The organism is Bacteroides acidifaciens (assembly GCF_024623065.1).
GTDB classification, from domain to species: domain Bacteria; phylum Bacteroidota; class Bacteroidia; order Bacteroidales; family Bacteroidaceae; genus Bacteroides; species Bacteroides acidifaciens.
In genome coordinates this window covers 1-57,671 of sequence record NZ_JANJZR010000018.1, presented here as the reverse complement: position 1 = coordinate 57,671, position 57,671 = coordinate 1, and the positions used below count along the sequence as shown (strand labels likewise).

At 41.5% G+C, this 57,671-nt stretch carries 51 protein-coding genes and 1 pseudogene (1 of these 52 running past the window's edge); 45 read left to right on the top strand and 7 right to left on the bottom strand.

Features of this window, described 5'->3' with window-relative positions:
• The 36 genes from NSB03_RS07760 to NSB03_RS07585 all read left to right on the top strand — a co-directional run.
• Nucleotides 1-271, top strand: the 3' portion of a protein-coding gene (locus NSB03_RS07760) for a hypothetical protein (protein WP_004314111.1). The gene continues 161 nt to the left of window position 1, outside the view; only the last 271 of its 432 coding nucleotides appear in the window; the start codon falls outside the window, past its left edge; the stop codon is at nt 269-271.
• An 11-nt stretch (nt 272-282) separates the two neighbouring features.
• Nucleotides 283-1,200: a radical SAM protein gene (locus NSB03_RS07755; RefSeq protein WP_024986980.1), complete on the top strand. Its 918-nt coding sequence runs from the start codon at nt 283-285 to the stop codon at nt 1,198-1,200.
• A gap of 70 nt (nt 1,201-1,270) precedes the next feature.
• Complete coding sequence (locus tag NSB03_RS07750) at nt 1,271-2,062, top strand: NAD-dependent epimerase/dehydratase family protein (protein ID WP_135036127.1); 792 nt, start codon at nt 1,271-1,273, stop codon at nt 2,060-2,062.
• Nucleotides 2,031-2,594 carry a phosphoribosyltransferase gene (locus NSB03_RS07745; protein WP_135036130.1) on the top strand — a complete coding sequence of 188 codons (564 nt, stop codon included), beginning with the start codon at nt 2,031-2,033 and terminating at the stop codon, nt 2,592-2,594. The genes NSB03_RS07750 and NSB03_RS07745 overlap by 32 nt, the downstream gene beginning before the upstream one ends.
• Before the next feature lies 1 nt (nt 2,595).
• Complete coding sequence (locus NSB03_RS07740) at nt 2,596-3,141, top strand: terminase small subunit (protein ID WP_024986981.1); 546 nt, start codon at nt 2,596-2,598, stop codon at nt 3,139-3,141.
• Nucleotides 3,142-3,202: 61 nt separating this feature from the next.
• Entirely contained in the window at nt 3,203-5,218 is a 2,016-nt protein-coding gene (locus NSB03_RS07735; RefSeq protein WP_024986982.1) for a PBSX family phage terminase large subunit, read from the top strand.
• A gap of 126 nt (nt 5,219-5,344) precedes the next feature.
• The gene (locus tag NSB03_RS07730) at nt 5,345-6,790 is read left to right on the top strand and encodes a phage portal protein (protein WP_024986983.1); all 1,446 of its coding nucleotides are present in this window, start codon (nt 5,345-5,347) and stop codon (nt 6,788-6,790) included.
• Nucleotides 6,744-7,805 carry an HK97 family phage prohead protease gene (locus NSB03_RS07725; RefSeq protein ID WP_024986984.1) on the top strand — a complete coding sequence of 354 codons (1,062 nt, stop codon included), beginning with the start codon at nt 6,744-6,746 and terminating at the stop codon, nt 7,803-7,805. Before NSB03_RS07730 ends, NSB03_RS07725 begins: the two co-directional genes overlap by 47 nt.
• A gap of 17 nt (nt 7,806-7,822) precedes the next feature.
• On the top strand, nt 7,823-9,400 hold the full coding sequence (locus NSB03_RS07720; protein WP_024986985.1) for a phage major capsid protein: 1,578 nt from the start codon (nt 7,823-7,825) through the stop codon (nt 9,398-9,400).
• Nucleotides 9,401-9,404: 4 nt separating this feature from the next.
• Nucleotides 9,405-9,827 carry a hypothetical protein gene (locus tag NSB03_RS07715; RefSeq protein ID WP_008770950.1) on the top strand — a complete coding sequence of 141 codons (423 nt, stop codon included), beginning with the start codon at nt 9,405-9,407 and terminating at the stop codon, nt 9,825-9,827.
• An 8-nt stretch (nt 9,828-9,835) separates the two neighbouring features.
• Nucleotides 9,836-10,378, top strand: a complete 543-nt coding sequence (locus tag NSB03_RS07710; RefSeq protein ID WP_004315582.1) for a hypothetical protein — start codon at nt 9,836-9,838, stop codon at nt 10,376-10,378.
• Nucleotides 10,375-10,947 carry a hypothetical protein gene (locus NSB03_RS07705; RefSeq protein ID WP_004315583.1) on the top strand — a complete coding sequence of 191 codons (573 nt, stop codon included), beginning with the start codon at nt 10,375-10,377 and terminating at the stop codon, nt 10,945-10,947. Before NSB03_RS07710 ends, NSB03_RS07705 begins: the two co-directional genes overlap by 4 nt.
• A complete protein-coding gene (locus tag NSB03_RS07700) occupies nt 10,944-11,783 on the top strand; it encodes a hypothetical protein (protein ID WP_024986986.1) in 840 nt (279 codons plus the stop codon). Before NSB03_RS07705 ends, NSB03_RS07700 begins: the two co-directional genes overlap by 4 nt.
• A complete protein-coding gene (locus tag NSB03_RS07695) occupies nt 11,780-11,935 on the top strand; it encodes a hypothetical protein (RefSeq protein ID WP_004300280.1) in 156 nt (51 codons plus the stop codon). Before NSB03_RS07700 ends, NSB03_RS07695 begins: the two co-directional genes overlap by 4 nt.
• Before the next feature lie 49 nt (nt 11,936-11,984).
• The gene (locus NSB03_RS07690; RefSeq protein WP_004300282.1) at nt 11,985-12,506 is read left to right on the top strand and encodes a hypothetical protein; all 522 of its coding nucleotides are present in this window, start codon (nt 11,985-11,987) and stop codon (nt 12,504-12,506) included.
• A 30-nt stretch (nt 12,507-12,536) separates the two neighbouring features.
• Entirely contained in the window at nt 12,537-12,698 is a 162-nt protein-coding gene (locus NSB03_RS07685) for a hypothetical protein (RefSeq protein WP_004311558.1), read from the top strand.
• A gap of 2 nt (nt 12,699-12,700) precedes the next feature.
• Nucleotides 12,701-16,651 (top strand): phage tail tape measure protein, encoded by a 3,951-nt coding sequence (locus NSB03_RS07680; RefSeq protein ID WP_024986987.1) that lies wholly within the window; start codon nt 12,701-12,703, stop codon nt 16,649-16,651.
• A 2-nt stretch (nt 16,652-16,653) separates the two neighbouring features.
• Nucleotides 16,654-17,235, top strand: a complete 582-nt coding sequence (locus NSB03_RS07675) for a hypothetical protein (protein ID WP_024986988.1) — start codon at nt 16,654-16,656, stop codon at nt 17,233-17,235.
• A gap of 385 nt (nt 17,236-17,620) precedes the next feature.
• Nucleotides 17,621-18,094: an RNA polymerase sigma factor gene (locus NSB03_RS07670; RefSeq protein ID WP_024986990.1), complete on the top strand. Its 474-nt coding sequence runs from the start codon at nt 17,621-17,623 to the stop codon at nt 18,092-18,094.
• 125 nt (nt 18,095-18,219) lie between these two features.
• Nucleotides 18,220-18,405, top strand: a complete 186-nt coding sequence (locus tag NSB03_RS07665) for a type II toxin-antitoxin system HicA family toxin (RefSeq protein ID WP_005652458.1) — start codon at nt 18,220-18,222, stop codon at nt 18,403-18,405.
• A 97-nt stretch (nt 18,406-18,502) separates the two neighbouring features.
• Nucleotides 18,503-18,898 carry a type II toxin-antitoxin system HicB family antitoxin gene (locus tag NSB03_RS07660; RefSeq protein ID WP_024986991.1) on the top strand — a complete coding sequence of 132 codons (396 nt, stop codon included), beginning with the start codon at nt 18,503-18,505 and terminating at the stop codon, nt 18,896-18,898.
• 268 nt (nt 18,899-19,166) lie between these two features.
• Entirely contained in the window at nt 19,167-21,065 is a 1,899-nt protein-coding gene (locus NSB03_RS07655; protein WP_257466312.1) for a hypothetical protein, read from the top strand.
• Nucleotides 21,066-21,068: 3 nt separating this feature from the next.
• Entirely contained in the window at nt 21,069-22,313 is a 1,245-nt protein-coding gene (locus NSB03_RS07650; protein WP_024986992.1) for a hypothetical protein, read from the top strand.
• Between the two features lie 40 nt (nt 22,314-22,353).
• Nucleotides 22,354-28,527 carry a leucine-rich repeat domain-containing protein gene (locus tag NSB03_RS07645; protein WP_136013635.1) on the top strand — a complete coding sequence of 2,058 codons (6,174 nt, stop codon included), beginning with the start codon at nt 22,354-22,356 and terminating at the stop codon, nt 28,525-28,527.
• A gap of 2 nt (nt 28,528-28,529) precedes the next feature.
• Entirely contained in the window at nt 28,530-29,318 is a 789-nt protein-coding gene (locus NSB03_RS07640; protein ID WP_024986993.1) for a hypothetical protein, read from the top strand.
• A 25-nt stretch (nt 29,319-29,343) separates the two neighbouring features.
• Nucleotides 29,344-30,153: an Lcl domain-containing protein gene (locus NSB03_RS07635; protein ID WP_024986994.1), complete on the top strand. Its 810-nt coding sequence runs from the start codon at nt 29,344-29,346 to the stop codon at nt 30,151-30,153.
• A gap of 146 nt (nt 30,154-30,299) precedes the next feature.
• Nucleotides 30,300-30,707, top strand: a complete 408-nt coding sequence (locus NSB03_RS07630; protein ID WP_024986995.1) for a four helix bundle protein — start codon at nt 30,300-30,302, stop codon at nt 30,705-30,707.
• A gap of 14 nt (nt 30,708-30,721) precedes the next feature.
• Nucleotides 30,722-32,143, top strand: a complete 1,422-nt coding sequence (locus NSB03_RS07625) for an RNA-directed DNA polymerase (protein WP_024986996.1) — start codon at nt 30,722-30,724, stop codon at nt 32,141-32,143.
• The gene (locus tag NSB03_RS07620) at nt 32,106-32,384 is read left to right on the top strand and encodes a hypothetical protein (RefSeq protein ID WP_024986997.1); all 279 of its coding nucleotides are present in this window, start codon (nt 32,106-32,108) and stop codon (nt 32,382-32,384) included. The genes NSB03_RS07625 and NSB03_RS07620 overlap by 38 nt, the downstream gene beginning before the upstream one ends.
• A gap of 204 nt (nt 32,385-32,588) precedes the next feature.
• The gene (locus tag NSB03_RS07615; protein ID WP_024986998.1) at nt 32,589-32,876 is read left to right on the top strand and encodes a hypothetical protein; all 288 of its coding nucleotides are present in this window, start codon (nt 32,589-32,591) and stop codon (nt 32,874-32,876) included.
• An 11-nt stretch (nt 32,877-32,887) separates the two neighbouring features.
• Nucleotides 32,888-33,286 carry a hypothetical protein gene (locus NSB03_RS07610; RefSeq protein ID WP_024986999.1) on the top strand — a complete coding sequence of 133 codons (399 nt, stop codon included), beginning with the start codon at nt 32,888-32,890 and terminating at the stop codon, nt 33,284-33,286.
• Nucleotides 33,270-33,848, top strand: a complete 579-nt coding sequence (locus tag NSB03_RS07605; RefSeq protein WP_257466311.1) for an N-acetylmuramoyl-L-alanine amidase — start codon at nt 33,270-33,272, stop codon at nt 33,846-33,848. Before NSB03_RS07610 ends, NSB03_RS07605 begins: the two co-directional genes overlap by 17 nt.
• On the top strand, nt 33,845-34,363 hold the full coding sequence (locus NSB03_RS07600; RefSeq protein WP_024987000.1) for a hypothetical protein: 519 nt from the start codon (nt 33,845-33,847) through the stop codon (nt 34,361-34,363). The genes NSB03_RS07605 and NSB03_RS07600 overlap by 4 nt, the downstream gene beginning before the upstream one ends.
• Before the next feature lie 169 nt (nt 34,364-34,532).
• Complete coding sequence (locus NSB03_RS07595) at nt 34,533-34,724, top strand: hypothetical protein (protein WP_024987001.1); 192 nt, start codon at nt 34,533-34,535, stop codon at nt 34,722-34,724.
• A gap of 102 nt (nt 34,725-34,826) precedes the next feature.
• Complete coding sequence (locus NSB03_RS07590; protein WP_024987002.1) at nt 34,827-35,321, top strand: hypothetical protein; 495 nt, start codon at nt 34,827-34,829, stop codon at nt 35,319-35,321.
• A 365-nt stretch (nt 35,322-35,686) separates the two neighbouring features.
• Nucleotides 35,687-36,790: a putative phage abortive infection protein gene (locus tag NSB03_RS07585; RefSeq protein WP_167830073.1), complete on the top strand. Its 1,104-nt coding sequence runs from the start codon at nt 35,687-35,689 to the stop codon at nt 36,788-36,790.
• Between the two features lie 175 nt (nt 36,791-36,965).
• On the opposite strand, the gene NSB03_RS07580 is transcribed toward NSB03_RS07585, so the two are convergent.
• The 3 genes from NSB03_RS07580 to NSB03_RS07570 form a co-directional block, all read right to left on the bottom strand.
• Nucleotides 36,966-37,415 (bottom strand): DUF5053 domain-containing protein, encoded by a 450-nt coding sequence (locus NSB03_RS07580; protein WP_024987004.1) that lies wholly within the window; start codon nt 37,413-37,415, stop codon nt 36,966-36,968.
• 41 nt (nt 37,416-37,456) lie between these two features.
• Nucleotides 37,457-37,627 carry a hypothetical protein gene (locus NSB03_RS07575; RefSeq protein ID WP_004313367.1) on the bottom strand — a complete coding sequence of 57 codons (171 nt, stop codon included), beginning with the start codon at nt 37,625-37,627 and terminating at the stop codon, nt 37,457-37,459.
• A 97-nt stretch (nt 37,628-37,724) separates the two neighbouring features.
• Nucleotides 37,725-38,912, bottom strand: coding sequence for a tyrosine-type recombinase/integrase (locus tag NSB03_RS07570; RefSeq protein WP_024987005.1), 1,188 nt, complete (start codon nt 38,910-38,912; stop codon nt 37,725-37,727).
• A gap of 1,127 nt (nt 38,913-40,039) precedes the next feature.
• Between NSB03_RS07570 and NSB03_RS07565 the strand changes: the two genes are divergently transcribed.
• Both NSB03_RS07565 and NSB03_RS07560 read left to right on the top strand, forming a co-directional pair.
• Entirely contained in the window at nt 40,040-40,741 is a 702-nt protein-coding gene (locus tag NSB03_RS07565; protein ID WP_007759112.1) for an iron-sulfur cluster assembly scaffold protein, read from the top strand.
• A 19-nt stretch (nt 40,742-40,760) separates the two neighbouring features.
• Nucleotides 40,761-41,771: a GGGtGRT protein gene (locus NSB03_RS07560; protein WP_004315991.1), complete on the top strand. Its 1,011-nt coding sequence runs from the start codon at nt 40,761-40,763 to the stop codon at nt 41,769-41,771.
• Between the two features lie 167 nt (nt 41,772-41,938).
• On the opposite strand, the gene bamJ is transcribed toward NSB03_RS07560, so the two are convergent.
• Nucleotides 41,939-42,340, bottom strand: coding sequence for a BamJ family beta-barrel-assembly machinery protein (gene bamJ / locus NSB03_RS07555; RefSeq protein WP_024988350.1), 402 nt, complete (start codon nt 42,338-42,340; stop codon nt 41,939-41,941).
• Nucleotides 42,341-42,438: 98 nt separating this feature from the next.
• Here bamJ and NSB03_RS07550 point away from each other — a divergent pair, with 98 nt between their 5' ends.
• The 5 genes and pseudogenes from NSB03_RS07550 (at nt 42,439) to NSB03_RS07530 (ending at nt 52,084) form a co-directional block, all read left to right on the top strand.
• Nucleotides 42,439-48,075: an alpha-2-macroglobulin family protein gene (locus tag NSB03_RS07550; protein ID WP_257466310.1), complete on the top strand. Its 5,637-nt coding sequence runs from the start codon at nt 42,439-42,441 to the stop codon at nt 48,073-48,075.
• 36 nt (nt 48,076-48,111) lie between these two features.
• The gene (gene pbpC / locus NSB03_RS07545) at nt 48,112-50,475 is read left to right on the top strand and encodes a penicillin-binding protein 1C (protein WP_024988349.1); all 2,364 of its coding nucleotides are present in this window, start codon (nt 48,112-48,114) and stop codon (nt 50,473-50,475) included.
• 49 nt (nt 50,476-50,524) lie between these two features.
• Nucleotides 50,525-50,674: pseudogene (locus tag NSB03_RS07540) on the top strand (sodium:proton antiporter); the annotation flags it as partial.
• Nucleotides 50,675-50,741: 67 nt separating this feature from the next.
• A complete protein-coding gene (locus NSB03_RS07535; RefSeq protein WP_257466309.1) occupies nt 50,742-51,332 on the top strand; it encodes a DUF4251 domain-containing protein in 591 nt (196 codons plus the stop codon).
• A gap of 92 nt (nt 51,333-51,424) precedes the next feature.
• A complete protein-coding gene (locus NSB03_RS07530; RefSeq protein ID WP_024988348.1) occupies nt 51,425-52,084 on the top strand; it encodes a response regulator transcription factor in 660 nt (219 codons plus the stop codon).
• A gap of 34 nt (nt 52,085-52,118) precedes the next feature.
• Here the strand turns inward: NSB03_RS07530 and mnmA are convergent, their stop codons facing one another.
• Complete coding sequence (gene mnmA / locus NSB03_RS07525) at nt 52,119-53,186, bottom strand: tRNA 2-thiouridine(34) synthase MnmA (RefSeq protein ID WP_024988347.1); 1,068 nt, start codon at nt 53,184-53,186, stop codon at nt 52,119-52,121.
• A gap of 198 nt (nt 53,187-53,384) precedes the next feature.
• On the opposite strand from mnmA, the gene NSB03_RS07520 reads away from it, so the two are divergent.
• Nucleotides 53,385-54,836, top strand: a complete 1,452-nt coding sequence (locus NSB03_RS07520; protein ID WP_257466308.1) for a S41 family peptidase — start codon at nt 53,385-53,387, stop codon at nt 54,834-54,836.
• A 259-nt stretch (nt 54,837-55,095) separates the two neighbouring features.
• Here NSB03_RS07520 and NSB03_RS07515 read toward each other — a convergent pair whose 3' ends face one another.
• Together NSB03_RS07515 and NSB03_RS07510 are read right to left on the bottom strand one after the other, a co-directional pair.
• On the bottom strand, nt 55,096-55,914 hold the full coding sequence (locus NSB03_RS07515) for an alpha/beta hydrolase (RefSeq protein ID WP_257421340.1): 819 nt from the start codon (nt 55,912-55,914) through the stop codon (nt 55,096-55,098).
• A 23-nt stretch (nt 55,915-55,937) separates the two neighbouring features.
• Entirely contained in the window at nt 55,938-56,372 is a 435-nt protein-coding gene (locus tag NSB03_RS07510; RefSeq protein WP_024988345.1) for a putative signal transducing protein, read from the bottom strand.
• A gap of 342 nt (nt 56,373-56,714) precedes the next feature.
• On the opposite strand from NSB03_RS07510, the gene NSB03_RS07505 reads away from it, so the two are divergent.
• A complete protein-coding gene (locus NSB03_RS07505; RefSeq protein ID WP_120470975.1) occupies nt 56,715-57,500 on the top strand; it encodes a M48 family metallopeptidase in 786 nt (261 codons plus the stop codon).
• Nucleotides 57,501-57,671 lie beyond the last annotated feature (171 nt).

Genomic DNA, 57,671 nt, shown 5'->3' with positions numbered 1-57,671 from the left:
GACAACAGAGCAATATAGAGAAGCGCTTAATCACCCAATTGCGCAGAAAGGTTTTGATTCGGATTTCAACGGTATGCAGTGGGCTGATGTCTGCGTTATGGTTCTCCCTTGTGGTCGGTCTGCTAACACAGAAGCGGGTTGGATGAAAGGTGCAGGTAAAAAGGTGATGGTTTATTCTCCGAAAAAGGAAGAACCGGAACTTATGTATAAGATATACGATTTTGTGAGTGATAGCATATTTCGTATCAATGATGAGATAATTGGAGTATAACTGTTTTAGTAATGAACATCGGAATATTAGCAGTTGACAGTAATTATCCTAATCTAGCTTTGATGAAGATAAGTGCATGGCACAAGGCAAGAGGTGATAATGTAGAATGGTATAATCCCCTTTGTTCTTATGATAAGGTTTATTCAGCAAAGGTCTTTTCGTTTACACCGGATTACGGCTACTACATCAATGCCGATCAAGTCGAGAAAGGCGGTACAGGGTATGACATAAAAAAGGTTCTTCTACCGGAAATTGATAGAATGATTCCTGATTACGATCTGTACAATGTTGATAAGAATTTGGCTTATGGCTTTTTGACAAGGGGCTGTCCTAATCGTTGTAAATGGTGTGTTGTACCTGTCAAAGAAGGAAACATCACTCCTTACATGGATATTGCGGAAGTATCTGCTGGGCGAAAAAATGTGATTCTCATGGATAACAACATTCTTGCATCCGACTACGGTTTGCAGCAGATTGAAAAAATAATCTCCATGGGCGTGCGGGTTGACTTTAATCAGGGATTAGATGCCCGGCTGGTAACGGATGATATTGCCAAGTTGCTTGCAAAGGTAAAGTGGATGAAGCATATAAGGTTTGGTTGCGATACACCTGGACAGATTGCAGAATGTGATCGTGCCACGGCTTTGATTGACAAGTACGGGTACAAAGGCGAATACTTCTTTTATTGTATCCTGCTCAGTGACTTCAAAGAATCGTTTGAGCGTGTCAATCATTGGAAGAACAAAGGCGGTCGGTTCTTACCGCATTGCCAGCCTTATAGGGATTTGAATAATCCACGTCAAATTATTCCTCAATGGCAAAAGGATTTAGCCGGATGGGCTGATAAGAAGTGGGTGTTTAGAAGCTGTGAATTTAAAGACTTTACTCCTAGAAAGGGTTTTAAGTGTAGGGAGTATTTTCAAAAATAAGATTTAATCTTTAGGATTTTATGTTGAACCTAGGTGTGTCTTTAAACAAGATGCACCTTTAGTTTTTGTGATGATGAGAAAAATGATTGTAACCGGCAGTGAGGGATTTATTGGTAAAGCCCTTTGCCGAGAATTAGCTAAAAGGGATGTCGAAGTCATAGGACTTGATCGAAAGTCTGGTATTGAAGCCACAAAAGTATGTGAGCTCTTGAAAAATGGGGGTATTGATTGTGTGTTTCATTTAGCGGCGCAAACTAGTGTGTTTAATGGAAACCTGGAACAAATCAGGAAGGATAACATTGATACTTTCATGCGAGTAGCTGATGCATGTAACCAGTATCATGTGAAGTTAGTATACGCCAGTTCGTCAACGGCGAATCCGGAGAATACCACTTCCATGTATGGAATAAGCAAGTATTTCGATGAACAGTATGCATCTATCTATTGTAAGGCTGCGACCGGATGCCGGCTGCATAATGTATATGGACCTAATCCGCGAAAAAGAACTCTTCTCTGGTTCCTGATGGAAAAGGAAAACGTGTCTTTATACAACTGCGGTCAGAATATCCGGTGCTTCACTTACATAGATGATATTGTCGAAGGCCTTATCTATGCAATAGGTTGTAACCGTCAGCTAATCAACATCTGCAATGTGCAACCAGTGACTACTATGTATTTTGCTACTTTAGTGAAGTACTACAAATCGCTTGAAATTGAGCTGATTAATGAAAAACGGGATTTTGACAATTTGGAGCAATCGGTGAATCGGGGTATCTATTTAGTACCTTTGTCTTACACATCTGTCGAGGACGGAGTAAAGAAGATTTTTGATGAAAGGAAAGGGAAAGATATGTCGTATTGATGACTGGGATAAGCCGGAAGCGGTGAAATGTAAGAGCTGGTCTCATCAGGAACGGTTATGTGATCTGAAAGAAAAGGTATCACTTCATAAAAAGGGTGATATCTATTACATCTCCCAGTTCACTCGTTCCAAGACTGGTACCAGCTTTTCAGAAATTAAACAGTCGGAGGAACTAGCATCATTCTTTGCAGAGAGAGCGTGTGAGTTTCTCCACCGCTTCATAGTAGGGGGATATGAAGGATGGTGTATAGTCACCACACCGCGACGGAGGCACAACGAGGGCTTTCATTTTTCAACCTCTATCTGTACGAAAATTGCGGGGGCGGTGAAAATACCATTCTATGAGAATGCAATCCAGTGCCTAACTAAAGATAGATTGAATCCGGAATTCTTTCTTCTTCGTCCGATAAAGGAAAAGAAAATAATAGTGTATGATGACATATTAACAACTGGCAGCACACTGCTTGCCACCTATGAGCTTTTAAAGGATAGAGAGCAGCTTCTTTTTCTCGTAGGAATAAATAACAATTGATATGGGAAAGCAAGAGAAACCATTAACATTCAAGCAAGAGAAATTCTGTAAATACTACGTTGATACAGAAGGTAATGCTAGTGAAGCATATAGGATGTCTTATGATGCGTCAAAGATGAAACCTGAAACGATTTGGAGTGCTGCTAGCAGATTGTTAGCCAATAGCAAGGTTAGTGCAAGGATAAGTGAGATTAAGCAACAGAGGGCGAAAGAGACTGAAGTAGAGAGGAAAACGGTCGAAAAGGTATTAATGGATATTGTACTCGCTGATCCCGATGATTTACATTATGTAGACCCTGTTACCGGGAAAACAAAGATGAGAAGTCCGTCCCAACTTCCAAAGCGTACCCGTAATGCATTGAAGAAGATTCAGAATAAGAGAGGGGAAGTTGTCTATGAGTTCAACGGTAAAACAGAAGCCGCTCGTTTGCTTGGTGCCTGGAATGGATGGGAAGCCGATAAGAATGTCAATATCAAAGGTGGAGACGGAAATAAAGTCGGTGAACTTCGTATCGGCTTTGATGAAAATGGAGATTCGGAAGAATAGAACAATTTGAACTGCAAAATCCGGTATTCACCCTACAGAGAAACCTTACTTTTAGAACAATATGGTTATAAATTATAAGAAGCTAAATCCTAACGGATTCTATCTATTGAAGTACTTGAATGATGAGACTATCCGTTTTATCATTCTCTATGGAGGTTCATCTTCCGGTAAGTCGTATAGTGTGGCACAAACCATACTGATACAGACATTACAGGACGGTGAGAACACTCTTGTTATGCGTAAGGTAGGAGCTTCTATTCTCAAAACCATTTATGAAGATTATAAAGTCGCTGCGGCCGGTCTTGGCATATCCCATTTGTTCAAGTTCCAACAGAATACTATTAAATGTTTGGTTAATGGTGCGAAGATAGATTTCTCCGGTCTTGACGATCCGGAGAAGATAAAAGGTATCTCTAACTACAAGCGTGTTCAGTTAGAAGAATGGTCAGAGTTCGAGCATCCGGATTTCAAGCAGCTACGTAAGCGTTTGCGTGGTAAGAAAGGGCAGCAGATTATTTGTACCTTTAATCCGATCAGTGAAAGCCACTGGATAAAGAAAGAGTTCATTGATAAAGACAAATGGCATGATGTGCCAATGTCTGTTACCATTGCCGGCAAAGAGTTGCCGAAAGAACTTACCAAGGTCAAATCCGTAAAGAAGAATGCACCCAGGCAAATACTTAATCTTCGTACTAAGCAAATCGAGGAACAGGCACCTAATACAGTTATTATCCAATCTACCTATTTGAATAATTTTTGGGTTGTCGGTAGTCCTGACGGTACGTATGGATTCTATGATGAGCAATGTGTTGCCGATTTTGAGTATGATAGAGTTCACGACCCGGACTATTACAATGTGTACGCATTGGGAGAGTGGGGTGTCATTCGTACCGGTAGCGAGTTCTTCGGTTCTTTCAATCGTGGCAAACATTCCGGTGAACATAAGTATGTTCCAGACTTACCTATTCATATCTCTGTCGATAACAACGTGCTTCCGTATATCAGCGTATCATATTGGCAGGTCGATTTCTCAACTGGTACCAAGGTTTGGCAATTCCATGAAACGTGCGCTGAAAGCCCCAACAATACTGTAAAGAAAGCTTCCAAACTTGTTGCAAAGTATCTGAAATCTATCCAATATTCTGATAGGTTATATGTACATGGTGATGCATCAACGAAAGCGGCAAACAGCATTGACGATGAGAAGCGTTCCTGGATGGACTTATTCATAGACACATTACAGAAAGAAGGGTTTGAGATTGAGGATAAGGTAGGCAACAAGAATCCGAGTGTAGCGATGACCGGTGAGTTTATCAATGCTATCTTTGATTGTACAGTTCCCGGTATAGAGATATACATTGACGAATCATGTTCGGTATCTATTGAGGACTACATGAGCGTACAGAAAGATGCTAACGGTGCCATTCTTAAAACTAAGGTCAAGAATAAAACTACCTTGCAGACATATGAGGAACATGGTCATTTATCCGATACGTTTCGCTATGTTGTTGTGGATTTGTGTAGTGAGCAGTATATAGAGTTTAGTAACCGGCGAAAAAGAAACTTGTATGCTTGTAATGGCACTATTAATTTCTTCAATCCAGATACCGAATGTAAATACACTAAGAAGATTCTATATGTGATGCCGAATGTTAATGGGAAATTTGTCCTTATACAAGCGTTTAGATGTGGAAATAAATGGCATGTTGTTGATGTCGTATTTATGGAAACTACTTCAACAGAAGATATACGTTCTTCTATTTTGTCCCATGAATCTGATTCATGTGTAATTGAATGTACGGATGCTTATTTCCCTTTTATCCGGGGACTCCGTTCTAGTACAAACAAGGAGATTCGTGTAATGAAAGAGTTTCCGGATGTAGACAAGCGTATTGCTGCAACATCTGATTATGTGAAAAATAGTATTCTTTTTTCTGCATCAAAAGTAGAATCTGATACGGAATATGTTGCCTTCATGAATAACCTGATGGACTATAATAAAGATAGTGAAACAAAAGAGGCCAGTGCTGTTTTGAGTGGGCTAGTACAGTTCGTTGTAAAATTAGGTTTGAATTGAATTGTGTTATATGTGATTGAAAATAAGTGTGTTATATCGTTGGAGTTATGTTTTCGTAATTTCAAGATTTTAGTGTTTTGGAAAACGGTTTTTCTTTTTACTTAGTTTTGCTCAAAAAGGAACCCAATGAATATTTTTTTTGATAATCTATTTGGAAAGAAATCTAAGACTAAAGGTGAAGTTGAAATAGTTACTTCATCTGAAAATAAGGATATAGATACTCAAAGTGGCAAGGCTGAAAAATGGTCAGTTGCATACATTGAGGACCTTACTAGTCCTATTGTAGCGGGCAGTAACTATCTAACGCTATTCAGTACGATACCTGAAGTATTTTTCCCGATCGATTATATTGCATCGCGAATTGCAGGTGCTAATTTTCAATTGAAGAAAACTAAGGATGACAGTATAGTATGGGCGAATAAACGAATGAATGGCATACTTAGTCGTCCTAATTGTTTGATGCGTTGGAAAGAATTGATTTATCAGCACCATATTTATAAATTGTGTACAGGGAATAGCTTTATTCGTGCCGCTATGCCTGATGTCTTTTCTACAGCTGAAAAATGGAGATATTGCGATAATTATTGGGTGCTACCTTCTGATAAGACTATTGTAGAACCTGTTTACGGGAATATGCCATTGTTTGGTATTGCCCAAACAGAAGATATTATTCGTAGCTATCGTTTGGAGTATGGTTGGAATGGTAGTTTGGAAATTCCCCCATACCAAATATGGCATGATAGAGACGGAAGTGCAGAGTTCTATTCAGGAGCTATGTTCTTGAAGTCCAAAAGTCGCTTGGATTCACAAAATAAGCCAATATCAAACCTAATTGCTGTATATGAAGCTAGAAATGTAATTTATGTAAAGCGGGGTGGATTAGGTTTTATTGTAAGTAAGAAAACGGATGCTACCGGTTCAATAGCGTTAAATGACGATGAAAAAGAACAACTTTTGAAGCAAAACTTCGAGAAGTATGGTGTAAGAAAGGGCCAGGTTCCTTATGGTATTTCAGACGCAGATATTGACTTTGTTCGTACTAATCTTTCTATTACAGAGTTACAACCGTTTGAAGAAACCTTGGCTGATGCAATAAATATTGCAGGGGCATATGGCATCCCAGCCGTTCTTGTTCCGCGAAAAGACCAGTCCACATTTAGCAATCAGGCTACTGCTGAAAAGAGCGTATATTGTTCAACTGTTATTCCTATGGCCAAACAATTCTGCAAGGATTTTACAGCTTTCCTTGGTCTTGAAGGAGGGGGATATTATTTGGATTGTGATTTCTCTGATGTTGATTGTTTGCAGGAAGGATTGAAAGAATCCGAGGACGTAAAGACAAATATAAATAAACGTTGTCGTGAACAATTCTCATGTGGGCTTATAACACTCAATGACTGGCGTGCCCAAATAGGCGAAAGTATGATAGAAAATCCCTTGTTTGACAAATTGAAATTTGATATGTCAGATGAGGAACTGGATAAAGTAAATCGAGTTTTTAACACTAAAAGTGGAGATGAAAAAGATGGAAGAGAAAATCAAAAGCCTTCAGTACAAGACAAAGGCAAATGATGTTGATGAGAAGGGTATCGTTACCGTTGCGGTGAACGGTATCGGTGTGAAGGACTCACAAAATGACATATCTATGCCCGGCTCATTCAATAAGACATTGAAAGAAAATATTGGTCGGATGCGTTGGTTCCTGAATCATCGTACAGACCAGTTGTTAGGTGTTCCGTTGAGTGGTAAGGAAACAGAAGGTAATTTGGTTATGGTCGGTCAGTTAAATCTTGAAAAACAGATTGGACGTGACACGTTGGCTGATTATAAGCTGTTTGCAGAGAATGGCAGAACACTTGAACATTCTATCGGAGTAAAAGCCATCAAAAGGGATTCTATCGATCCTTGTAAGGTGCTTGAATGGCGTATGATGGAATATTCAACATTGACAAGTTGGGGAAGTAATCCTCAAACATTCCTTGTGAATATCAAATCTGCTACTGCCGACCAGGTAAAGGAAGCTGTTGATTTCGTTCGGAAAGCGTTCTTGCAGCATGGATATAGTGATGAACGTTTAAAAGGATACGATATGGAATTAAGTTTATTACTGAAGAGCCTCAACGGTGGTGCCGTTGTCTCATGTCCTCATTGTGGTCATCAATTTGATTATGATGCAGAAACGGAGCATACCTTTGCCCAACAGGTATTAGATTATGCTGCTGATTATCAGAGATGGATAACACAGGACATTGTAAGGGAAGAAATGGAGAAGCTCACTCCGGAGATTAGAACCCAAGTAATTTCTCTTATTGATTCTGTCAAATCAGAAAAGAAAGAATTTTCTCAAAAGGGTCTACAAGACCTTATGAATTATGTAAGATGTCCCCACTGTTGGGGAAAAGTATATCGTTCGAATGCTATTCTGCAAAACACTTCTGAAGATACCACCGGAAAAAATGAGCCGTCTGTTGACACTCAAGAAAAGAATGACGGGGAAAATGGGAACGATGAAGTGACGATTAAAGCCGCTGATAATGGCACTTTACTCGATTTTAAGAGTTTGAATAGCTGTTTCGAGAATAAATAACTTAAAATTTAAATTTTATGCCAATTAGAAAATTTACAGTATCAGATTTTAATCTGAAAACGGACGGCTTGCCGGCAGAACAGAAGGCGTTTATGGAAAACATCGTCGGCATGATGTGTGAAGTAGTTAACAAGTCACTTGAAGGATTTGCCTCACCGGAGGAGGTAACGAAACAGTTTGGTGACATCAATAATCTATTGAAAGCCTATGATGGAGAAAAGTTCCAGCAATTGATAAAGGACAACGAGCAACTTGTAGAACAAGTTAAAACTCTAGGTGAAAGTATCGAGAAAATGAAGCAGAAAGGTCTTTCTATGGATACTATCAACAAGTTCGATGAGAAGTTGAACGAGATGCTTGATTCTGAAAAATTCAGAGATTTCGCAGAAGGAAAAACACGCAAATCAGGAGAATTTGACGGCTTCTCCTTGAAAGATGTCGTTTCCATGACTGACAATTACACCGGTGATTTGTTGATTACTCAACAACAGAAACGTGTTGTGACTCAGGTTGCCAACAAAAAGTTGCATATGCGTGATGTATTAACGACGCTGACAGCTGATCCTGCATATCCTCAACTCGCCTATGCGCAAGTATATGCTTTCAACCGCAATGCCCGTTTTGTAACAGAGAACGGTCGTTTACCGGAATCAAGTATCAAGGTAAAAGAGATACAGACAGGAACTAAGCGCCTTGGTACTCATATCCGTATCTCAAAACGTATGTTGAAATCAAGAGTGTACATTCGTTCCTACATCTTGAACATGCTTCCTGAAGCTGTTTGGATGGCAGAAGACTGGAACATTTTGTTTGGTGACGGTAATGGTGAGAATCTGCTTGGTATTATTAATAATACTGGGGTGACTTCTGTAGAGAAGATTATTAGTACAGCCATTGTTACAGGTGCCGCTGGTGCTGTAAAAGCTATTACCGGATATAACGGTGATAAGGATGTGATTGTAGAGTTTGCAGAACCACAGGATTTGATTCTTGATGGAATGAGTATCACGTTCGCTGGCGCCGCTGTTCTTACAGAACTGAACAAAACACACGCTCTTGTGAAAATGGAAGATGGTCGTATCCTTATTCCTGGTGTCGCGTTCTCCGGTGCTGAAACGGCTACGGATAAAATGACATTCAGTGTTCATGAAGCCGGCTTTAAGAACATTGAGGAACCCAACTCTGAAGATGTAGTGAAAACAGCTTTCGCCGCAATGACATATGCCCAGTATTTTCCGAATGCTATTATTCTTAATCCAATGACTGTTAACGGTATGGAATCAGAGAAAGATACGACAGGACGTAATCTTGGTATCGTTAAAATGGTTGATGGGGTGAAATATATTGCCGGTCGTCCGATTATCGAGTATGGTGGTATTCTTCCAGGTAAGTATCTTTTGGGTGACTTTAACCAAGCCGCAAATTTGGTTGATTATACCACTTTGACACTTGAATGGGCTGAAGATGTGGAGACCAAGCTTTGCAATGAGGTTGTGCTGATGGCACAAGAAGAAGTTATCTTCCCGATTTATATGCCGTGGGCTTTCGCTTATGGGGATTTGGCCGCATTGAAGACTGCAATAACTAAAGCGTAGGATTATGGATTACATACTTAGAGGTAACGATAAGGATGTAACCAATGTGCTTAAAGAGCAACGCATTCGGATTAATAGAGGGATGATTCAACTCATCCCTATTTCCGAATGTGGTCTTGTTACAGAAGAAGATGCCCGAAAGACATTGGAATGTATGCTTGCAGAGAAAAATGAAGAGATTGGCAGGCTTACTGCATCCATTGCAGAGAAAGATAAGACAATTGTTGAACTGACAGAAGAGCGTGAAACAATGAAAGCTCGCATTGCAGAACTTGAAGTACAGGTGCCTTCTGATGAAAAGAATCTTCCGGTTGCCGATTCAAAAGATTTGCAAGAGGAAGATGCCAAGGAGGTAACTGTTACAGATGATAAAGCCGTTTCCGTGGAAGATGAAAAGAAAACCGGGAAAAGCAAGACTTCTAAATAACTATCGCTATGTTGATTGATGTTTCATATTTTATGTCAGGTCCCAGGCATATTGAGAATGTTTCGGTCGCTGAAATGCCTTCGCCCCAATCTCTTGCTGTGAATGAGGTGATAAATGGGTATATTAAGGCATTTCAGCCCGAATTTCTCCGGAATGTTGTTGGTGTGACTCTTTCCCAAGCTATCACAGATTATTTGGAGCTTATTGAACGGGAAAAGGAAGATTCTTCAGATGAAGTTGATATTTCAGAAGAGAAGGAAGCCCCCCAGTCCGGATATGCAGTATTATGCGAGAAGCTGTGTGAACCGTTCGCTGACTATGTCTTTTATCATATTCTTCGTGACGCAAACACCCAGGCTACAATAACCGGGCTTGTCCGTTTGAAATGTGCTAATGAATATGTAGCTCCTTTGAAGAGACAAGTAAGCACATGGAATAGCATGGTAGAGAAGAATAAACAGTTTGTTGAATGGGCTATGTCGAATGATTGTCCTTTCGATGTGCAAATAACCAAGAATCTTTTGACCCCAATTAATGCTTTCAATTTATGATAGATTTAGATATAACAGAACTGTTTGAGGAGATTGTAAAGGAACTTCCAGAAGGGCTTGAAATCCTCTATCCAAATGGGAAAGGGGGAACTAAAGTTGTGAAGTCCCCAAGGTTGAATTACATCTTCGGTAGCAGTCAATATATCAAAGATATTTTAGATGAATACAGTAAGTCTTCTGCCCAGTCTGAAAGGAAGTTTCCATTGGTTGCACTATTCACTCCAATTAGTGAGGATAGAGGTGACGCGGATTATTTTTCAAAAGCAAAGGTTTCGTTAATTATAGCATGCTCTTCTTGTAAAGAGTGGAGCAATGAGATGCGCAGAACCACATCTTTTAAAAATATCCTTCGGCCAATCTATAAACGTTTATTGGAAGTATTATATGAAGATTCTCGGTTCGACTGTGACTATGACGAAAAAGTGAAACATAGTTATTCAGAAAACTATTCATATGGCAGATACGGAGCCTATACAGATTCCGGTGAGGCTGTGAGCGAGCCGATTGATGCCATAAATATACGCTCGATGGAAATAAAAATTAATAATCTTAATTGTAGAAGAAAATGAGAAAGATTAGAACGTGTAAGGGTTCCCGGATGAACACTGGTAGTTCTGCTTGTAGCATTGACTGGAAAAAAGTCAAAGGTGCTATCTTGACAGAACATGGTGTCAAACTCCCTGCTGATATAACAGGTGAGAAGTTGCTCGAATTGTGCCATGCAGACCGTCCCGGGCGTATTTACCCTATTTTGCCATTCCTGGAGTATGCCAAGAATGGTGGAGAGCCCCAAGTTAATGCTGTAGGGTACGGTGCAAGTGAATACAACGGGCTTAGTGCTCAAACAGACACCTTCACTTTGAAGAAATTTGATGAGGTTTTGAATGCTCAGCTTCTGAAATGTGCCAATAAAGGATGGGACGTTTACTTTTGGAATCAGGATAATATGTTGATCGGTTATAATGATGACACAGATATCCTTGCCGGTATTCCGATGTCTACTGTTTACCCGACCGTGACACAGTACCCGACCAGTAGTGCTAAGTCTGCGATGACTGTTAGTTTTTCACATGAAGATGTGGAAGACAGCCAATTGCACTTTGACTACGTTCAGTTAGACTTCAATCCCAAAAATTTCGTTAAAGGTTTGGTTGATGTTGTGCTTCAAAAGTTGGAGACTGAAAATACCTACAAAATTGTTGAAGTTGTTGGTGGTTATGACCGTACAGAAGAATTTGGCAGTCTTATTGCTGATGGTGCTGCTGAAGTTATGAATAACGTAACTTCCGCTACATATTCGGATGGTGTCATTACCATTGTTCCTAAAGCCGGGGCGGTTCCTTCGTTGAAAGCTCCTTCTGTATTGTATGAAAAAGGAATCAGAGGTATCGAGCAGGTGGCATGAAGGTAGATAATGTTACGTTCGTCGAAGTTGCTGTGAAGGGCATGACGAAGGAAGAGTTTATTAATGCACACATTAAAGTCGTGTGGCAGGAACTGAAGGAAGCTGACCGCAAGAAGAAGCTCTCGGAAGTGTACGATGCGATAACTAAGTAACCGACGGGCTGGGGTGTGATTACAGCCCGGCCCGTTATATTTTTACTGTATGGCAGATTTTGATGAATTACATAGAGTTATTCATTCCATTGCATCCGGGTTTGAAGAGGAATGTATTAGGTGTATGGAAGAACATAAGAATGTGCTCGTTGATTGCATTCAGGAGCAATTATATTCCGGTCTGGACGGTACTGAACATCTATTGAATCCTGATTATGATACTGACACCTATTTTAACGAGCCCGGTCCCTGGCAGAACCGTGCGGAACAATATAAACGATGGAAGGAGAGGATAACTCCACCTCTTAGAAGTGAGATGCTTTATTTGCCACCGCGTCCGGTTGAGGTACCTAACCTCTTTATTACTGGTACTTTCTATGATAGCATAACTGCCGATAGAATTGATTCCGGGCTTCGATTCTCAACGAAAGGATTTACGGACGGTAGTTCTATTGAGAAGAAATACGGTGAGCAGATTTTAGGCATTGGTGATACAGCTAAAGAGTACTTTAATATTATGTATCTCCGTCCCTGGATGGAACGTTTCTTTTCAGAATGTGGATATCGGTAGAAAATGGCTTGTAGTTGCGAAATAAAAAAGATGCAGAGTGAACTGGAACGTATCAGTGATCTTGCAAAGAAAGCAGCTGTCTTGGATGGTTGCATGTATGTCGTTTATCAGAAAGAAGATGGTACCTATGCTTTTGATAAACTAGGAGTTGAGATAAAAGGAAAGATTGTTGAATATAGACATTACCTGTAATTATGGCAGATTTAAAATTAAAAGATTTCGTTGATGAGAACGATTTGCAGAAATTGGTGGAGCTTGATAATACTATTGAGCGTGTGAGGGCTGATTATGTTAATGCGGCCAAAGAATTAGCAAAAGGTTTGAAACTAAATGTAGAAGGCGTTGCTGATCTTGAAAAGTTGAGTAATCTTTATAATACTCAAGCAAAAACGGCTGGTTCTGCATCTGCTGAATTAACCGAGGCTCTTAGAAAACAGTCTGAAATAACTCAAACTGTCAGTAAGAAGATAGAGGAAAAGCTAAATGTAGAGAAATTATCTGCTGCTGAACTGAAGAAACTAACCAAGGCAAACTCGGATAATGCTGCGTCCTTGGAAAAGGCTGCTAAAGCGGAAGCTAACTTGACAAAAGCACAGAATGCCGGCAATATTACACGTAAGAAAGCTGTTCTATCGGAAGAGGAGCGATTAAAGATTATCCGGTCAGCAATAACACTAACTAATCAGGAAGTACACAGCCGTTCCCAGGCAAAGGAAATGAATAAGCAACTTCAAAAGGCTGTTGATTTACTGAAAGATACTGATGAGGATTATATTCGTACACTTGCCCGTCTTAATTCTACAATCGGAATCAACACTGATTACATAAAGCGTAACTCTGATCGGTACACTCAGCAGAAAATGACTATTGGTGCATATCGGGAAGAAGTAAAGGCTGCATGGGTTGAGATACAGAACGGTAATAAGTCCATGCAGAATATGGGTATTATTGCTCGGAATGCAGGAAAAATACTTAAAACGGAGATGGCTCCTGGATTAAATCAGGTTAGTGCTGGTTTGAAAGGGTGGGCTGCCGGTTATATTGGTGCACAGGCTGTTGTTGGAGGGATTGTTAAGATGTTTACGCAACTGCGTGAAGGTGTTGGCTCCATTGTTGAATTTGAATTTGCTAATAGCAAACTTGCAGCGATTTTAGGTACGACGGCTGACAATATTAAAGAATTAACCACTGATGCTAAAAGGTTGGGAGCTACAACCAAATATACAGCTTCTGAAGCTACCGAATTGCAGATAGAATTAGCCAAGTTAGGTTTTACACGGAAAGAAATATTAGATGCAACAGAATCGGTTTTACGTTTTGCTCAAGCTACCGGTGCAGGGTTAGGGGAAGCTGCTTCGCTAACTGGAGCTGCATTGAGAATGTTCAATGCAGATACTCGTGAGACAGAACGTTATGTATCTGCAATGGCTGTTGCTACAACAAAGAGTGCGTTATCGTTTTCATATCTTGCTACTGCACTTCCAATCGTTGGACCGGTAGCTAAGGCTTTTAATTTCTCTATTGAAGATACTTTAGCATTGGTTGGTAAATTAGCAGATGCAGGATTTGACGCTTCAATGTCTGCTACTGCTACTCGTAATATTCTTCTAAATTTAGCCGATACAAACGGTGTACTTGCCAAGTCGTTAGGTGGCCCTGTAAGAACATTACCTGAGTTGGTCGCTGGATTGCAAAAATTGAAAGAGCAGGGAGTAGATTTGAATAGTACTCTTGAAATGACTGATAAACGGAGTGTTGCTGCTTTCAATGCGTTTCTTACCGCTGCCGATAAGATTGTTCCATTGAGGGACCAAATTACAGGCGTGGATAAAGAACTAGCAGATATGGCAGATACTATGAGTAACAATGTTAAAGGTTCTATTGCGGGACTTTCTTCTGCGTGGGAAGCATTTATGCTCTCTTTCTATAATTCTAAAGGACCAATGAAAGAAGTCCTAGATTTCTTGGCAAAAGGATTAAGAGGAGCGGCGTCACAATTAAAGTCTTACTCTCAATTGCAAGATGAAGCAGATAATTCAGCAGTAGCTAGGGCACAAAAAGAAATGGCTTCTTCTAATGTTATAGAGAAGCATCGTAAGAATATGATTCGATTGTATAAAGAGAAACTGAAAAAAGGTATGAGTGCAGATGAAGCCGCTATAGCAGCTAAAGACGAATATCTTCAAACTTTGCAAAGTCAATTGGATTCAGAGAATAAAGAATATTCAAATGGAATAAAGAAAAGAGAAAAACTAGAGAAAGAGGTTGAGGATAGAGGTTCTTTCAGAAAATGGACTATATATGGATGGATTTATGATAAAACTAGAATAGGGCGTACTAAAAAAATAATCGAAGAGGATATAAAAACGGCAACTACTGTTGCCGCTGGGAAAAAAGCTATTGCTTCTATAACTGAGTCAATAATTGATGACTTAAATAAAGTAGACCTCAAACAATCAGAAGTATCTCAAAATGCATCAGGTCAAAGAACTCTCACAGACAAGGAGAAACGAGAACTTGAAAAAGCAGAAAAGGAAAAACAGAAGATTCGTGAAACTTATCAGGAGTCAGAACTAGCTCTTATGGATGAAGGACTGGAGAAAGAACTTGCTAAAATTGGTGTTGCTTACTCGAAGAAGATTGCTGCCGTCAAGGGTAATAGCAAAGAGGAAATTGCTACACGTCAGAATTTAGCTAAGGAAATGCAGGAAAAGCTAGATGAGTTTACTATTAAGTATAATTCTGATCGTGAGAAGAAGGATGTTGAGAACGCTCTTGCTGTTGTAAAAAAGGGGTCCCAGGAAGAACTTGATTTGAAATTGCACCAGTTGGAATTGCAACGTGAAGCAGAAATTGATGCAGCAGAGAAAACAGGTGAAGATGTTTTTCTCATTGACGAAAAATATGCAAAAAAGAAACAAGAACTTTACGAAAGACATGCATCCGATCAGGTTCAATTAATAGCAGAGAATGCGGCGCATGAGCAGGAAATCCGGGATGCTGCATATGTTATGGATACGCTTGCTCTTAAAAAACAGTTAGCTTCTAAGGAAATAACTCAGCAGGAGTATGCAGAACTTGAATATCAGCTAAAATTAAACTATGCACGTAAAACTGCTGAAGCAGCTATTGATGCTTTGGAGTCCGAACTTGCTACTGCCAATTTGAGTACGGATAAAAGGGAGAAACTAGAGGAGAAACTTGCTAAATTGAAAGCAGACCTTGCCCAAAAAGAAGCAGAAGCGGAGATTGAGGCTATCGATAAGGTTACTAAAGCGGATGAGAAAGCTCAGAAAGAGCGTCAGAAAAACTTGAAAAAGTGGCTTCAAACTGCATCTCAAGCTGTGGGGACCATTGGAAACTTAGTCTCTTCTATTTATGATGGACAGATTCAGAAAATAGAGGAAGAACGGGAAGCCAATGAGGAAAAGTATGATGAGGATATTGAACGAATAGAGAACTTAGCAGAATCGGGGGCCATATCTGAAGAGGAAGCAGAAGCACGTAAACGTGCAGCAAAGGATCAGACTGAAGCCAAGAATAAAGAGCTGGAAAGGCAAAAGCAAGAGATTGCGCATAAGCAAGCTGTTTGGAACAAAGGGGTACAAGTAGCAGAAACGGGAATTGCGACGGCTCGTGGTATTATGGAGGCTTTCCAGTTAGGTCCGATTGCCGGTGCTGTTATGGCTGCTGTTATCGGGGCAATGGGGGCTATGCAAGTAGCAACAATTCTTGCTACTCCTATTCCTTCTTATGCAGAAGGTACTAAAGGTAATGATAGGCACCCCGGCGGTGCTGCTTTGGTTGGTGATGCCGGTAAACATGAAGTTATCATGTATTCCGGAAAAGCATGGATTACTCCTGATACTCCAACTTTAGTTGATATTCCTAAAGGTGCGCAAGTCTTTCCTGATGTTGATAAGGTAGATATCTCTAATTTTGATATGCCGGATTGGGACTTTCCTACATTTTCACCGACATATTTTGCATCTTCTTCCGGTGATACCATTGTTTTCAATGATTATTCCCGATTAGAAAAAAGGGTTGATAGAACAAATTTCCTTTTGATGAAGAGTCTTAAAATGCAGCGTCAGGATGCTTCTAACCGTGAATTTGAACTGTATAAGTTATCTAAACTGAAATAGTCATGATTGAAAGATTAAATCAGATAACATTGAATGATTTCATTGAGCTTTCTTGCGGAAACTATGCTTGTTTGCTTTCGGACTGCAAATCTATGTCAGAAAGCACGCTTAAAGAAATAGCGTCTAAATTACTTGTCGAATACAGAAGTATTGTTAATCCTTCAAATATGAAGGCTATGGTAATGGACAAAGAGGATATGCTGAAAGAACGTGCCAAACTATTGAGTCTTCGTATTTGTCAGGCTCTTGTTTCTCTTGGCTTTTATGATGATGTTCGTCAGGTATTGGGTCAACTAAATGTAGATACCCGAAATATGAGTGATGAACAAGTAATATCGAAGATTGACTATTTGCTTCATTCTACAATTTTTGAGCAAAAACGGAACGAGGAAAGACGCAGTGAGGAACATAAAGGAAATAAGGTTACTCCTGAACAAATTCGTTCTTCTTTCGATGCTGAGATTGCTTTTCTAATGACATTCTTTAAAATGAGTATAGATTCCCGTGTAATTAACGCTGCTGTCTACGCAAATATCGTTCATCAAGCCGATGTTGAAATATCGTTCAGAAAAAGAAGCACATGATAATATTGGTATTTACATATATGCTGTAATTCGATTAATTTTTAATTAAAGCGAATTATTTCATACAGTCGTTTGTACATCTCCTTTAGAATCACAAACGACTTTTTTATGAATAGAAAAAACAGCATCCATTGTATAAATAGGCATTTATACAATGTTTTATTGTCAGAATTACGTACATTAGAGACGAAGTGTAATCGGATAACAGCAGAAGTGTCCGAGGTAAAAAAAATGATTGCCTTATTGCCCCCCGATATAGGCACTCTTATTAGTTCAATCGAGCGTTCTGCTAAGGAAATGCACGAGCAAAGTATCATGCACCGGGAATACGTGGAAAGGTGCATTAATGGCGAACCGAAGATACACCTAATAAGGAGGGCTGACAATGGACTTTGAAAAGGAATTATCAGAAATATATCCTTGGATATTAAAGGTGGCAAGAAAATTCTGCTGTTCCATGCAAGATGCTGAAGACTTAGCCGGTGATACAGTTTATAAGCTACTTGTGAATCGTGATAAATTTGATTGTTCTAAACCACTTCAACCGTGGTGCCTTATTATAATGAGGAATACTTATATAATAAGATACAATAGAAATTCCCTTATACATTTTACAGGGCTTGATATGGTAGACGGAAGTGCCATTTCTAACTGTACAGCTCATTCAATACTGTTTGATGATTTGGTTTCCACAATACAACGGTGTGCTAAAAAATCCCGTTGTATTGATAGTGTGATATATTATGCTAGTGGGTATTCTTATGATGAGATAAGTGAAATCCTGAACATTCCTGTTGGAACTGTAAGAAGTCGTATTTCTTCTGCTCGGAAGTTTATACTTCACGAAATTGGGTATTGACGATTGATTAAGAGTGTATGGAAATAACTTTTTCATAAATATAGCAAAATAGTTATGTTTTTATTTGGTTGTTTATAGCAAAAACGCTATATTTGTATCGTCTTAAATAAACGGTCTTTTACATTATGAAGTACAATCAGTTTTTTGCGGAACTTACCGCAGCAGGTTGTTACGTTCTTAGGCATGGGGCTAATCATGATATTTGGTACAGCCCCAAGACAGGAAACAAATTTGCCCTGTCAAGGCATGGCAAACAGGAAGTGCCTACCGGAATGGAACGTAAAGCAAGAAAGGTTCTTTTGGGGGAGTAATCCCCCTACCTTTTGCGCTTTATTATCTAAAGGACTGTAAATGTTGAGACAATGGGGTACGGTATATTGCCGTACTCCTATTTTTAAAGCAATGGATATGAAAGTAACTGTAATCATGGAAAAGGCGAGCGATGGGTATTACTCATGCTTTGTTGAGGAAGATTTACCCGGCTTTGGTTTGGCAGGGTATGGAGATACGGCGGAAGCCGCGAAAGAGGATATGATGAAAGCATATGAGGAAATAAAGGAGATGCAGGCAGAAGAAGGCAAGGAAATGCCGGAATTGGAGTTTATCTACAAATATGATATGCAGTCTTTCTTCAACTATTTCTCATTCCTGAATGTTACTAAGGTTGCAGAGTTGGCAGGTATCAATGCTTCATTGATGAGACAATATACTTCCGGTGTGACAGTAGCCGGACAAAAACAATATGATAAGATACGGGTAGCGGTGGAACGTATATCTAAAGAACTTTCCGCAGCCACTTTCTAAAGATAGTGTACCGCTGTGAAGCGAGACCGTTTTAAGACAAAGGCAGGCTCCGTTCCTTTATATATGGGTTCGGAGCTTTTTTATGAAAGTATTAATTTGTAAATTGAGAATGCAGAAAGTCATAATTATTTTATGTTTTATCTATTGCGTTGAAAAATAAATAGTTATGTCTTGCTTTTGCAAAATGCAATTTTCAAGAATTTAGCCAATCGGGAAACCGGTTGGCTTTTTCTATATATTTGCTCGTGAACGTTCAAAACGAGTTAAAATGCTTTGTAAATATGTACTTACAGTTGATAGTATTTCCTATGATATTCCCAAATCTTGTATTCAGAATTGGGATGAAATAAAGTTTTCCCGTAAACGCTCCGGACTTGAAGGAATAACTAGAACCTTTACTTCAAAATTCCAGTTTGTGGGAGAAGCCTATGATCTCATATTGGAGGAGTATTTGAGCAAGTACCTGGCTTCTAATGCCAGTATCACCGTTTATACTATAACCAATTCTCATACTTATGATGAATTTTTCAGTTGCCGGCTGGATTTCAGTTCATTGACCTATGATGGAAATACTGTTTCTATTAATTCGATAGATGATAGTGTCGCTAATATCATAAAGGCTAATAAAGGAACACAATACGAATATTCGGTAGATGAGATAAAAGATGCATATCAGCTTTATTATGATAGGTTGAATATGCAAAATCTATTGAATTTCACAGTTGATGATACATACGTCATCAATCCTATTGAACTTGCTGATGTGTATGTATATAGTTATAATACAGAAATAGCAAAGGGAGGATATTTGGATTTTAATAAAGGAGAGAAGGGGGTTATTGCTGATATTTTGGATGTTCCTTCATCTGGAATCAATGCGTATATAGATATGGATGTTGAATATGAAAATGGTGGAGATGGAGAATATATAGATTTAACTCTTTCTACGTGTGGAAACACACAAGTTGTGCGTGTGTTCAATGGAGAAAATAAGAATGTTAAGTTGAATGTTAGGGTTGATAGGAATTCTTTTAATGCCTATGGCCAAAGGAAAATGTTCTATTTTTCTATCAGTATGAAGGCTAGTCATACTACTTATGCGAATTTCAGGATAAAGAAAATAAATGAATTTAAGATAACTTATTATTCAATTGATTCTCCTATACATATAGATGCCATAACCCCTCATACGGTTTTATGTAAATTATTAAAGAGTATGAATGGTGGAAATGATGGCATAAAAGGTGAAATTGATTATGGGTATAATGAAAATTTAGATAATTGTGTAATATTGGCTGCTGAAAGTATTCGTGGTATTAAAAAAGCCAAGTTATATACTTCGTATACAGAATTTAAAGATTGGATGGAAGCAGAGTTTGGATTTGTTCCTGTCATTAATGGGAATACTGTGTGCTTTAAACATCGGGATAGTTTATTTGGGAATAGTAATATAAAAAAAGTGACAAACAATATTTCTGATTTTGAGTATAAAATCGATGCATCGAGAATCCATTCACGTATTAGAATAGGATATGATAAACAGGATTATGAAAGTATTAATGGGCGTGATGAGTTTCGTTTTACAACTGAATATACTACAGGTGTAGATATAACTGAAAATGTATTAGAACTTATTAGTCCTTATCGTGCAGATGCTTACGGTTTTGAATTTTTAGCTCAAAAAAGGGGAAAGGATACCACAGACAATGAGAGTGATAATAATGTGTTTTTTGCAGGAGTAAACTTAGATCTAAGTGATAAGAGGTATAAAATGATAAGGGACGGATGGGAAATTGACGGTGTGCTTGATTCATCTCGGATGTTTAATACTATGTATTGGCAGGGGGAGATGCTCAAGGCAAATGCCAGCTATATTGGTATGTTCACTAAAAAACTGTCTTATTCTTCTTCTGATGGCAATAGTGATGTTGTTGTCAATGGTATAGGGATGAAAGATGATTTTAACGTCGAAAGTGGTATTATTACTTGTGGAGACGTTTCATTCACAACTTATGATGAAGATATTCCATCAACAGATAATGAAACGATTAAAGTCTTGAAAGATGGTCTGGCTTATGAAGGTTACATTAAAGAAGTAAGCAGGGTGATTGAAAGGTTCGCAGGAGTGAAATATGATTTATTTGTTCGTTCAATAACAAAAGCTTAGAATATGATTATAAGCCCGTTTACCCCACTGTTTTTTTCTCCGTCTACCGATAAGTTTGGAGCGAAGAGTAAATATGTGCAGTTATTCGCACGTACAGACAGGATTTTTATTGAACTGATTTCAACGCCCAAAGAACAGGCTCCTATTGTTTACATTAATAATCTTTTAAGTAATATATCTACTCCTGTAACATTGAGCTCATGGAAGATGAATGATGATAAGATCCTCTTTTTCTATAATATTTCGCTGCTTCCATGTGGATATTATTCTGTAACAATTAATGGGAATACGAGTGAGATTTTTAAAGTTACAGACGATGAATGTGAATTATCAGAAACCAGTCTTATCCAGTATTCAATGAAAGATAATAAGCAGCGTCTTGATGCTGTCTGGTGGATAGATGGGATGCAATACTTTTTTGATTTTCGTGTTCCTGGCGGTTTCAAAGATAACGGATGGGCGTTCGGTGTGGATAATGAGCAGTTTGTGACTGCTGATGAGGATATTGTTGAACTATTCAGCCATGAATATACAACTGTATTATTTACGCTTGGAAATGGGATGGGATGCCCTGTGTGGTTTGCTGAATTGCTGAATCGTGTTTTATGCTGTAATTACGTCTACTTTGATGGTATTCGATATGCAAGAAAGGAAAGTGGTGTTCCGGAACTAAACCAGCAAATCGAAGGATTGAAGAGTTTTGTATTCAATCAGATGTTGCAGAAGGTGAAAACTATAAATCCTGTCCTGGAATGGAATAACCAAGTGTCTATGAGAAGGATTCAGAATGACACTTATAGGTTAACGTCTGATAGTGGGGAATTGAGAAGCATAAAGTCTGGTAGTGAAGTTGATGAGGAATATACATCTGCAATTGCAGGTAAAATTTATATAAGATACCAAGTAATAGCTACTAGTCTTTTTACCAGCTACAATTATTATGTTAGAGTGATATTGGATAAACCAGCAAATGGGAATGTAACATTTGATGTGCCATTTGTGGAAACAGTAGATGGCAACATTGTCCATACTGTGGGGAAAATGTCCGTTATAAATGGGTATTATTCTGATGAACAGAGCTTCAGTAGTCGTAAGAATAGCTATCAAGTAGATTTACGTGCCGGAGAAATTCTGAATTTTGTGTCAAGTGAAAATGACAGGACTTTTTATGAAGTAACTTGGGATGGTGAGTTTCTTGAAGATTTGCCGGTTGCTCCAGGTGAAACTCCTGACCCTCCATCAAATTGAGATGTATTTAAATAGTTTGTAACAATAAAGATAGAATAAAATGACAGAGTCGGAAAAACAACAGATTGTTAGCCTTGTGCTGCAAGCGTTGAAGACAAACAGTCTTACAATAGAGCAACTGACTGATACAGCCGAGTTATCTAAAGATATGTATGTTGAGGTTAGTGGTGGTCGGAAGATATCTATTGATTTACTTTCAAGCACCATTGCAAAAATGGTGAATGGTGATTTTGATGCATTAGTGAAGAATGTCAATAAGATTGCGAAAGATTTGTCGGATGGAGACGCCGAGTTGTTGAAACGTCTAACAGGAGTGTCTGATAAATCCAGCCCTTTGACTGACCCATTTAAGAGTATCGGTACTTTTACTGCTATTGGTAGCTTTAAGGATAAATTGAAGACAATGTATTCCGGGGATTCTGCTATTGGGAATTATCGGTGTATTTTGTCTGTTGATTCGTCTAAGATTCCTGTAAATATACAAATTGAACGGTTGGAGCTTAATAAGGTTTGTCAATCATTCACTTCGTGTATACAACTGGCTACCATGTCAGACAATGCAGAAGGCGTGTATTTGGGTACAGTTTGTACAATCTCACGAATAGGTATTGTTTCCAATGAGAGTGTTACATGGGACAAATGGACCTCTGTAATAAATGACTTTGAGGAAAGGATAGGAAAAGCGAACGGTATCGCTCCTTTGAACGAAGAAAGTAAAGTTCCTTCTGAATGTCTGCCTGAACCGTTGTCTCTTGGGGAAGGTGAAGAAGAAGCTTTCCCCGGCAACCGTGGAAAGTCTTTGGAAGATACAATGAAAAATATCCCTTCCGATATAATCAAACCGGGTTCTTTCTCCGTCCTGTCTGACGCTTCCTATCTCAATGTGTATTTTAAGAAAGTGTCCAAAACAACCGGTAAAGAAACGGATGACAGCTTCCGTCTGCCTTCTGCTACCCTTGAACAAGCCGGCCTTTTGTCCGCCGAGGATAAGCAAGCCCTTGAGGATATGAAGAGCGGCACGCCCGCTGACGATGTAACACACCCCATCGTCATTGTTGATGAGATCCGCCCATTGAAAGACGGCTACTATACCCTTGAAACCGCTATTGCCGCCATTGTCTCCTATCAACAGGAATCTGGCGTCAAATATGAGCGAACGGGTCTCATCATTACTTACAAAACAGGCGAGTATGAAATGGAAACCCGGCAGTTCCAGGGTGCCGTGTCCGATTTTGCGACCCCTTCTCTTTGGAAACCCTTCGGGAATGGTGACGGCAGTTCCGTTGTTGAAACTTCCGATGAACCGGCAGAAGGGGGGAAGGACGCCTTTTCAACTGGTGGCGCCTATGCTTATGTTCCGGCCAACCTCGACGTAAACGTGGAAACAGAAGGCATTGTAAAACTTCAGATGAAGAACGCTGCCGGTGAAACCCTTGGCGATGAAGTGCAGTTCGCTATCGGCACGGGTGGCGGCGGTCAAACTGGTGGTACCATTGTTGCCATTGCTTTCCAGTCGACACCTGTCTATGGCTCTTACGGCTCCACGCTACGAACCTTTGCCGCCATTCGTTCCGTGACCTCGAACGGTGTCGAATCCTCTGACAACCTGATTGAGAAACTGGAACTCGTAGACCGTGAAAGCGGGCTTACCGTCTGGACTGAAACCGTCAACAAAGCATCTTCCGGTGACATGAAGGACTTCTCCTTTGAACTGGACTTCACCGCATACTTTACGGCTGCCGGTACTCGGAAATTCAAGCTGATAGCCACTGACGAAAGCGGCAATACCGGTTCCAAGAATGTCAATGTAACAGCTGTTGATATTACCTGTACCTGTGTGCAGGTGCTCAACTATACCCCTGAAACTCTGCTTACTCCGACAACTGAAAGTTTCAGCCTTCCACTCTATAAGTTCGGAAACAACACCTCTGATAAAGGTATCAGTGCCCAGGTTGACATCAAGATTAATGGTGAATGGCAATCCCTGTCTACCACCGTTGTAAATGACAACTACTCGCACTCCGTTGTAATCCGCCCTGCTTCCCTCGGCCTAGAACACGGTACCTATCCCTTGCGCATCCAAGGAACGGATGTCGCATCCGGAGTGAAAGGAAATGTCATCTACACGGCTGTCATGGTAATTGACCCGAATAGTTCCACACCTCTTGTCGCCTTGAGATACGATGATAAAAACGGTGGAGTAGTCCGACTGTACGAAACCGTAGAACTTGATGTTGCCTGTTATGACCCGTTGGAAATGACTTCACCCGTCAGCGTGAAAGCCAATAACGTGCAGATAACACAAATTGCTGCCAGTCGTAACAAAACCTATCAGGTCAAACAACAACTGCAGGGCTACAAGGCTGACGGCACCGATACGGTCAACTATACCGCCGTATGCAAGGACGTGACTAGCGAACCTGTCCGGGTGACAGTTAGCGGTTCCGCCATTGACGCCGCCATAAAAGAAGGCGCCATCTATAACTTTGACTTCTCATCCCGTACCAATCAGGAAACTGACCATAGCATTGTCAGCGGTAATTATGAAATGAAAGTGGACGGTGCCAACTGGACTACCAACGGTTTTGGCACATTCTTGGGTGAGAACTGCCTTCGCGTAGCCGAGAATGTGGGCGTGTCATTAAACCATGCCCCGTTTGCCGGCTCGTCCATCGAATCCAACGGTGCCGCCATCCAGTTCGCTTTCGCTTCCAAGAACGTGACCGATGATGATGCCCTGCTCCTTAGCTGCTATGACGAAACGTCCGGTGCTGGTTTCTATGTCACCGGCCGGGTGGTCGGCATCTTCTGTAACAATGGCGTTTCCCGTCGTGAAGAACGCGCCTACCGACAGGGTGAAAAGATAACCGTAGCCGTGGTTGTTGAACCTGCAAGCAACTACGTTGAACGTGACGGCACACGGTATTCCATGATGAAACTCTTCCTCAACGGTGAGGAAGTCGCCTGCCTTGGTTATGTTCCGGGCGGCGGCTCCCTGATTCAGACCAAGTATATAACGATGGACGGCAAACTGGGTGATTTGTATCTTTATTACATGATGGCCTGGAACTCCTATATGGAATGGGCACAGGCGTTCAAGAACTACCTTGTCCGTCTGACCGATACAGAGGTAATGGTGAAGGAATACGCCTTTGAGGACATCCTTAAAAGCCAGACAGCCGAGGGTAGTACCCAAAGCCGCCCGTCGGCTGCCGAAATCTATTCACGCGGTATGCCTTACATTGTCGAATGCCCCTATGAAGGCTCCGATATAGAAGCACTGGACGGCACCACTTCCACCAGTACGAAGATATACATCACGCTCTATTACTTTGACCCCGAACGCCCGTGGCGTAACTTCAAGGCCGTGAGTGTCCAAACCCGCAACCAGGGAACCACCTCTGCCAAACGCCCGGTAAAGAATAAACGCTACTACCTCGCCAAGAGCAAAGGCAAAAACAAGGACACTCGAATCATACTACTTAATCCGGACGATACGACGGAGGAAGGACGCCGTGCAATAGCCTTGGCTACCATCAACAAAGTACAGGTCGGTGATAATACAATCCCGGTCGATGTCATTACCGTAAAAGTCGATTACTCCGATTCCGGCAATGCGAACGACTGCGGCGCCTGTGAAATGATGAACGTTACATACCGTGCCTTAGGTGGTAACTATATGACACCTGTCCAACGTGCATTTGACGGAACATTTGACAGCGGTGACTTGCATATCGAAGACTTGCAGATGAACCACTCTACCGCCAATCACCCGGTAGCCACCTATCGGTGTAAGGATGACAGCCTGCAAAACGTCTATTTCCATGCCAAAGGCAACTGGAAAGAAGACAAAGGGGAACAGTTCGCCCTCGGCTTCAAAGATACCCCCGGCTATAACAAAGGTTGCCTGAATTATGGTGACTTCATAGAGTTCTTCGGTACTCCTGACGAAACTTTAGACGCAATTGAGATACGCTTCAAACAGACTGACGGACTCGATACGGACAGCGTGTACCTGCTTTCCCTGTATTGCGGTAGTTCGTACCGGATAATGAGGTATCAGGACAGCTCATGGAAAAAGCAGTCCGGTTCCATGAAGTATGAAAACGGCAAATGGAATGTCACCGGTGACGTCCTGAATCCGGTTGAAGGTTTCGAACTTCTTAACTACCAAGGTATGGACTGGTTTCAGGGCGTCGGTTCTGTTCAGGATATGATGGCCATGAAAACGGACAAATCCTCATGGGTTCAAAAACTCGTGGATAACGGAACTATCTCTGCTGATACCTTCCCGGCATGGACTTACTACTTTGAATCGCTTGTCGATGATGACCAGCTCGCCATTGATTACGCTTTGGGTAAGAAAGTGCCCTATAACCTCTACCGATGGTTGCGCTTCTGTGATTCCTGCGATTACTCCAAAGGCGGGAACTGGCAAAGAACATGGAAGGAAAACCTGTATAAATTCGCCTGCCCAGAAAGTGTCTTGAGTTATGACATCTTCACCGACTACCTTGCCGCCACTGACCAACGCGCCAAGAATATGCAGCCGATGTGGTTCTTGGAAGAGTATGCTTCCGTAACAGACGGTGTGTACAGCTCCGAGGATGCCATGCGCATGTACCTGAATAAAATCTATGACTGCGATACGCTCAATAGCAAGGACAACGACGGTGGTTGCACGGTTGACGCCGAGGTGGACCCCAACCGGACGAGCGATGAAACATTCACTAACCCTTATGCTGGCTACGGCTCCGTTCTGTTTAATAACATCTATCTCCAGCAAGTAGTGTGGACTGACTCATCCGGTACGGAACTCTCCCTGCGTACCGTTGCCGCCGCCATGCGTAACGTTCAGGCGACCATTGACGGCGTCACCCTGCACCCGTTCTCACCCGAAGGAGCTACGCATTTCTTCATTGACAAACGGCTCAAAAAATGGCAGAAACTGGTTAGTTCTTACGACGGTGAACGGAAATACATCTCCTATACCGCCACCTCTGATGCTATTTACTTCTATGCCCTGCAAGGTCTTGGACTTACCGCCCTTCCGTCTTTCATCGAAAGACGTTGGCGTATTCGTGACGGCTATTTCCAAACCGGTGATTTCTTCAGCGGTGTAATTTCCGGGCGCGTATCTTCCAAATCAAACGCCACCATCCGGATTGTCGCTGCTAAAAACGGTTACTTCGGTGTCGGCAATGACGCTAGCGGCAACCTTTCCGAAAGCTGCTTCCTTGAAGTGGGCGAAGAATATGTATTCACCAACTTCTCACATGAGGAAGGCGCCTTGCTGTATATCTATCAGGCTGACCGCATGAAGCTGCTCGACCTGTCTGAAATCTCCCTGTCAAGTACGGTGAGCTTCTCCGCCATGCAACTTGTGGAAACCCTTATCTTGGGCTCTGACACCCATACAGAACAATCCATCGGTTCTTACGCACCGCTTACCTCGCTGAACTGCGGCGAAATGCCCTTCCTCGTATCACTCGATATCCGGAACACACAAATCGCTACGCTCGTTACCGACAAATGCCCACGTATCGCCCATATCAATGCGTCCGGTAGCAAACTGGAGAACATCACTCTTGCAGAGACTTCTCCGATTAATGACATCTCTCTTCCACCAACAATGACAAGCCTCCGTTTTGTCGGTCTTCCTGAACTGACCTATACCGGTCTTTCCGCCCCGTCCGGCCTGCAAATAGAATCCATGCCGAACGTCGGGCGGCTGCGTCTTGAAACGTCTCCGAAACTTAATGCCATCCAAATGCTCCGTGACGTGCTCGCTTCGCAAACGGAATCCCATAAACTTTCCATGCTCCGTATCTCGAACATGACACTGAAAGCTGACGGCTCCGAGCTTCTTGCATTGCTTGAGTATGGCGTTGCCGGTATGGATGAGGACGGTAACAGACAGGACAAACCGGTAGTCAATGGCACGTACCACTTGACTGTTATCCGTGAGACAGGTGAAATCGAATCCCTTGAATCCGGCATCGACGGCCTTGTCATCCTTACCGTCATCGATGCCTATATCGACCTTATCAACTGGTTCAATAATGAGTCTTATGGCGGAGAACCGTACTATGATAACGTAACGCTGGACAACATCAATGAAGTCCTTGAATATTATAACGGCGAAACCTACGAGGAATATCTCGAACGGTTTGCTGAAGACAATATGGATATTAATGATTTAATAAACAAGTAACTATGACTAATGAACAAAGCGCCACGCTGCTTCGCTTGAACAAACAGGCACAAGTAGCAGCACTGAACGCCGTTGGATTCTCGGATATTACCGAGAATTCCCGCGCATCTGAATTTGGACAACGTATCAAGTGGGCCGCTGGCTTGCTTGACCTTACTCTTGCCTGTAACCGTATTTCTGATAACTCCAAGGCATACTTTACCGTTGCCGAATGGAACTCCCTAACCGCTGTCAACAAGCAACTGTACATCAAACGCGGGCTTCGTATCCGTGCCCATGGACACTCCTTCGTAATCGCCGCCCAGGAGTGCTATAATGCCGATATGACTACTACCTTCTATTGGGGCGGTCAGGGTAAAGCCATAGACGGCCTGAACCAAAAAGGACTGGGTGCCATGTACGGCTGCTTCACGGGTGAGGAGGATACCGACCTGATTATCACTATCCTGAAAGACCAGAACAATAGCGGCGTGATTGGTGCGCCGGCTGCTGAAGCCGCCCGTGCATACCGTGCTTATACCCTTGAAAGTGACGGTATCGATGACGAATCCAACTGGTTCCTTCCGTCATCGGGTCAAATGCTTCTGATGTACCGCTACCGCGATAAAATCAATGAGATGATGCGGACATTTTGGAGCAGTGACAGTATGTTGATGACCGATAAGTACTATTGGTCGTCAACGATTTGGGACAATAACTCTGCATGGACATTCGAATTGAATACCGGGCGTTTTACGGTTCAAAACAAAAATTCAGTCCTTCTCCATGTGAGAGCTATTGCTTCAGAATAGTATTAATTTAATATTATACAATAAAATGGATAAAAATATCGCAAACGCAATGCTTTTGCGTCTGAATAAACAAGATCAAGTTTCAGCTTTGCAGTCAATAGGTTTTACAACTGTTAATGAAAATACATCGGCAAGTGACATCGCCAAATATATGCAATGGTCAGGTACGCTTCTTGACCTTTCTTTGGCTACGCTCCGTATCGAAGACGGCGAACAGGTCTTTTTCACAGCAGCCGAATGGAACTCCATGAGCGCGAATAACCGCTCCAAGTATATCCGTATCGGTATCCGTATGCGTGCCGAATGCCACCAGTTCATTATCGCCAAAAGCGACTGTGTTGACGCAGGCGGCAATAAAACGTTCAAATGGGGTGGCTACGGAACCGACCTACGCGGCCTGAAAAACTACGGCAGTGGTAATCAAGGACTCTATGATACCTTCGACGGCAAGGAAAATACCGATGTTATAATAGAAACCCTTGCAGGCGTCAAGGACACCCAGGGAACTGTCGGCGCCCCTGCCGCCGAAGCTGCCAGAGCCTATAAAGCCTGTACGCTTGAATCTGACGGAATTGAAGATACAACCGTGTGGAACCTGCCCGCACTGGGCGAACTTATGCTTATGGCCAAGTATAAAACCGAAATCAATGAGCTCATAACTTCTATGTTTGGTAATCAAAATATATTTACAAACGACTGGTATTGGTCTAGTACTGAATATGACGCTTCCAGCAGTTGGATCGTGTACTTCAACGGCGGCGGCGTCATCACGGGCTACCGCCAGAGCGCGTACCGGGTTCGTCCCCTCGCCGCAATAAACACTTTATCCCTTTAATTCTTTATCCCTTAAAGAGTTAGCTAAATAAAAGCCCCGGCAGGGGCTTTTTAGTTTCACTTTTTTGAGCTAAAATTGTGTTAATTACTTTACAGTTATTAACTTTGCGCCCTCTAATACATACATTAAAATATTAAAAAATTAACATGGCACTTACACAAGACCTTCCTATATCAAATTCGATGTATAAGCTTCTGAATCTTATCATTGATGCCCGGCAACAATTCCCCAAGGCGTTCCGGTATGAATTTGGTACAGAGTTGATGATGCTTGCCATCCATTGTTGCGAATATATCCGTTATGCAAATACAGATATGAACCTTGAGCACCGTGCAGATTATCTGATGAAGTTTTTGTGTGAGTTTGATGCATTGAAATTACTGCTAAGAGTGTGTGAAGAACGACATTTGACCAGCCTGACTCAAACAGCCGAAATCTGTCTGCTTGCAGAGAGTATCGGTAAGCAAAGTACCGGCTGGTACAAAAAAACGGTTGCAGATCTCCAACGGCAAAAAGCTAATGGGTCGCAACAAGTCGCAAAGCCGGAGTCATAATCGCCAAGGGGATTATGAGTGAGCAATTAGAATTATTTATTGGGCATCCCCCCGGTGATGAGCCGGGAAAGACTAAGATAGCGGATGCAACGGCTTCCAGCAGTTGGAACGTGAACTTCAACAACGGCAACGTCAACACGAACAACCGCCAGAACGCGAACCGGGTTCGTCCCCTCGCCGCAACAGGTAATATAATCTATGACATACTTCTTAGCAGTATTTTCGAAGCATCCGAAGATTGTGCCAGACAGAAAAGAACGAGTACGGATTGTGTTGAGTTCTATAATGATTATCAGTCTGCATTGGTGCGGCTATGGTATTCTATTATTTACGGTGAATATGTACCGGACTTTTCAAAAGTATTCATACGGACTTACCCTGTATATCGGGAAGTCTTTGCCGCCGCTTTTATTGATCGCGTTGTCCATCACTGGATCGCTCTTCGTATCGAGCCGATCTTAGAGGAACGCTTCCGGGAACAAGGAAACGTCTCCAAGAACTGCCGGAAGGGTGAGGGATGCTTGTCTGCCGTGCACTATCTGAATAACATGATAGTCGAGGTCAGTGAGAATTATACTGCCGATGCGTACATTTTCAAAGATGACCTGTTCAGTTTCTTCATGTCTATCTCGAAATCGTTGGTATGGGAAATGCTGAACATATTCGTAAGGGACAATTATAAAGGCGATGATATTGAATGTCTGCTTTACCTTCTAGCCGTTACTATCTTTCATTGTCCACAAAATAAGTGTATCAGACGCTCTCCTGTCTCCATGTGGGACAGACTTCCCAGTAATAAAAGTCTGTTTCATAATGACCCTGACAGGGGAGTGGCTATCGGGAACCTGCCGTCACAACTCATAGCCAACTTTTTGGCGTCTGTTTTCGATTATTATGTAATGGTGATATTAGGATTCAGGCATTATGTACGCTTTGTTGATGACTTTTGTATCGTGGTGAAATCTCCGGAAGAAATATTGTCCAAAGTCCATCTTCTTGATGGCTTCCTGAAAGAACAACTCCTTTTACAGTTGCATCCACGCAAACTGTATCTTCAGCATTATAAAAAAGGAGTCTTGTTTGTTGGGGCGTTCATTTTGCCGGGTAGAATTTATGTATCTAACAGGGTGGTTGGTAACACATATAATGCTGTCAGGAAATTTAATAAAATAGCTGAAAACGGATTTGCAGAAGCGTATGTTGAGAAGTTTGTGAGTACAATGAACTCTTATTATGGTCTGATGAAACACTTTGCAACGTACAATATCCGCCGTAAAATTGCAGCGATGTTACTTCCTGAATGGTGGGAGTATGTTTATATCGAAGGACATTTTGAAAAGTTTGTATTGAAGAATAAATATAACCATAGAAAACAACTAATTAAACATATCAAAAAACATGGATCAAAAAAATATCTTACCGCGTGGGATTGCTAAGCCTATTGAGCAACAGCCGGACGGAACCTGGATTGTACGTCATCACTTCCGGGTGGTTGGTACCAGTGAGAATGGTGAGGAACTGGTAACTTTTGCCAGTTCGGAATATCCCGAGAAACCTACCTTGCAACAGATTCAAAGAAGTATTGACCGTTATCGGGTTTGTTTGACCATGTATGGGGAGACAATTTCCGATGAAATAGAAAAGGTTGACCTTTCTATGTATATGTTTACGGATTAATAGTTCAATCTGTTGGTTATTTTAGGGGTGCTGTTCTAGCATCCCTTTTTTATTTAAGAAAAAGCGAAAATTATAATGACTTGTTTTATAGTGGTTTATCATAGAATTGATTCTCAAGATTTTCTGTTTTTGTAAAACTGGTTATTATACTCGATACATTTGTCTCATACAGAATATTTTATTAAATAATTAAACGCTATGAGTATGGGTATAAAAGTATTGTATGATTGGATTTTGCAATCTAACCGGCCGGCACACGTTAAAGCCGGGATGTTCGTCTTTGTTGTAATGCTTGCCTTCTGTTTCCTTCTATTAGGCATTGATTTCTGTAAATCTGCTATTGTTTCTTTAGCGACAACTGTTATTGCTGCAATAGTGGTTGAGTACATTCAAAAGAAATGTGGATTTGTCTTTGATTGGCTGGATGCGTTAGCTACTGTCTTGTTTCCTGGTATAATTGCTGTACTGGTTGTTCTTGTTCATTTCTATTGATTGAGAAAATAATGGGCTTAAATGAATGGCTAGCTGTACTAGGAGCATTGGGCGGGTTTGAAGCGATTAAATGGATCGTTAATTTTTACGTGAATCGCAAAACAAATGCGCGTAAAGAAGATGCTTCTGCTGATTCTATGGAAGATGAGAATGAGCGTAAGCAGGTGGATTGGTTAGAGGATCGTATTGCACAACGTGATATGAAGATAGATACTATCTATGTTGAATTACGTAATGAACAAAATGATAAATTGTCTTGGATACATAAATGTCATGAGCTGGAATTGCAGTTGAAAGATGCTGAACATAATCGCTGTGACCGGCCTGATAGTGAATGCGGTCGTCGTATTCCACCACGTAGAATTGCACTAATTAATAAAAAGGAGGAAAAAAATGAAAGTATTGATTGATAACGGTCACGGTAGTAATACTCCGGGCAAGTGTTCCCCGGATGGTAGGTTAAAAGAATACGCCTATACCCGTGAAATAGCCGGGCGTGTAGTATTTGAATTGCGTAAATTAGGTATTGATGCGGAACTGGTCGTGAAAGAGGAAGTGGATGTGCCATTGGCAGAACGTTGCCGGAGAGTGAACGAGTATAAGGCTTCTGAAGCAATTCTTATTTCTATCCATTGTAATGCAGCCGGTAATGGTTCAAATTGGATGCAGGCACGTGGTTGGGAAGCATGGACTAGTGTGGGGCAGACTAAAGCCGATAAGCTGGCTGACTATCTGTATGGGGCTGCTGAAGAATGCTTGCCTGGAATGAAGATACGGAAGGATATGGCAGACGGTGATCCAGATAAGGAGAGTGGTTTTTATATCTTGAAGCATACGAAGTGTCCGGCTGTTCTGACGGAGAATCTGTTTCAGGATAACAAAGAAGATGTGGATTTTCTGCTGTCAGAGGAGGGTAAACGGACTATTGTCTCTCTTCATGTGAAAGGTATTTGTAAATATCTGAAAGTATGAAAATGCTAATCTATATAACCATGTTCCTGATGTCAGGAATATGGTTTACTTCCTGCAAAACTTCTCATAACATTGAGTCACAAAAGCAGATTGACTATTCAGGGGATTTTTTGTATTTGCGAAACTTAATTGAATCATTACAGCTGGATGTGAATAAGCAAACGAAAGTTACTACTGACAAGTTGAGTGATCTGAAAATTGAGAATAAAACAGTTTACTTGTCGCTTCCGGATTCAACCGGAAAACAGTATCTAGTCAAAGAAAGTACTACCACCGCTTCCAAACAGGAGCAAGAACGGAGTGAAGTTGATGAAACATTATCCATTACTTTGCAGCAGTTCTCGAATCGACTTGATACTATAAGTAACAAGGTGAATGCTTTACTAAATCAAAGAGAGAAGGTAGTCGAGTTATCTTGGTGGGATTTACATAAAGATAAAGTTTATATAGGAGTAATTATTTTGATTATTATCTGTTGGCTAGCGTATGGATTAAGAAAGAAGCCATTTTGTTGAGAATACAATTCTTGATTAAAAATATATGGTTAAAAATACAATATTTGAGAAATAATATATATATTTGCAACTGTATAAACAAGTGCCTTCGTGCCGGAATACAAAGAAAATGTGTTCCGGCATATTTTTTTGCTCGGAATACAAATGTTTAACTTAAATAATTATTTGTATGGAACATGACAATTGTAGAATTACTGGCTTTGGAGCGATAAGTCAGGAAGATGCTCGGGAACTTGAAAGGCAACAAGCCGATTTACTTAAAGATGAGCTAAAATCCTTATCTTCTTCGGATGATAAACAAAGAATTTTAGCTATAAAAGAAAGACTAAAAGCTATTCGGAAATTAGCTGAAAATGATTAGTTAGAATTTAGCCCCGTTCAAGGATACGGGGCTTTCTAAATTTGTAGTTGTATTTTGTAACATAGCATAATATTGCTATTTTTTATAACTAATGTGATAACTATGGAAGATTGGAAAAAAAATGATGATGAAGATTTAGATGAAGAAGATATTTTATTAAGGAATAAATGTCGAGAAATGAGTGATGAGGAACTTAAAAACATAGTTCCTGTTTGGACAACTAATATTGAAAAAATGCAAGGGCCAATTTATCATCCTGCATATCCTGGTTCAAATTGTGTTTTTATGCGATGTAATCTTGAAAAGTTGATAGAACATTCAAGTAATTTGGATGATGTGGTTTTTAACAAAACATTTGATGGATATTGGCCTGAAGAATCTCGTTTTGCCAGAACTATAAACAGATGGCTTAATAAAGAATATGTTGATCCTCCTATTTTGGAGATGAAACAAAACGATCTCATCATAAAAGAAGGAAGACATCGAGCTATAATGGCCCAATACATTGGTGTGAAAGATATTATAGTTTGTGTTCCTCTGTATCTTATCGAAGATATGCAAAAATTAATAGATGCGGTTATTTTAGAAACTGATTAATAATTCATTATTGTACAAGAAAAAATGAGAGGTAGCCACAATTTGGCTACCTCTTTTATTTTGTAATCCTTCTAATCAACAACACATGAATCAACAAACTCTCCAGAAGGGTTACATAAGATAGTACTAATATATAATTGAAAAGTTCGGTAAGGATATAAAAAAGTGAGCACTTTTCTTTTAAGTCAAGTATAGCTATAATTGGTGAGCACTTATATTATATTGTTTGCTGTGATAAATAAGAACAAACTTTAGTACCTTTGGAATCTATTATTTCTGGAAATATTTTTTATTTATCAAAATCATGATTATATTTGAATTGGTAATGTTGTTTTAAAACTATAAAATTTTGATTTGTGATAAGAATGAAAAGAAATGAAAAAGACTGGCTAGTTTGGGGAACTGGCATCTCCACATTAATCATAATAGTCATTTTAGCTTTCTATTTTATTCAGACTCAAGGTAAGTTTGCGGATAAACAGACCGACTGGGGTGAGTTTGGAAGTCTATTAGGAGCGATTGCAGGATTAATAGCTTTCGTTGGAGTTCTTTTTACTTTAAGACAGAATAAAAAGCAATTCTTGAATAGCGAGGATAGAGCTGTCTTTTTTGAGTTGCTTAGGATTTTCATTTCATATCGGGATGCCTTGCAAGTGAAAAGAATAGATTGGGTATATGATGAAAAACAATGTGAATGGAAAATAACTCCTTATAATGAGTTTTGTACACCTGAAAAAACTTATCGACAGATTTATGTAGAGTTATACCATACTTTCTATTTGGAAATAAGAAGAGGTATTCCTGAAAATTTCTCCAAAGAGGAATTTATAAGGAGGATTATTCCCCAAAAGATGTCTAAAGAGCAATGGATGCTTACATATAGTCAGTTGAATGATGCTATTAACAACATTTATTCAGAGCATAAGTTTAGAGTACATAAAGGGATGGTTAATATTTATCCAGTACATATAAACACCTATGATTGCCTTTGTTTAAATGCGATTAAAATCTATTTTGAACAAAATAATTTCAAGCCTATAGCTGAAGCTTGTGCTAAAGCCGCTGATCATTGTTTCGCCCCATATAAAAATCAGCTTGGTACATATTTTAGGAATGCTTATTATATTTTGGAAATGACTTCGGAATTCACTTCGCCCCTAAAATATTCGAATATATTTCGAGCGCAACTGTCAAAGTATGAACTTGTGTTATTGTTTTTTAACTCATTTAGTTCATTCTCAACAATTGAGACACGAAGGTTATACTTGAATGCTGATTTGTTCAATAATCTTGAGTTGAAGGATGTGCGATTAAAAGAGGGGATAAATGATGAATCTGTATCCCGCCGAATGGAATATATACATTTTCCACCAGTCTTGTTTCAAAAGGCAAACAAAAATGAATATATGTCTAGTGATTTGTTAGAAAAACTGTATGATGTGATTCTTTCAGAAAATAATATACTATAGAATGTTCGGTAAGGATATAAAAAAGTGAGGGGAACCACCCCCTCACCAAAGTCAAACCAAAATAATCCGAATTATGTCCGTATTATCTTGATGTTGCAAAGATACTACTATTTTCTGATAAAGCAATAAAAATCCCTGCATCGGCTCAAATGCAGGGATGGTGTCAAATAAGAGCTTAACTGATTTTTAATGATGTCTGATGAATCATTTCGCTAACATCGTTCAAAGCGTTCAGGAACGTTTTGAGTTCATTGTCAGTAAAGCGAGCCTTTTTCCCGTTGACTATATTTCCGTTAATACGCTGATATAGCCAGTTTCTACTTTTACCAAAATATTTCTTTGCAATATAACTGAATGAGATTGCTTCGGGCAATTCTCCAAGTTTATCACGTAATATGGCTTCTTCCGCTCTTTCTATATAATCATTGCAGGCATTTACCGTTGCTTTTAGCCCAGCTTCAGATGCTTTTTTGTAGGCTTCCTTTTGGGCTTTCGGTAGTTTATTATATTTATCCTGCATTTCCTTTTTGAAAGCTTCTTTTTCTTCTGTGGTTTTTAGTTCTTTGAATCTTTCAAAGTCAGCCTGCATTTCTTTTGTTGGCAGGCAATCATTCCAATCTATCATAGCTTTTAATGTTTGTCCCTCCCCGAAGGGAGGGATGTTAATTACAACTTTTTTAATTTCTCTTGGATTTCGTTCATCCGATCGAGTATGTCATTTATAAGCGCTTCCCGTTCTTTGGCATTTTCAGGAACCCCATAGGCCTCGTGAAATGAAGCGAGAAGTTTTAAATTCTCATACTCTTGTTCTAATTCTTTTTTTTCTTCATCTTTCATCAGTTAAACATTAAAATTATGAACTCTTATTTGACACTACAAAGATAATAAGCATTTGGTTATTATGCAAATTCTTAGTGATTTATTTTATATGTGATTATTCATTTTTCAAATTGTCAAGTATTTCCCTGATTGCTTTATCAGCGTGTTTTCTCATTATTGTGACATAGTTGAAGATTGGTCTATCTTCTTTCATTGATTGCCCGATACAGTATTCCAGTGTACTAAGAGGAATTCCCAGGTCATATCCATGTTGGACGAAAGATTTGCGGGCTGAATATAGGGTGAATTTATGCCTGATTCCTGCCACCTTGCCTAATTGACTGATTTTTCTGGCCAGCAGGTTATAGCAGGAGGTATAGTTCTTGTATTTCCCGAATATGATTTTCCCTGTATTCTTTTTCATATACTTTTTTATAATGGGCTTTGCTTCTTCGGGAATGGAAAAGGAAATCAGGGAGTCCCCCTCTTTGGTGTTTTTGGTCTTTTTTCGGATGTAGTTTATTTCATCCGTCCGGAAATCGTATGCTAGTATGTCTACTAGGTTCATGCCGGCAAGATAATAAGTAAGCATGAAGATATCCCGTGTCACATTGAGATTGTAATGCTCTAAATTTGCATCTCTGATTATTTTCAGCTCTTCAACTGTAATCTGTGTTTCCCTCTTTTTCGCTGATGGAATTTTGGCAGTAATGAAAGGATCTACCTCATAGCTTACGTATTTCATTTTTGTTGCATAGTTGATGACGACTTTCAATAGAGTGATGTAGATATTGATTGTTGTGCTTGAAAGCTTTGCTTTCGTCAACCATGATATATATTGGTTTATTCTGATAGGTGTAATGTGTTCCATTAGAGAACCGGTACCAACGAATTGCAGAAACTTGTTTGTTACCAACTTATAAAGTTTGTATGTTGAGGCGCGTTCTTCATCATCAATTTGAGAAAGGTATTCATCTACAATGTCCTCAAATTTGCGATGTTTCTCACCATTTAACGGGTTGGTTATCATTTTGACCAATTGGGAGCATGTAAGAGCGTCAGCATATTCTAATTTCATATATCTATCGAAATAGATATCGTATAGTTTCTTGATTTGTAGGTTCAAGAAATCTTTATCGGGACGTTTTACTACTTTCCCGTTTTTTAATTCAGAAATAGAGTCTAGTATAATATCTGTTACTATATATCTGGTTTGTGAGTTGTGGGAAACCATAATCCTAACCTTGTGTTTGTCATTTGCCATTTTTTTTGCAGGCAGAATAACTATTGAGAAAGTTGCCATAATCATTATTTTAAGAATAATCGCCAATTCCCGGACAAGAAAACAGCAACAAAAACTGTGTTTTGGACAAGAATCGGACAAGAAAATAGCGTCAAAAGTGACGTTTTAACTCTCAATTATAGGTACTAATGAAGATGAAAAAAGTTCGGAAACGATATGTAAATAGCTGATTTATAGTATATAAAATGGCTTCCTTGTTCGTCCGCCGACGAGGAAGCCATTCAACACAAAAACTAAACTAGACTTAACTAAACTATTCTATTCTCGGAATTTCACAATCCCTTTCTGTTCTCTGCAAAGGTAGGGATAAAACGGGGTTTGACAAATAATAATCGACAAAAATATTAATTTCACCGATAAAATAGCTTAGAGCCTGTTTAGATTTTCCTGAGATTATGTTAGATAGGCTTTACCGACCAGTTTTTATTCGTCACATAGTCTCCGTCATGCTCCTCATAACAACAGAAAACATACTCGAAAGCAACTCTCAAAACTGTGTCGGGCAAAACTCGGAGCAGGCTCTTAATAACCCACTTTTCATTCATTAATAAAAAAGTTCTCTTTCATTAATTGTAAACTTCTTATTATCAGCATGTAAACTTATTCTTCGTTAATTATAATCTATAAACGCAAGCTTCGTTTATAAAAACAAAGGCTTTGATTATAAAAACGAAGCTTGCAATTATATAATCAAAGCTTGCGTTTATAGTTTGCATCGAATGAAAAGAAAGTTTCCTTCCTGTCCGAAGGAACTTTATACTTAATGGGCGGGAAGTTTTCTATTAATAGCCAAGAGCGCAACTGTTAATACCCCTTCCGCCAACTACAGACGGACGCGACAAGAAGAGCCGGGGTAAGTTAAAATATCAGCTATAATATTATGACTGAAGAGAATTTAAACAGGCTCTTAATAACAAAGCAGCAAATAGATAGTTCGTCACCCTCAATCTTCCGCAAATGCAATCCCGACTTTACAAACAGCGAAAAAACGTAAACAGATTTGTCTCTTTTCACAAAAAAGTAATAAAAGGCGATTTGCAGAAACAAATAAATCGACTACCTTTGTGGGCGATTTAGAGAATCGTAACTACGTATTTTTAATTATATCACTAAAAAAAGAGCTAATTATGACTTATTCACACGAAGTGGAACACATGTGTGTTGTAAAGAAGGGTCCTAACCACGGACCGGCTCCCATACCCGAAGAAGGCAAATGGGTAAAATCTAAAGAAATCGTTGATATTTCTGGTTTGACACACGGTATCGGTTGGTGCGCTCCTCAACAAGGTGCTTGTAAACTGACACTGAACGTTAAAGAAGGTATTATCCAGGAAGCTTTGGTTGAAACTATCGGATGTTCCGGTATGACTCACTCTGCTGCTATGGCTGCCGAAATCCTTCCGGGAAAAACTATCCTTGAAGCATTGAACACTGACCTTGTTTGCGATGCTATCAACACTGCAATGCGCGAACTTTTCTTGCAAATCGTATACGGACGTACTCAATCGGCTTTCTCTGAAGGTGGTTTGATCATCGGTGCAGGTTTGGAAGACTTGGGTAAAGGTCTGCGTAGCCAGGTAGGTACTCTTTATGGTACTTTGGCTAAAGGTCCTCGTTACCTTGAAATGGCAGAAGGTTATATCAAACAAATCTTCTTGGACAAGAACGACGAAATCTGCGGATACGAATTCGTACACATGGGTAAGTTCATGGACGAAATCAAGAAGGGTACTGATGCTAACGAAGCTTTGAAGAAAGTTACAGGTACTTACGGACGCGTAACAGCAGAACAGGGAGCAGTTAAATCTATTGATCCACGTCACGAATAATATAAGGAGGAAAGAAACAATGATTAGAGAAGTAAAATTCGAAAGCCAAGACCGTCGTATCAAACAGATTATCGCTGCTTTGAACGCTAACGGCATCAAAGATATCGAAGAAGCTAACGCTATCTGTGAAGCTCATGGACTTGATCCTTATAAAACGTGTGAAGAAACTCAGCCTATCTGTTTTGAAAATGCAAAATGGGCTTATGTTGTAGGTACTGCCATTGCTATTAAAAAAGGTTGCACAAACGCTGCTGAAGCTGCCGAAGCTATCGGTATCGGTCTGCAAGCATTCTGCATCCCGGGTTCTGTAGCTGACGACCGCAAGGTTGGTATCGGCCATGGTAACCTTGCTGCTATGTTGCTGCGCGAAGAAACTAAATGTTTCGCTTTCCTGGCAGGTCACGAATCTTTCGCTGCTGCTGAAGGTGCTATCAAAATCGCTGCTAAAGCAGACAAAGTACGTAAAGAACCGTTGCGTTGTATCTTGAACGGTCTTGGAAAAGACGCAGCTCAGATCATCTCTCGTATCAACGGCTTTACATACGTTCAGACTCAATTCGATTACTTTACCGGTGAACTGAAAGTTGTTCGCGAAATCGCTTACTCTGACGGTCCTCGTGCAAAAGTAAAATGTTATGGTGCTGACGACGTTCGCGAAGGTGTGGCTATTATGTGGAAAGAAGGTGTAGACGTATCTATCACAGGTAACTCTACTAACCCGACTCGTTTCCAACATCCAGTTGCAGGTACTTACAAGAAAGAACGTGTTCTTGCTGGTAAACCATATTTCTCTGTAGCTTCAGGTGGTGGTACAGGCCGTACTCTTCACCCGGATAACATGGCTGCCGGTCCTGCTTCTTACGGTATGACAGATACTATGGGTCGTATGCACTCTGACGCTCAGTTCGCCGGTTCTTCATCAGTTCCTGCTCACGTAGAAATGATGGGATTCCTGGGAATTGGTAACAACCCGATGGTAGGTTGTACTGTAGCTTGTGCTGTAGACGTAGCTCAGGCTTTGAGCAAGTAATTTAAGCAATTTCCATATAGTAAATCCCTATAACTGACAAGGTTATGGGGATTTTTATTTTCTTCAGCAAGCTCGTTCGTAGAACTACTTTTTCACCTTTCTCCTACCTTTCATAATGAGATATGTAAGAGTCGGTGGTTTATCCTTATTATGTGGAAAATCCATCCCTATGCGACAGCCAGTAGTTCCACTTCGAATATCAATGTCGAGTAAGCGGGAATAGAATCAACAGCTTTAATACCATATCCCATTGCATAAGGTATATAGATTATCCACTTATCCCCAACGTGCATTTTCTGAAGTGCTACCTGCCAACCTTCTATTACATCACTAAGCCGCAAAGCATCCGGACAGGTACGCTCATAAGAATTATCAAATACCCGCCCGTCAATCAGACTTCCCTTGTAATGTACGGTAACAATACTCCGTGGTCCCGGAGAAACAGTTCCTCCACCAGTCTCCAACACTTTATAATAGATACCACCCGGCAATGCAAAAACACCTTCCTGAGAAGCTAATCTTTTCAGGAACATCCTGTTAGTCTCTTTATATTCTTTCTTTTTTCCCATAAATAATTTCATTAAAGCATACAAAAATAAAAAGAAATGAAAAGAATCTACTATAAAAGCTGTATATTTGTTTGTTGAATCATAAAAACTTTTTCGCTATGGGACAATTTAAAGCTATATGTAGCAACATTGCTATCGGATTATTCTTCCTTGTAATGATGATTGTGAGTTTTTCCGCATGTACAAACAGCCAGAAAGACATCACTCCTTCTGCAGAATACGCGCCATACGTCAATGCATATACAGGCGGAGTCATCTCACAAGGTTCGACCATACGCATCGAACTGACGCACGACCGGCCGATGGTGGATATGAACAACGAACTGAAAGATAATCCGTTTAGTTTTTCACCCTCATTAAAAGGCAAAGCGTATTGGGTTAGCAATAACACCATTGAATTTGTGCCGGAAGAAGGCACACTAAAACCGGGAGCGTTTTATGAAGGGACTTTCCAACTCGGAGATTTTATAGAAGTAGACAAGAAACTGGAAGAGTTCAAATTCTCATTCCGAGTGCAGGAGCGTAATTTTACCATCCATACAGAACCTATAACAATAACAGCTACCCAGCCCGACGAGGTAAGCATAAAAGGAGAAATACGTTTCAGCGACGTAGTGAAAAAAGAAGAAGTAGAAAAGATGCTGACCGCCGGCAATGGGAAAAGCAACAGATATCCGGTAGAAGTTACTTCCACCGACAACTCTACCCGTTATGAATTCAATATTAACCGGATTCCACGAGAAACGGAAGATTACCAACTAGAGATAAAGGCAAACGGGAAGCCCGCACGAATCGACCGGACACAAAGCGAAGAGGTTTTGATTCCGGCAAAAGACAGTTTTCGTTTCCTGACCGCCGAACGCATCGACCAACCGGAGAATGGGATCGAAATCGTATTCTCCGCTCCCGTATCCAACACACAAGACTTGAAAGGACTGATTGAAATACCGGAAGTATCTTCCTCTATCACTCAAATCAAGGACAACAAAGTGCTTGTCTATTTCGAAACGAACAAGATTAATAAACTGACTTTAAATATCCATGAAGGAGTAAAAAGCAATCAGGAGCAGACTTTAGGGACTTCACATTCTATTTCGTTCAGTGAGCTGAACCTAAAGCCACAAGTGGAAATGTCTACTTCGGCAGCCATTCTCCCCGATTCGAAAAGCTTGATTATCCCGTTCCGGGCTGTCAACCTGTATGCGGTGGATTTGAGCGTGATACGTATTTTCGAGAACAATGTATTGATGTTCATGCAGAGTAACTCGTTGGCTTCTGCCAATGAATTGCGCCGTTCGGGACGATTGGTTTATAAGAAAACATTGTGGTTAGGTAAAGATTCATCCAAAGACGTCCATCGTTGGGAGGATTACTCGATAGACCTTGCCGGACTGATTCATCAGGAACCGGGCGCTATCTACCGGGTTGTCTTATCTTTCCGGCAAGAATATTCAGCATATCCTTGCGGCGGAAGCGATAATCAGGAAATGAAGTTTGCCGATAATGCTTCCGACGGTTTGACAAAAGTAAGCGGAAACGTTTTGTCGGAAGAAGACGAAGCTATGTGGGATGTTCCCGAGGCTTATTATTACTATTACGGTGCAACAATGGACTGGAGCTTATACCGATGGAAAGAGCGGGACAACCCTTGCCATCCCTCCTATTATATGAAATCGGACAGGACAGCTTTTTGCAATGTTTTCGCTTCCAATCTGGGAATGATTGTGAAGAAGAACTCCCTGAATGATTTATGGATTGCAGTCAGCAATATTTTAGATACAAAACCGGTAGGCAAGGCGCAAGTCACCGTTTATAACTTCCAGTTGCAGGTGATAGGCAAAGGAGAAACCAATGGAGATGGCCTGGTGGAAATTACTCCGAAAGGTACACCTTTTATTGTCGTCGCCGAATCGGATAAACAAAAAGCCTATGTACGCGTGGTAGACGGAGAAGAGCAATCCGTCAGCCGGTTCGATGTAGGCGGAAAGGATATTCAGAAAGGACTGAAAGGATTTATATATGGTGAAAGAGGTGTATGGAGACCGGGGGATACGTTGCACATATCCTTTATCCTGGAAGACCGCGAGAAAAGAATACCGGACAAGCATCCGGTAGCACTGGAGATTTATAATCCGAAAGGACAATTCTATACCAAGATGGTTTCGACGCAAGGTATGAACGGTTTCTATACTTTTGACGTTCCCACTCAGGCGGATGTTCCTACCGGACTTTGGAATGCTTACGTAAAAGTGGGCGGGACAACCTTCCATAAAGGATTACGCATCGAGACAATAAAGCCCAACCGGCTCAAAATAACGCTGGCACTACCCAAGGTGCTTCAAGCGACAGACAAAGAGTTTCATGCCCCGCTCACTTCCGCATGGCTGACGGGGGCGACCGCTACACGCTTGAAAGCAAAAGTCGAAATGTCACTGTCCAGAGTAAATACGCAGTTCAAGAATTACGGGCAATATCTCTTCAATAACCCGGCTACGGATTTCACAACCATCAAAACGGACGTATTCGATGGTGTGCTCGACGCGGAAGGAAGAGCAGGCGTTACCTTGAAACTTCCGGCAGCGGCAAATGCACCAGGCATGCTGAACGCCTCTTTCACTACCCGTGTATTCGAACCGGGCGGAGACGCGAGCATTTACACACAAAGCGTTCCTTTCTCACCGTTCACATCGTATGTGGGTATCAACCTGAATCAGCCGAAAGGGAAATACATTGAAACGGATAAAGACCATGTATTTGATGTTGTTACTGTAAATCCTGAAGGAAAACCGGTAAGCCGTTCGAATTTGGAATATAGAATATACCGTATCAGTTGGAGCTGGTGGTGGGAGAACAGTGACGAATCTTTCAGCTCCTATATAAACAGCAGTTCCATCACTCCGGTAGCCAGTGGCAACCTGCAAACCAACGGTGGAAAGGCTTCCTTCAAGTTCCGTGTCGATTATCCAAGTTGGGGACGTTATCTCGTATATGTGAAAGATAAAGAGAGCGGACACGCCACCGGTGGTACAATCTATGTAGACTGGCCGGATTGGAGAGGACGTTCAAGCAAATCGGATCCCAGCGGTATCAAAATGCTTGCATTCTCACTGAATAAAGATTCTTACGAAATAGGCGAAACGGCTACCGCCATCATCCCCGCAGCAGCCGGCGGTCGTGCGTTGGTATCCATCGAAAACAGTTCGACGATACTTAAACAGGAATGGATAGAGGTATCCAATCAGGGTGATACGAAATATAGCTTTAAGGTTACGCCGGAAATGGCACCGAACGTATATTTGCACATCAGCCTGTTGCAACCTCATGCACAGACGGTCAATGACTTGCCGATTCGCATGTATGGTGTTGTCCCGGTATTCGTGACTAACAATCAGACTATACTGCAACCGCAGATACAGATGTCGGAAGTGTTGCGACCGGAAACGAGTTTCAATGTCACTGTCAGCGAGAAGAACGGGAAACCGATGACTTACACATTGGCTATCGTGGATGACGGTTTGCTGGATTTAACGAACTTCAAAACTCCCGACCCCTGGAATGACTTCTACTCACGCGAGGCACTCGGCATCCGGACATGGGATATGTATGATAATGTATTAGGAGCTTCCGCCGGAAGTTACAGTTCGCTTTTCAGCACAGGTGGAGACGCTTCATTGAAGCCTGCCGACGCAAAGGCGAACCGTTTCAAACCGGTTGTTAAATTCATTGGACCTTTCTATCTGGGAAAAGGCAAGCACCAGACACATACACTGAAGTTACCGATGTATGTGGGTTCAGTGCGTGCCATGGTAGTGGCAGGCCAGGATGGAGCATACGGCAATGCGGAAAAAACGGCTTATGTACGGACACCGTTAATGCTGTTGTCTACCTTGCCGCGTGTACTTAGCATCCAAGAGGAAATTACTGTTCCGGTGAATATCTTTGCCATGGAAAAGCAAGTGAAAAATGTAACCGTATCCATCCAAACTACCGGTGGCGGAGTGCAGATTGTCGGTTCCACACAAAAACTACTGACTTTCAACCAACCGGGCGACCAGCTTACTTTCTTCACACTAAAAACCGGCAGTAAGACAGGAAAAGCGACCATCCACCTCACTGCAAGCGGTGGCGGGCAACAGACGAAAGAAACCATCGAAATAGAGGTACGCAACCCGAACCCGATTGTAATATTACGCAGCAGCCAATGGGTAGAAGCCGGACAAAGCGGTGAACTGTCATACAGCCTTGCCGGTTCTTCCGATGATAATCATATCCAACTGGAAGTTTCCCGTATCCCGTCGGTAGACATCAGCCGCCGGTTCGACTTCCTGTATAACTACGAGCATCATTGCACGGAGCAATTGACTTCCAAAGCCCTGCCACTCTTATTCGTCTCTCAATTCAAGGCGATAGACGAACAGGAAGCGGAGAAAATAAAAGCAAATGTACAAGAAGCTATCCGGCAAATTTATGCCCGCCAGCTTCCTAACGGTGGATTTATCTATTGGCCGGGAAATGCCGTTGCTGACGAATGGATTAGTTCATACACGGGAATGTTCCTGACGCTGGCACAAGAAAAAGGGTATGCCGTCCACTCCAATGTACTGAATAAGTGGAAACGCTTCCAACGTGCAGCGGCCCAGAACTGGCGAATGCCTCAGGATGCAAACAACTGGCAGCAATGGCAGTCGGAACTGATGCAGGCTTTCCGCTTATATACATTAGCTTTGGCGGGTACACCGGAATACGGAGCAATGAACAGAATGAAAGAACAACAAGGTCTATCCATTCAAGCCAAATGGAGACTGGCAGCCACTTATGCCCTGACGGGAAAGATGAAGCCTGCCGAAGAACTGGTGTACAATGCGGAGACTACTGTCACCCCCTATTCTTCTATGAACCGGATTTATGGTTCGTCCGACCGGGACGAAGCGATGATTCTGGAAACATTGCTTCTGATGAACCGCGAACGGGATGCACTTCAACAGGCAAAGAAAGTATCTGAGAATTTATCGCAAGAGAACTGGTTCAGCACCCAATCTACCGCATTCGCTTTGATGGCAATGGGAAGGTTGGCAGAAAAGCTGTCAGGTACACTGGACTTCACGTGGACATGGAACGGTAAACAACAGCCTGCGGTGAAATCTGCGAAGGCAGTATTTGAGAAAGCAATCTCCACTTCTCCGAAATCCGGAACAATCTCTGTAAAGAACCAAGGTAAAGGGGCACTGGGCGTAGATGTTATCACGCGCACACAATTGCTGAATGATACACTACCTGCTATCTCGGATAATATACGGATGGATATAAGGTATGCAGATATGAACGGTACGCCTATATCAGTAGATGATATCAGACAGGGAACCGATTTTATCGCCATTGCCTCCATATCTAATATCAGTGGTACTTCGGACTACACTAATCTGGCACTGACACATATCATACCGTCCGGCTGGGAGATATATAATGAACGGATGCTGGTTGCCGACACTGAGAGCCCCGACAATATGGCAAGTACTTCAAGAAACTCAATCAGCAAATATTCTTATCAGGATATTCGCGACGACCGCGTACTGACTTATTTCAACTTGCGCCGTGGCGAAACAAAAGTATTTACAGTCAGACTGCAAGCGACTTATGCAGGAAACTTCATTCTTCCGGCTGTTCAATGCGAAGCTATGTATGACGCAACCGTACAGGCACGAAGCAAAGCGGGAAGAACGACGGTGAGCCGCTAAGGCAAGTCCGGCCGGTTCATAGAACAAACCTAACGCATGAAAGTCAAGATATTGAGTTTCTTCAAGAATTTATCCGTCACGAGGAAAGTAATGCTCGGCATCATTACTCTTCTCGTGTTCGGGTATATGTTTTGTCTTCCCCGCCAACTGTTTCATGTCCCCTATTCCACAGTCGTCACCGACCGTAACGAAGAACTATTAGGCGCACGTATCGCCTCCGACGGACAATGGCGTTTTCCCCCACGTAAGACAACTCCGGAGAAAATTAAACAATGCCTCATCACATTCGAGGATAAGCATTTTCACCATCACTGGGGCGTCAACCCGCTATCCATCGGAAGAGCTATCTATCAGAATACCAAGCATAAGCGCATCATCAGTGGTGGAAGTACGCTGACGATGCAAACTATCCGGCTTTCCCGGAACGAATCGAGAACTTTCGGAGAGAAAATAATCGAAATGATTTGGGCTACCCGGCTCGAATTCCGAGCTTCCAAAGAGGAAATCTTATCCATGTACGTATCTCATGCGCCTTTCGGTGGCAATGTAGTAGGACTGGATGCAGCAGCCTGGCGGTATTTCGGGCATTCGGCGGAAGAGCTGTCATGGGCAGAATCGGCTATGCTCGCCGTGCTTCCCAATGCTCCCGCCATGATTCATCTATCCAAAGGGCGGAAAATGCTACTCTCAAAACGCAACCGTCTGTTGAAACAACTTCTTGAAGAGAAAATCATAGATTCATCGACCTACGAACTGGCTGTCACCGAACCGCTTCCCGACGAGCCGCATCCTCTTCCGCAGATAGCCCCCCATCTGGTCAGCCACTTTTATAAAGAAAGAAACGGACAATATACCCGTTCTACCATCGACCGGGGAATTCAGACACATATAGAAGACCTGGCAGAACGATGGAGTAATGAGTTCAACCGAAGTGATATCCGCAATCTGGCCATTCTGGTGATTGACATACCCGCCAATCAAGTGATAGCCTATTGCGGGAATGTACATTTCGACCGCAAGCAGAGCGGCAACCAAGTCGATGTGATTCAAGCCCCCAGAAGTACAGGGAGTATCTTAAAACCTTTTCTATATTATGCCATGCTGCAAGAAGGTTCCCTGTTGCCGGATATGCTATTGCCGGATATACCTATTAATATAAACGGCTTTACTCCCCAAAATTTCAGTTTGCAATATGAAGGAGCTGTCCCGGCTTCGGAGGCGCTTGCCCGCTCACTGAATATCCCTGCGGTGATGATGTTGCAAAGATACGGCGTACCCAAGTTTCACAACTTCCTGCAACAGACCGGGTTCAAAACCATCACCCGCCCCTCATCCCATTACGGATTATCACTGATTCTGGGAGGAGCGGAAGCCACTTTATGGGACGTGACAAATGTTTACGCCCAAATGGGACGGGCGCTTGTCCCCGACTTGACTCCAAGACTTACCAAAGAAAAAGAAGCTAAGATTACAGAAGCGAAAGATGAAGATGAAGAAGAAAAGGAAGAAAAGAAGACAGCCCGGCATACATACATTTGGGACAAAGGCGCTGTATGGCAAACATTCAACGCTCTGAAAGAAGTAAACCGTCCCGAAGAAATAGACTGGAAATCCATTCCGTCCATGCAGGCCATTGCCTGGAAAACAGGAACCAGTTACGGATTCCGGGATGCGTGGGCAGTGGGGGTGACTCCGCGCTATGCAATAGGTGTGTGGGTAGGCAATGCAACCGGAGAAGGAAAGCCCGGATTGGTTGGTGCACAAACAGCTGGTCCCGTATTATTCGATATATTCAATTATCTGCCCGCTTCATCCTGGTTTGAACGTCCGACCGGTGTCTTTGTAGACGCGGAAGTGTGCCGTCAATCCGGTCATCTGAAAGGTCGTTTCTGTGAAGAAACTGATACCGTATTAATTCTTCCTGCCGGACTGCGCACGGATGCCTGCCCGTACCATCACCTTATCACTCTAGCTGCCGACGAGAAACACCGTGTCTATGAGAATTGCGCCAACACAGAACCCGTCTTTCAAAAATCATGGTTCACCCTCCCACCCGTATGGGAATGGTATTATAAACAACACCATCCGGAGTACAGACCTCTTCCACCCTTCAAAGCAGGTTGCGGAGAAGATACTTTCCAGCCCATGCAATTCATTTATCCCCCAATCAATGCACACATCAAATTGCCGAAACAACTGGACGGCAGCAAAGGATTCCTGACCGTCGAATTAGCACATACAGACCCCAACGCAACCGTATTCTGGCATCTCGATGATACCTATCTGATGCAAACACAGGATTTTCATAAGATTTCCCTGCAGCCCGCTCCCGGAAAACATTCTTTGACAGCAGTGGATGGAGAAGGCAATACAGTTTCGACTACTTTCTTCATTGAGTGAGCATCAATTTTACTATCTTTGCGCCATGAAACAGCCATTAAAAGAAAACATGCCTTGGAACACCTGCGGAATGACTCAGACCACAATCCCAAGTGTACCGACGCTTGTGCATCTTTCCTATTGTTTTTTCAACATTATCAGCCCTTTAATGAGTATCATCGTCGCAGCTATCGGATACAAAATCGCGCGACGCTTGTGAACAATCTGGCATAGACTTTGTTTTTGCAATAAACGGACAACGTATTAAACCTAAACAAAAAAAAGTTATGAAAAAGTTTATTGCATTATTAGCATTAGTATTCGTAAGTGCAAGCACTATGATGTATGCACAAGAGAGTAACGCAGCAGCACGCCGCGCAGACAGAAAAGCTCAAAGAGATGCGGAAAGAGCTAAACTCCGTGCAGAAGAACAAGTACAGGACATGGCAGCTTACCAACAAGCCGTACAGGCTTTGAAGAACAAACAGTTCGTTCTGGAAGCCAATCAGGTTATCTTCCGCAACGGCATGAGCGCGTTTGTTACTTCAAACACTAACTTCGTTCTGATGAACGGCAACAGATCCACAGTACAGACCGCTTTCAACACTCCTTATCCCGGCCCTAACGGAATCGGTGGTATCACGGTAGACGGTAACTCTTCGGACATGAAAATGAATGTCGACAAGAAAGGCAACGTGAACTGTTCTTTCAGCGTTCAGGGTATCGGTATCTCCGCCCAGGTATTTATCACTATGAGCAATGGAAGTAATAACGCTTCAGTTACTATCAGCCCGAACTTCAACAGCAACAATCTGACACTGAACGGAAATATCGTCCCGCTCGACCAGTCCAACATCTTCAAAGGACGTTCCTGGTAATCCGGACACAAGAATCTTATCACAACTCCGCTACAAATCGCGCAAAATGCGTACATTTGTAACGGAGTTTTTTATTTATCCGTTCTTTAATTATGAGAGAATTCATCATCGCAGACAACCAAGATATCAGCAAGGCAGGAATGATGTTCCTGCTAAGTAAGCAAAAGGAAGTGGCCCTCCTTTTAGAAGCTGAGAACAAGGCGGAGCTGATTCAGCAGCTACGATTGTATCCCCAAGCGGTGATTATCTTGGATTATACCCTATTCGATTTTGCCGGAGCAGATGAACTCGTCGTCCTGCAAGAACGATTCAAAGAAGCCGACTGGATTCTATTCTCTGACGAGCTTAGCCTTAGCTTTCTCCGACAGGTGCTATTCAGCAGCACGGCTTTCGGAGTGGTGATGAAGGATAACTCCAAAGAGGAAATCATGACTTCCATACAATGCGCTACCCGCAAACAACGGTATATATGCAATCACGTCAGCAATCTGTTGCTTTCGGGACATGCTTCTCCGGTAGCTTCATCAGTAGTGGACGACCATTTACTGACGCAAACAGAGAAGAATATCCTAAAAGAAATTACGTTAGGAAAAACAACCAAAGAGATTGCGGCAGAGAAGAATCTCAGTTTTCATACGATTAATAGCCATCGCAAGAATATCTTTCGTAAGTTGGGGGTGAACAATGTGCATGAAGCTACCAAGTATGCGATGCGGGCGGGAATTGTGGATTTGGCGGAATATTATATTTGAGAGCATTATCCGACATTCATTATCCCAGCACTATTTAACAGAAGATTTCCCCACTCCCTACGCAAACCTGCGCAGCCTTATCGTAAACAACTCCGAACTGTCCCGGAGCAATGCCCTGTAACTTTTCAGAAGACAAGATGCGAAATCGGTTTTCTCCTTCCTGCACCAGTTTACCTTTGGTAAATTCGGGAGTATGGCGGATTTTAAAGGTTATGTCCAATTCCTTATTCAGTTCTGTCCACGGGTTGTCCGTAATAAAATGAAAGTCGTTGATTCGGAACTCATTACCATATTGCGTTTCCACGCCATAACCGTGGGATACATAAATAATATTTTCCTGAATATCTTTCTTTATCACAAACCAGGGGCCGCCACTCAACCCAAGTCCCTTCCGCTGTCCGATGGTATGGAACCAATAGCCGCGATGCGTACCCAGTTTCTTTCCGGTTTCAAGTTCAATTATCGCCCCTTCCTTTTCTCCAAGAAAACGGCGGACAAAATCATTATAATTTATCTTTCCGAGAAAACAAATACCCTGACTATCTTTTCTGCGGGCACTCGGCAGGCCTGCACTTAGCGCTATTTCACGCACTTCGTGCTTCATCAACCCTCCAATGGGAAACATGAGTTTGGAAACTTGCAGATAATCAATCTGAGCGAGAAAATCTGTCTGATCTTTCACGGGATCTTTTGCCGTGCCCAACCAAGTTTTACCATTACGTTGCAAGATGGTAGCGTAATGACCGGTTGCTGTAAAATCAAAATCTTTCCCGACACGCTGTTCAAAGCAGCCGAATTTGATAAGTTTATTACACATTACATCGGGGTTCGGCGTCAGCCCTTTCTTAATCTTGTCAATAGCATATGCCGCCACCTTGTCCCAATATTCGCGGTGCAAATCCACCACTTCCAGAGACAAACCGTACTTTCGGGCAGTAGCAGCAGACAATTCAATATCTTCTTCTGCCGAGCAGTCCATATATTCCGCTCCGTCCATGCCAATCTTAATATAGAAAAGGGTTGGCTTGTATCCCTGTTCGCAAAGGAGATGCACGACAACCGAACTGTCGACACCCCCTGATAATAATGCAGCTATATCCATGAAAAATAATCCATCTATTAATAACCTACTCTATAACAATTAAAGACCTAATAATAACCAAGGCTTATTGAAAGCTTCAACGTTACAAAGATAAGGCCGAATTCTCTAACGGCCAATCACACATTAAAGGCATTTTTATACCATAAATGTGGTAGATAAGCAAAGTATTTCCTACATTTGCACAGTGAAAAGCTTTTTATGATGGCAAAATTAAGAAAGATAATCCTCATACCTGCCCTGGTTATCGTATTTATCAGCGGCTTTTTCTCCTGCGGTGTCGACCGTTGGCCGGAGTATGCCCACATGACTGCACTGGATACATGGATGTACGACATCATGCAACAGAATTATCTGTGGTATCAAGACCTGCCTTCTTATGACGATATGAACCTGTTTCAGGAGCCCGCCACATTCCTGTCTAATGTAAAATCAAAAAACGACAGTTATTCATTCGTGGATTCCGTGATGGAGACTCCATTGCCTACGTATGGCTTTGATTATTCACTTGTTAGGAGCGCGGACATTGATACGGCTTACAATGCGTTGATTACTTATGTAATTCCCGGTTCACCAGCAGCACAAGCCGGACTAGTACGTGGCGACTGGATTATGAAAGTAGACACTTCTTATATCAGCAAGAAATATGAGACCCAATTGCTGCAAGGGACAGAAGCCCGGGATTTGGTGATGGGAATATGGAAGAAAGTTCCTGTTGAAACGGAAGAGGTAGAAGAAAGTGAAGAAACGAAATATGAATATAAAGTGGTGCCGGATGACAGAACACTGGATTTACCGGCTGCACGAGTTGTAGAAGATAATCCGGTACATAAATATGAGATTCTGCCAGTAAAAGAAAATGGTAGGGATATCAAAGTGGGCTATCTCATGTACAACAGCTTCACTGCCGGAACAAAAGCCGAACCGGAAAAGTACAATGACGAACTGCGTCGGGTTTCACAAGAATTCCAAGCAGCAGGTGTGAAGCACGTTATACTTGATTTACGCTACAACGCCGGCGGCTCATTGGATTGTGTCCAACTCTTAGGCACAATCCTAACTTCAAGCGCCCGATTAAACGAGCCTATGGCTTATCTGGAATACAATGATAAAAACAGGGATAAAGATGTCACTATTAACTTTAACCCCGACGTATTGAAAACCGGCGTTAATTTAAATCAGTCCAGCCTATATGCCATCACCAGTTCAACAACTGCCGGAGCACCGGAAATGCTAATCAGAAGTCTTTTCCTGAAAGACAGTTATCCTATTGCAACTATCGGTAGTTCCACCAAAGGGCAAACTGTGGCAACGGAACAGTTCATCAATGAAGAATTCCGATGGTCTGTGAATCCGGTAGTCTGCACGGTTTATAATTCCACTCACGACAATTGGGGAGCTATCATACCTAACGACAAGCTAAAAGTCAGCGAGACAAGCATTGACGGAGTTACCAATTATAGTGAATACCTGCCATTTGGTGACCCCAATGAAAGACTATTGAAAGTGGCAATTGGAGTTATCGAAGGTACTTATCCACCGCAAGAAGAGAAAGAGAAAGACAAATCAAAAGCACAATTCAAGATAGAGAAGAGTGTCAGCAGTCCGGCAAGCAGACGGTTTACGGGTGGAACCGGACTGAGAATCAAATAATAAATAACGTATCCTCAAATATAATATAAAAGATAAGTATTACGCCGTTCGATTTACTGTTATCCGGCAGCTAACACCTCTTTATCCCTGGGATTATCCCCTTTATGAACTGGGAGAAAGCTCTCCGTTCCTTTGGCCTACAACAAAAAAGGAGAAAGCTCCCACTTTCTCCTTCTATCATAGTTTAACCTCAATCTATTTAATGATTACGTGTCCAAAGATACGACATCAAAAAAGCCAAAGTCAAGTATTCCCCACTTTATTTCCTGAAAAACTTATCGAAGAACAGGATCTGGTAATCAATAGAGTTTTTCCAGTATTTTCCGGTATGTCCACCCGGACGGGTAATAAAGTCATGATTAATCTTTCTAGCTAGCAGACGGTTGTGCAAGTCCTTGTTCACATTTAGGAAGAAGTCCGATTCACCACAGTCGATAATAATTGCCAAATCCCCGTTCTCTATTTTATCAATCTGATTGATGACAGTATGTTCGTCCCATGCCTTCTTATTATGTGCAAATTCGCCCAACTGTTTCGCCATCTCCCAGTTTAACGGAAACGGCCGGATATCCACCCCGCCACTGGTACTACCACCGGCACCAAACGTATCTTTATGACGGATAGCATTCCACATCGCTCCGTGTCCTCCCATGCTCAAGCCGGTGATGGCACGTCCTTTCCGGTCGGCAACAGTCTTGTAATGCTCGTCAATATACTTCACCAGTTCCGATGAGATAAAAGTTTCGTAACGGTAAGACGGATTTTTCGGACTATCCCAGTACCAGCTATTCTTTCCGTCCGGACAAACAAAGATAATTCCTTTTTCATCCGCAATCTGCGGAAGATTCGGCTTCACCCCAATCCATGTCTTTGCGTTCCCGCCATACCCATGCAACAGATAGATGACAGGGCAAGCCACCGCTTTCTTCCCCAGCGCAGCATCCGGCGTAACAACTATCACCTGCACATCCTTATTCATGGAAGGACTATTAACTAATAAAGTATCTACCCGGGCAGCAAAAGAAGGCGCTGCCAATACCAGTATTAAAAAAGCTGACAAAAAAATTCTTTTATTCATTATGTATATATAGTTATATAAAGTTATTCTTCTTTCTCTTCCGAAGAAGAAAATCTGGAAACAGGCACTTCAAAAGTCTTATGGCACTGTACACAGGTATACTCCCAATGATTATCTCCAGGAGGGGCTGCCGCCAACATCGAAAAGATTGCCGCCCCTATTGCACGCAGCCTCTTTCCTTTTTTTAATCTGAACTTAATATCCGACGAACCGCAATACGGACAAAGCGTCAACTCTTCCGGCCAACTCTCGTTATCTCTCAACACCTGGACAGCCCTTGCATAATCTTCATCCGCCACCAATATATCCACCCCTGCTATACTACTCACGCAACTTTTATACAAAGTAGAGAAATTCTCATTGTGCAAAATAGATTCAATGCCTTCATTCTCCAATGCGCCTTGAAGGATATGCGCCTTCATCGCATCATTGCAAGTAATCAATTTTACAGTCTTCATAAAGAATCTGGTTTAATATGTCCCACAAAAATAAGATATAAAAATGAAATGTGAAACAAAATCCGACCAACTTTATCAATAGGTAAAACGAACCAAATCAGAAGTGCTTCTATTTTTATTCACGGAAGGTATCACTATTTAATACTTTATTTGTACTTTTGCGGTGACAATTTGCAATCACATGAAAAAACTGTTGACGTTGCTATTATTTTCTAACATTCTGCTTTCCCTGTTACAGACACAGCCTGTACATCCAATAAAAGGAACGGCGATTGAGAAAAACAGCCGTCAGCCATTAGAATTCATTAACGTTATACATAAAACATCAAACCAGAAAAGAATATGAAAAGAAAAATTGTAATGATTGCCTTCATATTGTTAGGCATGGGAATGACAGCTTCTGCACAATTCGGCAAGAAGATTAATTTAGGAAAAGCTTTACAAGCAGGTAAAGATGTGGTATCAGCCGTTACGTTATCTGATGCGGACATTGCCAATATGAGTAAGGAATATATGGCATGGATGGATACCCATAATCCATTGACAAAACCTGATACCGAATATGGCAAACGGTTAGAGAGACTTACGGGACACATCAAAGAAGTGGACGGACTGAAACTGAACTTCGGTGTATATGAAGTGATAGACGTAAATGCCTTTGCCTGCGGTGACGGTAGTGTACGTATCTGTGCCGGTCTGATGGATGTTATGACGGACGAAGAAGTAATGGCAGTGGTAGGTCATGAAATCGGTCACGTGGTTCACACCGATTCCAAAGACGCTATGAAAAATGCCTACCTGCGATCAGCAGTGAAAAACGCGGCAGGTGCAGCCAACGACAAAGTGGCCAAACTGACAGACTCTGAACTGGGAGCCATGGCAGAAGCTCTTGCCGGTGCACAATTCTCACAAAAGCAAGAAAATGCAGCCGATGACTACGGTGTTGAATTCTGTGTAAAAAACGGTATCGACCCGTATGCAATGGCAAATGCCTTGACTAAACTGGCCGAACTTGCAAAAGATGCTCCTAAAGCATCCTATGCACAAAGAATGTTCTCTTCACATCCGGACACTCAAAAACGTATCGAACGTACAAAAGCCAAAGCAGACAGCTACGCCAAGAAATAATAAACGATACTTTCGTATGACTACTATCAGGCACGGGATTTTGTATAATTCCGTGCCTGAATATTTATCAATACAACCTATATTCAAATGCCTTAGAGCCTGTTTAAATTCTCTTCAGTCATAATATTATAGCTGATATTTTAACTTACCCCGGCTCTTCTTGTCGCGTCC

Coding starts and splice junctions, on each gene's coding strand:
- mnmA (WP_024988347.1), bottom strand. CDS start 53,186: ATGGATATAGCTGCATTATTATCAGGGGGTGTCGACAGTTCGGTTGTC.
- NSB03_RS07720 (WP_024986985.1), top strand. CDS start 7,823: ATGCCAATTAGAAAATTTACAGTATCAGATTTTAATCTGAAAACGGAC.
- NSB03_RS07625 (WP_024986996.1), top strand. CDS start 30,722: ATGAGTGAGCAATTAGAATTATTTATTGGGCATCCCCCCGGTGATGAG.
- NSB03_RS07585 (WP_167830073.1), top strand. CDS start 35,687: ATGAAAAGAAATGAAAAAGACTGGCTAGTTTGGGGAACTGGCATCTCC.
- NSB03_RS07640 (WP_024986993.1), top strand. CDS start 28,530: ATGACTAATGAACAAAGCGCCACGCTGCTTCGCTTGAACAAACAGGCA.
- NSB03_RS07565 (WP_007759112.1), top strand. CDS start 40,040: ATGACTTATTCACACGAAGTGGAACACATGTGTGTTGTAAAGAAGGGT.
- NSB03_RS07655 (WP_257466312.1), top strand. CDS start 19,167: ATGCTTTGTAAATATGTACTTACAGTTGATAGTATTTCCTATGATATT.
- NSB03_RS07645 (WP_136013635.1), top strand. CDS start 22,354: ATGACAGAGTCGGAAAAACAACAGATTGTTAGCCTTGTGCTGCAAGCG.
- NSB03_RS07600 (WP_024987000.1), top strand. CDS start 33,845: ATGAAAATGCTAATCTATATAACCATGTTCCTGATGTCAGGAATATGG.
- NSB03_RS07665 (WP_005652458.1), top strand. CDS start 18,220: ATGAAGTACAATCAGTTTTTTGCGGAACTTACCGCAGCAGGTTGTTAC.
- NSB03_RS07750 (WP_135036127.1), top strand. CDS start 1,271: ATGATGAGAAAAATGATTGTAACCGGCAGTGAGGGATTTATTGGTAAA.
- NSB03_RS07685 (WP_004311558.1), top strand. CDS start 12,537: ATGCAGAGTGAACTGGAACGTATCAGTGATCTTGCAAAGAAAGCAGCT.
- NSB03_RS07740 (WP_024986981.1), top strand. CDS start 2,596: ATGGGAAAGCAAGAGAAACCATTAACATTCAAGCAAGAGAAATTCTGT.
- NSB03_RS07535 (WP_257466309.1), top strand. CDS start 50,742: ATGAAAAAGTTTATTGCATTATTAGCATTAGTATTCGTAAGTGCAAGC.
- NSB03_RS07635 (WP_024986994.1), top strand. CDS start 29,344: ATGGATAAAAATATCGCAAACGCAATGCTTTTGCGTCTGAATAAACAA.
- NSB03_RS07530 (WP_024988348.1), top strand. CDS start 51,425: ATGAGAGAATTCATCATCGCAGACAACCAAGATATCAGCAAGGCAGGA.
- NSB03_RS07660 (WP_024986991.1), top strand. CDS start 18,503: ATGAAAGTAACTGTAATCATGGAAAAGGCGAGCGATGGGTATTACTCA.
- NSB03_RS07595 (WP_024987001.1), top strand. CDS start 34,533: ATGGAACATGACAATTGTAGAATTACTGGCTTTGGAGCGATAAGTCAG.
- NSB03_RS07755 (WP_024986980.1), top strand. CDS start 283: ATGAACATCGGAATATTAGCAGTTGACAGTAATTATCCTAATCTAGCT.
- NSB03_RS07715 (WP_008770950.1), top strand. CDS start 9,405: ATGGATTACATACTTAGAGGTAACGATAAGGATGTAACCAATGTGCTT.
- NSB03_RS07505 (WP_120470975.1), top strand. CDS start 56,715: ATGAAAAGAAAAATTGTAATGATTGCCTTCATATTGTTAGGCATGGGA.
- NSB03_RS07695 (WP_004300280.1), top strand. CDS start 11,780: ATGAAGGTAGATAATGTTACGTTCGTCGAAGTTGCTGTGAAGGGCATG.
- NSB03_RS07730 (WP_024986983.1), top strand. CDS start 5,345: ATGAATATTTTTTTTGATAATCTATTTGGAAAGAAATCTAAGACTAAA.
- NSB03_RS07745 (WP_135036130.1), top strand. CDS start 2,031: ATGAAAGGAAAGGGAAAGATATGTCGTATTGATGACTGGGATAAGCCG.
- NSB03_RS07580 (WP_024987004.1), bottom strand. CDS start 37,415: ATGATAGATTGGAATGATTGCCTGCCAACAAAAGAAATGCAGGCTGAC.
- NSB03_RS07700 (WP_024986986.1), top strand. CDS start 10,944: ATGAGAAAGATTAGAACGTGTAAGGGTTCCCGGATGAACACTGGTAGT.
- NSB03_RS07570 (WP_024987005.1), bottom strand. CDS start 38,912: ATGGCAACTTTCTCAATAGTTATTCTGCCTGCAAAAAAAATGGCAAAT.
- NSB03_RS07735 (WP_024986982.1), top strand. CDS start 3,203: ATGGTTATAAATTATAAGAAGCTAAATCCTAACGGATTCTATCTATTG.
- NSB03_RS07575 (WP_004313367.1), bottom strand. CDS start 37,627: ATGAAAGATGAAGAAAAAAAAGAATTAGAACAAGAGTATGAGAATTTA.
- NSB03_RS07510 (WP_024988345.1), bottom strand. CDS start 56,372: ATGAAGACTGTAAAATTGATTACTTGCAATGATGCGATGAAGGCGCAT.
- bamJ (WP_024988350.1), bottom strand. CDS start 42,340: ATGGGAAAAAAGAAAGAATATAAAGAGACTAACAGGATGTTCCTGAAA.
- NSB03_RS07550 (WP_257466310.1), top strand. CDS start 42,439: ATGGGACAATTTAAAGCTATATGTAGCAACATTGCTATCGGATTATTC.
- NSB03_RS07515 (WP_257421340.1), bottom strand. CDS start 55,914: ATGAATAAAAGAATTTTTTTGTCAGCTTTTTTAATACTGGTATTGGCA.
- NSB03_RS07560 (WP_004315991.1), top strand. CDS start 40,761: ATGATTAGAGAAGTAAAATTCGAAAGCCAAGACCGTCGTATCAAACAG.
- NSB03_RS07590 (WP_024987002.1), top strand. CDS start 34,827: ATGGAAGATTGGAAAAAAAATGATGATGAAGATTTAGATGAAGAAGAT.
- NSB03_RS07610 (WP_024986999.1), top strand. CDS start 32,888: ATGGGCTTAAATGAATGGCTAGCTGTACTAGGAGCATTGGGCGGGTTT.
- NSB03_RS07675 (WP_024986988.1), top strand. CDS start 16,654: ATGATTGAAAGATTAAATCAGATAACATTGAATGATTTCATTGAGCTT.
- pbpC (WP_024988349.1), top strand. CDS start 48,112: ATGAAAGTCAAGATATTGAGTTTCTTCAAGAATTTATCCGTCACGAGG.
- NSB03_RS07630 (WP_024986995.1), top strand. CDS start 30,300: ATGGCACTTACACAAGACCTTCCTATATCAAATTCGATGTATAAGCTT.
- NSB03_RS07620 (WP_024986997.1), top strand. CDS start 32,106: ATGGATCAAAAAAATATCTTACCGCGTGGGATTGCTAAGCCTATTGAG.
- NSB03_RS07650 (WP_024986992.1), top strand. CDS start 21,069: ATGATTATAAGCCCGTTTACCCCACTGTTTTTTTCTCCGTCTACCGAT.
- NSB03_RS07615 (WP_024986998.1), top strand. CDS start 32,589: ATGGGTATAAAAGTATTGTATGATTGGATTTTGCAATCTAACCGGCCG.
- NSB03_RS07690 (WP_004300282.1), top strand. CDS start 11,985: ATGGCAGATTTTGATGAATTACATAGAGTTATTCATTCCATTGCATCC.
- NSB03_RS07670 (WP_024986990.1), top strand. CDS start 17,621: ATGGACTTTGAAAAGGAATTATCAGAAATATATCCTTGGATATTAAAG.
- NSB03_RS07705 (WP_004315583.1), top strand. CDS start 10,375: ATGATAGATTTAGATATAACAGAACTGTTTGAGGAGATTGTAAAGGAA.
- NSB03_RS07605 (WP_257466311.1), top strand. CDS start 33,270: ATGAAAGTATTGATTGATAACGGTCACGGTAGTAATACTCCGGGCAAG.
- NSB03_RS07710 (WP_004315582.1), top strand. CDS start 9,836: ATGTTGATTGATGTTTCATATTTTATGTCAGGTCCCAGGCATATTGAG.
- NSB03_RS07520 (WP_257466308.1), top strand. CDS start 53,385: ATGATGGCAAAATTAAGAAAGATAATCCTCATACCTGCCCTGGTTATC.
- NSB03_RS07725 (WP_024986984.1), top strand. CDS start 6,744: ATGGAAGAGAAAATCAAAAGCCTTCAGTACAAGACAAAGGCAAATGAT.
- NSB03_RS07680 (WP_024986987.1), top strand. CDS start 12,701: ATGGCAGATTTAAAATTAAAAGATTTCGTTGATGAGAACGATTTGCAG.